Below are 43,571 nucleotides of genomic sequence, written 5' to 3'. Positions count from 1 at the left end.
ATCAGCGTGATCTTCAGGCCGTACTTCGCCTCCAGCGCGGCCTTGCGGTCGTAGACGGCCTCCTTGCGGTAGCCGACGATGACACCGACCTCGGTGAGACCCACCTCGGCGAAGTTGCCGAGGGTGAGGTCGAGGACGGTGAGCGACTCCTCGTCGCCCTCCGGGCCCACCGGCACCAGTGCCTTGGGCAGGGTGTCGGTGTAGGGGCGCAGACGCCGTCCGGCGCCGGCCGCCAGCACGAGGCCGATCATGCGGTTTCTCCTTCGTCGTGGACGGCGGGCGCCCCAGCGGACACCCAGAAGCGGATGCTCTCCACGAGCACCAGCAGAGCGACGCACACGGCGACGGCCGTGAGCGCGACGGTGAACTGGGAGGCGGTCAGCAGCGCCGCGAGCACGGTGACGAGCAGCGTGCGCCCCTCCTGCCCCCCGATGGCGCGCACCAGCCAGGCCGGCGGCGCTCCGGCGTCGCCGCGGATGCGGTACACCGTGTCGTAGTGATGGTAGGCGACCGCCGCGACCAGCCCGAACGCCGCCGGGAGGGCGCCGTGGACGTCGGCTCGGGCGGCCAGCGCGAGCACGGTGCCGTACTCGGCGGCGCGGAAGAACGGCGGGACGAGCCAGTCCAGCGAGCCCTTCAGGGGGCGGGCCGTGGCGAGCGCCGAGGTGAGGACGTAGACCGCCGCGCCCGCGACGGGCAGCCACCCGCCGAAGCCGGTCAGCGCCGAGCAGGCGACGACGGCGGCGCCGCCGAGGAAGGCGACGGCCGGGACGGCGAGGCCGGGCAGACCGCGCCTCGGCACGCGGGCCAGGATCCCGGCGAGCGGGCCGGTGTCCGCGAGGTCGGCGAGCGCACGGGCGGCCCGGTCGGTGCGGCGGGCCTTGCGGGTCAGGGAGCGCAGTACGCGGCCGGCCGTGGTGTAGGCCGCGGCGAGTGCGCAGCCGATCAGCAGCACAAGGAAGGTGATGCGGGGGGTGGTGACCGCGGTGAGGACGGCGATCATGGCCCAGCGTTCACCGATCGGGAGGACGATCATCCGGCGGACCCAGACCGTCCAGCCGACGCTGTCCAGCTTGTCGGAGAGGGCGGCGGTGGGGCTGGTGTTGGCGGTGGCGTCGTGGTTGGCCTCGTTGAAGGAGAAGTCCACGACGTGCCGGCAGGTCTGGAGGATCATCGCGCCGAGCGCGAGCGCCCACACGTCGTCATGGCCGCCGCCGCGGGCCGCGCCCAGCGCGAGTCCGGCGTAGTAGGCGTACTCCTTGGCCCGGTCGAAGGTGGCGTCCAGCCAGGCGCCGAGGGTGGAGTACTGAAGGGAGTAGCGGGCGAGCTGGCCGTCGGTGCAGTCCAGCACGAAGGAGGCGATCAGCAGCACGCCGGCCGCGACGAAGCCGGGGCGGGTGCCGGTGGCCGCGCAGCCCGCCGCCACCAGCGCGGTGAGCAGGGACGCGGTGGTCACCTGGTTCGGGGTGAGGCCCCGGCGGGCGCACCAGCGCGCGAGGTGGCGCGAGTAGGGGCTGATGCAGAAGGTGGTGAAGAAGCCGTCGCGGGACTTCACCGCCGACTTCAGGCGTATGTCCTCCTCGTCGACGGCGAGGACGGCCTGCCGGGCCTCGTTGCGGGCCTGCGGGTCGGCGGGGACGGCGGCGACCAGGCTGCCCAGTTCGGGGCGGTGCACCGGGGTGCCGTCCGCGTCAAGGGCGGTGACCAGGCGGTCGGGCAGGCTGTCCACGGCGACCGCGGTGGCGCCGCCGGTCTCGTCCTGGGTCTGGTCCTGCCCGTCCAGGGCCCGGCTCAGCTTCTGCCGGGCGGCGCCCTGGGCGGTGACGGCGCCGGGGACGGCGGCGAGCGGGAAGCGGGGGTCGGTCAGGCCCAGGCGCAGGGCGTGGGGGTGGCCGACGAAGCGGGCGTCGACCAGGGCCACGCGCCCGTCGGCGGGGACGGCCGCGACCAGGGTCCGGGCCTCGGCGGTGTCGGCGGCCGTGCGCACGTCGAAGCCGAGGGACCGCAGATCTCCTTCGAGGGACGATCCGGGGACCGGCTGACCGGTGACGATGGCGGTCGGCAACCGAATTCACTCCCTGGGTCCGGCGTGTCGGCGCCGGTCTGCTGCGTGATTGGGGGCGCCCCTCGCCTGCGGCTCGCCGGGGCGGCATGTCGGCAGAGGCTATCGGATGGGCGGGTGCACCCGTTCACCGGGCGTTCAGGCCCGGTCCACCGGGACCGCGCCCGCCTGTGCCGCGGTCATCATCGGGGATCGGAGGGCCGGCCCACAAACCGCGCCCCGCCAAACGGCACGCATCGGGGCATCGGGGACGCACGGTCACGCGCGACATAGGGTCTGCGGACATGACGTGGTTGATCACCGGCGGAGCCGGATACATCGGGGCCCACGTGGCGCGGGCCATGCACGGGGCCGGGGAGGACGTCGTCGTCCTGGACGATCTGTCGGCGGCGGTGCCCGAGCGGCTGCCCGAGGCCGTCCCGCTGGTCGAGGGCTCGACGCTGGACGGGGATCTGCTGAAGCGGGTGTTCGCCGAGCACGGGGTGACCGGTGTGGTGCATCTCGCGGCGCGCAAGCAGGTCGGGGAGTCGGTGGCGGAGCCCGTCCGCTACTACCGGGAGAACATCGGCGGCCTGACGACCCTGCTGGACGCGGTGGCGGACGCGGGCGTACGGCGGCTGGTCTTCTCCTCCTCGGCGGCCGTGTACGGCAACCCGGACGTGGACCTCATCACCGAGGACACCCCGTGCGTCCCGGTGAACCCCTACGGCGAGACCAAGCTGGCCGGTGAGTGGCTGGTCCGCGCGGCCGGACGGGCGCACGGCGTCTCCACGGTGTGCCTGCGCTACTTCAACGTGGCGGGCGCGGCCGCGCCGGAGCTGGCCGACACCGGGGTGTTCAACGTCGTCCCGATGGTCTTCGACCGGCTGACCCGCGACGAGGCGCCCCGGATCTTCGGCGCCGACTACCCGACGCCGGACGGCACCGGTGTCCGCGACTACATCCATGTGGCCGACCTCGCCGGGGCCCACCTCGCGGCGGCCCGCCGGCTCTCCGAGGACGCCCCGGCCGGCGATCTGACGCTGAACGTGGGCCGGGGCGAGGGGGTGTCGGTGCGCGAGCTGATCACGCTGATCGGCGAGGTCACCGGGGACCGGCGGGAGCCGGTGATCGAGGACCGGCGCCCGGGGGACGCCCCGCGCGCGGTCGCCTCCGCCGAGCGGGCGGCGGCCGAACTGGGCTGGCGGGCCCGGCTGGGGCTGCCGGAGATGGTGTCCTCCGCGTGGGCGGGCTGGCAGCACCACCGCAGCCGTTAGGAACCACCGCAGGGCTCTGACCTGCGGATCGTTTCCGCAGGTCAGAGCATATGACAACGGTGTTCAGTGCCGCGTTGCCCGGTGACGGCCGACCGTAGTTCACTGTGAGCCGGTGCGTTCGATCGCGAGGCGGCGCGCGGCGCTGAAGGGCGGTTCTCTCATGGGGGCAGGGCACGACCACGGGCATGCGCACAGCCATGTGCCGCCCACGGGTACGGCCGCGGCCGCGTACCGGGGCAGGCTCCGCGCGGCGCTGGGTATCACGCTCACCATCATGGTGGTCGAGATCGTCGGCGGTCTGGTCGCGGACTCCCTGGCGCTGATCGCGGACGCCGCCCACATGGCGACCGACGCGGTGGGCCTGATCATGGCGCTGCTGGCCATCCACTTCGCGGCCCGGCCGCCGAGCACCCACCGCACCTTCGGTTTCGCCCGCGCCGAGATACTGGCCGCGCTCGCCAACTGCGTGCTGCTGCTCGGGGTGGGCGGCTACGTGCTGGTCGAGGCGGTGCAGCGGTTCCTGCGGCCCGCCGAGACGCACGGCGGGCTGATGGTGGTGTTCGGCGCGATCGGCCTGGTGGCGAACTCCGTCTCGCTCCTGCTGCTGATGCGCGGTCAGAAGGAGAGCCTCAATGTGCGCGGCGCCTTCCTGGAGGTCGCCGCGGACGCGCTGGGCTCGGTGGCGGTGATCGTCTCGGCCGCCGTGATCCTGGCCACCGGCTGGCAGGCCGCGGACCCGATCGCCTCGCTGCTCATCGGGCTGATGATCGTGCCGAGGACGCTGCGGCTGCTGCGGGAGACGCTGGACGTGCTGCTGGAGGCGGCACCCAAGGACGTCGACATGACCGAGGTACGGGCCCACATCCTGGCGCTGGACGGTGTGGAGGACGTACATGACCTCCATGCCTGGACGATCACCTCGGGCATGCCTGTGCTCTCCGCACATGTGGTGGTGAGTACAGACGCGCTGAACGCCATCGGCCACGAGAAGATGCTGCACGAGCTGCAGGGCTGTCTGGGCGACCACTTCGACGTGGAGCACTGCACCTTCCAGCTGGAGCCGGGCGGGCACGCGGAGCACGAGGCGCGCCTCTGCCACTGAGGCACTTGTACCGGTTCGGGACATGCGGGCGTGCCGGGAAGTGCCGGGAGTGCCGGTTTCGTACGGCAGACTTGGGGAGCGAAGACCGACGCGAAGGATGAGTATGCCGATCACACCAGCCACCGAGACGCACAGCTCGCCGAACGGCACCGCGGAGCCGATCCTGCTGGAACTCGTGGACGAGAACGGCGTGACGACAGGCACCGCGGAGAAGCTGGCCGCCCATCAGCCGCCGGGGCTGCTCCACCGGGCGTTCTCGGTGTTCCTCTTCGACGAGCGGGGCAGGCTGCTGCTCCAGCAGCGGGCGCTCGGCAAGTACCACTCCCCCGGTGTCTGGTCCAACACCTGCTGCGGTCACCCCTACCCCGACGAGGCGCCGTTCGCGGCTGCGGCCCGGCGCACCCACGAGGAGCTGGGCGTCTCGCCCTCGCTGCTGGCCCAGGCGGGCACCGTGCGCTACAACCACCCGGACCCGGCTTCCGGCCTGGTGGAGCAGGAGTACAACCACCTCTTCGTCGGGCTGGTGCAGCAGGCGCCGGCGCCGGACCCGGAGGAGGTCGGCGAAACCGCCTTCGTGACGGCGGCCGAGCTGGCGGAACGGCACGCGCGGGAGCCGTTCTCCGCGTGGTTCATGACGGTACTGGACGCGGCGCGTCCGGCGATCAAGGAACTGACCGGGTCGGCCGCGGGCTGGTAGACGCCGTGCGGGGCTCCGGCGGGGCCTCGCTCCCGGGGGCCTGGTCGGCCCTCACCCGGACAGCGCGGGCTTGAGCGGCAGGGCGGCCCAGATCACCTTGCCGCCACTCGCCGTGTGCTCCACGTCGACCGCGCCGCCCGACTCGCGCGCCACCTCGCGCACCAGCAGCAGCCCCCGGCCTCCGGTCTGGCCGTGATCGGCCTCCAGTGCGGTGGGACGGTAGGGATGGTTGTCCTCCACCGAGACCCGGACCCACTCGGCGCCGACGGCCACCTCGACCCCGAGCATCGGAGAGAGCAGCGCGGCGTGCCTGACCGCGTTGGTGACGAGCTCGGAGACGATGAGCAGCAGCCCGTCCACCACTTCGTCCGCGACCGGTACGCCCTGGCGCAGCAGCAGATCCCTTACGGCGTGCCGCGCCTGCGGGACGGAGGCGTCCACGGCGGGCGCGGTGAACCGCCACACTCCTTCGTACGGCAGAGGTCCGGGCGGGCGCTCGGCGCCCTCCGCGGGGCGCGGCACACCTCCGCGCCCGTGGTCGTCCATCGTCCAGTCGCCACCCTCGCGCTCGATTGTCACCACACGTCGAGTGTTGGTAACGCCGGGGTCCGCTCCGGAGGACTGAACACAAGTCGGCGGGTATCGAACGGTTACGACCGCATCCGTACGGCACAGTCGCGCGGATGACCGCATCTGTCGTCCCGGCGTCCGGTTCGAGATCTGTTCAGGTTGTACGGGTCGGTCAGGTCCGTACGGGCGCCGGACTCTTCAGGCGGTGGTCCCCTCACCCACCATGCCGACCACACGGCGGCCTGCGTACCCGGCGGCGATCAGGCCGAGGCCGTCGAAGAGCAGGGCGAGCGAGAAGAAGCAGCCGATGACGTACTGGCTGCTGGCCGGCCAGCTCACCAGCACCAGGATGCCGAGCAGCAGGTCGAAGGCGCCGAGCAGCAGGGTCCAGCCGAACTGGGGGCCACGCACGATCAGACTGCCGGCCAGCCGGAAGAGACCGGCCGCGAGGAACAGCAGCGCGGCGAACATGGTCAGGGCGTCGGCGGCCGCGTGCGGCATCCGGATGACGACGACACCGGCGGCGATGTTCAGCGCGGCCACGATGACGCCGAGCCAGAAGAAACTGGTGCCGCGTGCCTGCACCGCGTGCAGCAGCCCCACGACTCCGCCGGTCAGCAGCAGCCAGCCGAAGAGGATCATCGAGGTCAGGGTGGCCACCGCCGTGTAGACCAGGCCCACGATCCCGGCGACCACCAGGACCACACCGAGCACCGCGAGCCAGCTGAAACTCCGGCTCAGACCCTTCACGCCCCTCGTCTCGGTTCTGCCGGATCCGGCCATCGCCGCCTCCTTGATCGCCCCTGTTTCGCTGCCCTTCTCTCCTTTTGTCCCTCGGGTGGTGCGAGCTAACTCACCCGGCCGTGGCCGGCGCCCGCGGATAGCATCCGCCGCATGGAGCCCGAGCTGTCGCACACCGTCACCGACCGCGTCGCCACCGTCGTCATCCGCAACCCCGCCAAGCGCAACGCCATGACGGCCGCGATGTGGCGGGCGCTGCCCCCGCTGCTGGCGGAGCTGGCCGCCGATCCCGAGGTGCGCGCGCTGGTGCTCGGCGGGGAGGGCGGGACCTTCTGCGCGGGCGCGGACATCTCCACGCTGCGGGGCTCGCCCGCCGAGGCGCAGGGTCTCGCGGTGGCCGCCGAGGAGGCGCTGGCCGCGTTCCCCAAGCCGGCCATCGCCGCGGTCCGGGGTCACTGCGTGGGCGGCGGCGCCCAGCTCGCGGCCGCCTGCGATCTCCGGCTGGCGGAGGAGGGCGCGCTGTTCGGAGTGACCCCGGCGCGGCTCGGCATCGTCTACCCCGCCTCCTCCACCCGTCGTCTGGTGTCCCTGGTCGGCCCGGCCACCGCCAAGCACCTCCTCTTCACGGCCGAGCTCATCGGCACCGACCGCGCCCTGCGCACCGGCCTGGTGGACGAGGTGCTCCCGCGGGGCAAGCTGGACGAGCGCGTCGCCGCCCTCACCGCCACCCTGACCGTCCGCTCCCTGCTCACCCAGGCCGCCGCCAAGGAGTACGCCGACGGCCGCACCGACCGCGACGCCCACTGGACCGCCCAGGCCCTCGCCTCCACCGACGCCGAGGAGGGCGTGACCGCCTTCCTGGAACGCCGGGAGCCCCGCTTCGCCTGGGGCGTGCCCACGACCGGGTGAACGGGCCGGGCGTGACGGTCCGTACGCGGGGTATCCGGTCCGGACCGGGCGACCCGCCGGGTGGATTGGAGTTCTCTCATGTTCCGTGCCATCGCCGATGTCCTGCGTCAGATCGGCGGAGCCATCGCCACTGTCGTCACCCTGCCGTTCCGGGCGCTCGCCCGGTTGTTCGGCGGGGCCTCCAGCAGCCGCGCCTGACCCGGGGCGCCCGGTGCGCCCTGTCGTCGCCGGGCCCGTACCACCTGCCACAATTGCCGCGCAACGGTAAGCATCAGAAGGCGGTACGGGATCGTGACGACACCCCTCACAGGGTCCATCGAAAGCAGGATCGCCGGGGAACTCGGCGTACGGGAGCGGCAGGTGAAGGCCGCGGTCGAGCTGCTGGACGGCGGCTCGACAGTGCCCTTCATCGCCCGCTACCGCAAGGAGGCGACCGAACTCCTGGACGACGCGCAGCTCCGCACCGTCGAGGAGCGGCTGCGGTACCTGCGCGAACTGGAGGAGCGCCGAAGCGCGATCCTGGAATCGGTGCGCGAGCAGGGCAAGCTCACCGGTGAACTGGAGGAGCGCATCCGGGGCGCCGAGACCAAGGCGCGCCTGGAGGACATCTACCTCCCCTACAAGCCGAAGCGGCGCACCAAGGCGCAGATCGCCCGGGAGGCCGGTCTCGAGCCGCTGGCCGAGGGGCTGCTGAACGACCCGTCGGTGGAACCGGCGTCTGCCGCGGCCGCGTTCGTGGACGCCGACAAGGGTGTCGCGGACGCGCAGGCCGCGCTGGAGGGCGCGCGGGCGATCCTGACGGAGCGGTTCTCCGAGGACGCCGACCTGATCGGCGAGCTGCGCGAGCGGATGTGGACGCGCGGCCGGCTGGCCGCAAGGGTCCGGGACGGCAAGGAGGAGGCGGGCGCCAAGTTCGCCGACTACTTCGACTTCACCGAGCCGTTCACCGCGCTCCCCTCGCACCGGATCCTGGCGATGCTGCGCGGCGAGAAGGAGGAGGTCCTCGACCTCGTCCTGGAACCGGAGGAGCCGACGGAGGGCCGGTCTTCGTACGAGGGGATCATCGCGGGCCGGTTCGGCATCGCGGACCGGGGCCGTCCCGGTGACAAGTGGCTGACCGACACGGTCCGCTGGGCCTGGCGCACCCGGGTGCTGGTGCATCTCGGCATCGACCTCAGGCTGCGGCTGCGTACGGCCGCCGAGGACGAGGCGGTCGACGTGTTCGCCGCCAACCTGCGGGACCTGCTGCTGGCCGCCCCGGCCGGCACCCGCGCCACGCTGGGCCTGGACCCCGGTTTCCGTACCGGGGTGAAGGTGGCCGTGGTGGACGCGACCGGCAAGGCCGTCGCCACCGATGTGATCTACCCGCACGTGCCCGCCAACAAGTGGGACGAGGCGATCGCCAGGCTGGCCCGGCTGGCCGAGGAGCACACGGTCGACCTGGTCGCCATCGGCAACGGCACCGCCTCCCGTGAGACGGACAAGCTGGCCACCGAGCTCATCGCCCGGCACCCGGAGTTGGACCTCACGAAGGTGATGGTCTCGGAGGCGGGTGCGTCGGTGTACTCGGCGTCGGAGTACGCCTCCCGTGAACTGCCCGGTATGGACGTGTCGTTGCGTGGCGCTGTCTCCATCGCCCGGCGTCTGCAGGACCCGCTGGCGGAGCTGGTGAAGATCGACCCGAAGTCGATCGGTGTCGGCCAGTACCAGCACGACCTGTCCGAGGTGAAGCTGTCCCGCTCGCTGGACGCGGTGGTCGAGGACTGTGTGAACGGCGTCGGCGTGGACGTCAACACCGCGTCCGTACCGCTGCTTTCACGGGTGTCCGGCATCTCCGCCACGCTGGCCGAGAACATCGTGGCGCACCGCGACGAGAACGGGCCGTTCGCCTCGCGCGCGGAGCTGAAGAAGGTGTCCCGGCTGGGCCCGAAGGCGTACGAGCAGTGCGCGGGATTCCTGCGCATCCGGGGCGGCACCGACCCCCTGGACTCCTCCAGCGTGCACCCGGAGGCGTACCCGGTGGTGCGGCGGATGGTGAAGGCCACGGGGCAGGAGGTGGCCTCGCTGGTCGGCAACACCGGGGTGCTGCGCTCGCTGCGGGCCGACGACTTCGTGGACGACACCTTCGGTCTGCCGACCGTGTCCGACATCCTGAGGGAACTGGAGAAGCCGGGGCGCGATCCGCGTCCGGCGTTCAGGACGGCCACCTTCAAGGAGGGCGTGGAGAAGATCTCCGACCTGTCCGCCGGGATGGTGCTGGAGGGCGTGGTGACGAACGTGGCCGCCTTCGGCGCGTTCGTGGACATCGGCGTCCACCAGGACGGTCTGGTCCACGTGTCCGCGATGTCGAAGACGTTCGTCAAGGACCCGCGGGACGTCGCCAAGCCGGGTGACATCGTCAAGGTGAAGGTCCTGGACGTGGACATCCCGCGCAAGCGGATCGCGCTGACGCTGCGGCTGGACGACGAGGCGGCCCCGCAGGAGCGCGGCGGCCCCCGGCAGCAGCGGGGCGGCGGTGCCCGCCCGCCCCAGCAGCGGCAGGGCCAGGGCGGTCAGGGCCGGCGTCAGGGCGGTGGCCAGGGCGGACAGGGCGGACAGGGCCGTGGGGGCGGTGGCGGCAAGGACCGGGGCGGCCGTCCCGCCCCGGCGCCGTCCAACAGCGCCATGGCGGACGCCCTGCGCCGCGCGGGTCTGGTCGACCCCGGCAAGGGCAGCCGCTGACCCCTGCCCGCCTCTCCGGCCCGGCTTCGCGAAGCCGGGCCGGAGAGGCGGGTTCAGCGTTCGGTCACCCTGCCGTCCGCGATCTCCAGACGGCGGTTCACCTTGATCGCGTCCAGCATGCGCCGGTCGTGGGTGACCAGCAGGAGCGTGCCCTCGTAGGCGTCGAGCGCCGACTCCAGCTGCTCGATGGCGGGCAGGTCGAGGTGGTTGGTCGGCTCGTCCAGCACCAGGAGGTTGACGCCCCGGCCCTGGAGCAGGGCGAGGGCGGCGCGCGTGCGCTCGCCGGGCGAGAGGGACGCGGCCGGACGCAGGACGTGGTCGGACTTGAGACCGAACTTGGCGAGCAGCGTGCGTACTTCGACCGGCTCGGTGTCCGGGACGGCCGCCTGGAAGGCGTCGAGCAGCGACTCCGAGCCGTGGAACAGCTTGCGGGCCTGGTCGACCTCGCCGACCAGCACGCCGGAACCCAGCGTGGCGTCGCCGCGGTCCAGCGCAACCCGGCCGAGCAGCGCGCCGAGCAGGGTGGACTTGCCCGCGCCGTTGGCCCCGGTGACCGCGATCCGGTCGGCCCAGTCGATCTGGAGCGAGACCGGGCCGAAGGTGAAGTCACCGCGCCGGACCTCGGCGTCCCGGAGGGTGGCCACCACGGCGCCGGAGCGGGGGGCCGCGGCGATCTCCATGCGCAGCTCCCACTCCTTGCGCGGCTCCTCCACCACGTCCAGGCGCTCGATCATCCGCTGGGTCTGCCGGGCCTTGGCCGCCTGCTTCTCGCTGGCCTCGCTGCGGAACTTGCGGCCGATCTTGTCGTTGTCGCCGCCCGCCTTGCGCCGGGCGTTCTTGACGCCCTTGTCCATCCAGGAGCGCTGCGTCTGCGCCCGGTCCTGGAGGGCGGCACGCTTGTCGGCGTACTCCTCGTAGTCGTCCCGGGCGTGCCTCCGGGCCACGTCCCGCTCCTCCAGGTAGGCCGCGTAGCCGCCGCCGTAGAGGTTGATCTGCCGCTGGGCCAGGTCGAGTTCGAGGACCTTGGTGACGGTTCGGGTGAGGAACTCTCGGTCGTGGCTGACGACGACGGTGCCCGCGCGCAGGCCGGTGACGAAGCGTTCCAGCCGCTCCAGGCCGTCGAGGTCGAGGTCGTTGGTGGGCTCGTCCAGCAGGAAGACGTCGTAGCGGGAGAGCAGCAGGGAGGCGAGTCCGGCGCGGGCGGCCTGGCCCCCGGAGAGGGAGGTCATGGGCCGGTCGAGGCCCACGGCGAGGCCGAGGGTGCCGGTCACGTCCTCGGCGCGTTCGTCGAGGTCCGCTCCGCCCAGGTTCAGCCAGCGGTCCAGCGCGGTGGCGTACGCGTCGTCGGCGCCGGGGAGGCCGTCGACCAGGGCCTGGGTGGCCTCGTCCATGGTCCGCTGCGCCTCGGCGACGCCGGTGCGGCGGGCCAGGAAGTCGCGCACGCTCTCGCCCTCCCTGCGCTCCGGCTCCTGCGGGAGGTGGCCGACGGTCGCGGTCGGCGGGGAGAGCCGCAGCTCGCCCTCCTCGGGCGTGGTGAGCCCGGCGAGGATCCTGAGCAGCGTGGACTTGCCCGCGCCGTTGGCGCCGACCAGCCCGATCACGTCACCGGGTGCGACGACGAGGTCGAGCCCGGTGAAGAGGGAGCGGTCGCCGTGGCCGGCGGCGAGGTTCTTGGCGACGAGGGTGGCAGTCATCAGGACGCCGATCTTAGTCACGGACCAAAGCCCCCCGGACCGCTGCCACCGGCGCCCCGCCCGGGGTACGACCTCGACCGCGGCGGACGCCACGGCACCGGTCCCTTCCGTTTCCACGGCCGGGTCCACCGGGCCGCCCTCACCGCGCTGTCGCTGCCCCGCCTCGCCGGGTGCTGCTCGTCGGGCCCCCGCGTCGGCCTCCTCGCCAACTCGCGGCCGCCCTGAGCGGGATCGGCATCGGCGCGGACGTCACGGCGGACGCCACCGACACCGCCCGAGGACGGTCAGGGGCGAGGCGTACGTCCTGGCGCGGGGGGCCCGCTGTCCAGCCGCTGCCTGTGGACCGGCCCGTCCGGCGGCGGGCGTACGCGCGGTCGAGGGCGTGCGGGCCGTACGGCGGCCTACCTCTCCGACTCCCCCCACTCGGCGACCACCACCTCGTCCCCCACCGACACCTTGCCGGGGCGCAGCACGGCGTACTTCACCCCGAGGACGACCCCGCCCCCGGCGGCGCGGCGGTAGCCGGCGAGGGTACGCAGGGGTTCGGGGCCCGAGCGGGCGGCGGTCTCCTGGTCGACCGTGGTGACGGCGCAGCGGACGGCGAGCTTGGTGTAGCCGAGTTCGGCCGAGCCGAGGGTGAGGTGGTGGGCGCGGTCCTCGGTGTGCGGCTCGGGCCAGCCGTCGACGACGATGTTGGGGCGGAAGCGGTTCATCGGCAGCGGTTCCGCACCGCGTTCCCCGAGCTTCTCGTTCAGCAGGCCGAGCGTGGCGCGGGAGACGAGGTGCACGGCGGAACTGTCGGCGTACCCGGAGGTGCCCGGTGTCCTGCCGTCGGTCACCCGGTCGTGGTCGGGCGGTACGCGGACCAGCCGGCTGGGCGCGCCGAGCACCGAGGACAGCCAGTCGGCCACCGTGCCGCCCTGGTCGATCCCCCGGTAGGCGACGCCGAACAGTTCGACGGGGCGTGCGGGGCCGGAGGCGTCGACGTCGATGGCCAGCGGCTCGAAGCCGTCCGTCCGGAGGGTGAGGCGGGTGCCGTCGTGGGTGATGCCGGGCCGGATCAGGGTCAGCCGGGGGTCGCGCCGCTGGGTGCGGAACACGCCCTCCTCGCTGACCACCATGAAGCTCCGGTCGTGCGTCAGTCCGGCGGGTGTCAGCCGCGCCTGGCCGACGGGCACGCCGGCGCAGCCTTTGACGGGGTAGTACGTCAGCTCGGTGACGACAGGCATGTGCACTCCGACCGGTGGACTGGGCGAGGGTGTGATCGTCCCACCCCCGCCCGGTCCGGTGTCTACCGCTCCGCGTCCTCGGCGCAGCCGTCGCCGTGGCCCGCCGGGCAGCGCGGGGTACCGACGACGGTGAGCGTGCGCCGCGCGGGCGCCGCGGTGGTGGCGCGGTCCAGCGCGGCCGGGCCGCCGGCGAGCGGGATGCGGGCGGTGGTGCGGGCGAGGTCGAGCGTGAGGGTGGGGCGGGTGGCGGGAGGTTCGACGAGGTCCTTGTCGGTGCCCGCGACGATCAGGGCCAGCCGGTGGCCCCTGGGCACGACGTGGTCGGTGGCGGCGAGGTCGAGGGTCATCGTGTAGGCGCGGCCGGGGGTGAGGGGGACGCCCTTGGCGAGGGAGGCGTGGTGGCCGAGGTCGGCCCAGCCCCGGCTGACGACGGTGGCGTCCACGTCGGCCGTCCTGGCGGCGGTGGCCCTGAAGCAGGCGCTGTCGCCGGCCGTGCTCGCGCCGAAGCAGGTGCGTCCGGTGAGGGTGGTGATGCCCTCGCCGGCGTCGGCGTAGTCGCGGATGGTGTCGGGGCCGAGGTCGACCAGGACCGCGGAGAGGTGGGCGCCGGTGGTGCTCGGGGTGGCGGTGACGGTCACCCTGGAGGAGCCGGAGATCCGCAGCGGGCCGGCCAGCGAGGGGGTGACGAAGGCGGCCTTGTCGGGCGTGGGCCTGGTGAGCTCGGCCGCCCAGTCGGTCTCGCTCCGGCTCGGGTCGTCGGTGAACGTCTCGGTGCCGGTGGCCCGGTGCCGGCCCAGGGTGCCGACGCCGGGCGTGCTGCCGCGGGCCGGGTACAGCGCGGTGGTCCGGGTGTCGCGTGGGGGCCAGACCGCGGAGGTGGTCCACTGGTCGGGGTGGCGCTCGATGTCGGCCATGGGCTCGCGGTCGATGCCGTTGTCGTAGCCGAGGAGTTCGTGGTCGAACCAGCGGTGCAGGGTGTCGACCCAGGCGCCGCGCCGGTAGTCGAAGGGGTCGACGTGGCCGGTCTGGGAGAGCCAGATCTTGCGCTCCACACCGTGCCGCGCGAGTGCGTCCCACCACTGGCCGACGTGCTTGGTGCGGACGTTGAGGTCCTGCATGCCGTGCACCAGGAACACGCTGGCGCGGACCTTGCCCGCGTCCTTCACGTAGTCCCGCTCGGTCCACAGCCGGGTCCAGTCGCCCGAGTCGGGGCTGCCGTCGGCGAGTCGCCTCTGTACGGCGGCGCAGTGGGCCTGGTCGCTCTCCACGTACCCGGCGAGTTCGTCGGGCCCGCCGTCGTAGAGCTGGGCGCCCTGGGCGAAGTAGTAGTCGTACCAGGAGGAGATGCCGCTGATCGGGACGATGGTCCTGAGGTTCGGTACGCCGGTTGCCGCGACGCCGTTGGCGATGGTGGCGTCCCAGCTCTTGCCGATCATGCCGGTGGCGCCGTCGGTCCAGCTCGCCTTCACCGAAGTACCGCCGGTCCGGGCGGTGTAGGCGCGGGCCCGGCCGCCGAGCCAGTCCACGACCGCCTTGGCGGAACCGATGTCGGAGCGTCCGCCGACGTCCACGCAGCCGTCACTGCGGTTGGTGCCGGCGAGGTCGACGCCGACGAAGGCGTAGCCGCGCGGCACGAAGTAGTTGTCGTAGAAGAGCGGCATCTGCACGACGTGCCCCTGCGCGTCGTACGTCTTGCGCTGGCTCTCGTTGCCGCGGCCGCAGCAGGAGTAGTAGGGGCTGGCGTCCATGATGACGGGCACCTTGCGGCCCTGCCGGGCGGGCTCGGCCGGGCGGACGATGTCGGCTGCCACGCGGTCGGTGCGGCCGTCGCCGTCCCCGTCCAGTCCGGTGTCCACCCAGACGGACTCCCGGACCGCGTCGGCGTACGAGTAGACGGGCCTGCTCTCGCGCGGTGCCGCCTGGGCGGCGGCCGGGGCGAGGAGGACGGCCGTCAGCGCACCGACGGCCAGGACCGCGAGGGTTCTCCAGAGCGAGCGAATCGGCATGGACGGACGCTACCCCCGGCAACTCCCGTGCAGAAGAGGGCCTTTCGGCGCTCACCGGGACGCGTGACGGCTGAATGGCGATCGTGTGACCGCAAGGGTCGTGGACACGCCAGGAGCGGCCGGGACTGAATGGGCTCCGAACAGACTTCCTGTCCAGAAGACTTGGAGCTGACGTGCACCGCAGAATCCTCGCGCCGAGCGCCCTCGCGGCCGCCTCCCTCCTGCTGGCGATCCCGGCATCGGCCGCGGCCTTCGCCCCTGGCGCGCCGGGCATCGGCGACCCCTACTACCCGAAGTACGGCAACGGCGGATACGACGTCTCGCACTACGACCTGCGGCTGAAGTACCAGCCGAGGACGGACGAGCTGCAGGGCACCGCGACCATCCTGGCGACGGCCACGCAGGACCTGTCCAGCTTCGACCTGGACTTCCTGCTGGACGTCAGCGAGGTGCGGGTCGGCGGCGTCAAGGCCGCGTTCACCACGTCGGGCGAGCACGAACTGGTGGTCACGCCGAGGACCCCGCTGACCAGGGGCACGCAGGTCACCGTGGTCGTCCGCTACAGCGGGGTGCCGTCCACCAAGAGCGCCTACGGGTTCTCCACCTGGCACCGCACCCCGGACGGCGCCATCGCGGCGGACGAGCCGGAAGCGGCCTGGTGGTGGTTCCCGAGCAATGACCACCCCGGCGACAAGGCCACCTACGACGTGTCGGTGGCGGTACCGGACGGCACCCAGGCGATCTCCAACGGCACGCTGGCGTCGACCAGTTCGAAGCTGGGCTGGACCCGCTACAACTGGCGCCAGGACAAGCCCCAGGCGACCTACCTGGCCACCCTCGCGCTCGGCCGCTTCGACATCACCACCTCCACCTCCGAGGGCGGGGTCCCGGTCGTCAACGCGTACAGCAAGAACCTCGGCGCGAACGACGGGGCGGCGCGGGCGAGCGTGGAGCGTACCGGTGAGCTGGTGGACTGGCTGAGCGGCTGTTTCGGGCCGTATCCGTTCTCCTCGGCGGGCGGCTACGTCCCCGACACCACCACCGGGTACGCGCTGGAGACACAGACCCGCGTCTACTACAGCCCCAGGCAGTTCGCGGCCGGCTCCAACACCTCGGTGGTCGTGCACGAACTGGCCCACCAGTGGTACGGCGACGACGTGTCGCTCAAGGGCTGGAAGGACATCTGGATCAACGAGGGTTTCGCCCGGTACGCGCAGTGGCTCTGGTCCGAGCACGAGGGCGAGGGCACCACCCGCGAGCTGGCGGACTACGTGTACGCCTCGCACCCGGCCGGCGACCCGTTCTGGACCGTCAAGCCCGGTGACCCCGGCCCCGACGCCCAGTTCGACCTCGCCGTCTACGACCGGGGCGCGCTGGCCGTGCAGGCGCTGCGCGAGGAGATCGGGGACGACGCCTTCTTCGCCCTGCTGAAGGGATGGCCGAGGCAGCACGCCTACGGCAACGCCTCGGTCGCCGACTTCCAGAAGTACGCGGAGCAGGTGTCCGGCAAGCCGCTGGCGGCGCTCTTCGACACCTGGCTGTTCCAGCCGTCGAAGCCGGACACGCGGGGCTCCGCCTCGTCGCCCCGGCCGCTCGCGGCGAGGATCGCGCAGCCGGAGTCGTGGAAGAGGATCGAGGCGACGAACGACGTGCACGCGCACTGAGCCCCGGATGCCTCGGGATGCCCAAGGGCTGTCCCGTGATCCCCGGCGGGCGCGCGTCGACAGCTACGGCGCCTCGCCGCGTTGTCGGATCGCCCGCATACGTCCGGTATGAGGGCGGCCCTCCGCCTTGCGATGCACCGCGTCTGCCGCCGTGCGCTGATCCACCGGGGATTGCGGGACAGCCCTCAGGCCGTGACGGTCTCCTCCCCCAGGAGGCCGTCACGGCCCATCGCGTCGGTGCGGGTGGCGGGGACGGTGCAGGCGTACGCGCCCGCGAGGGCGCCGTAGCGGGCGCAGCGCTCGGGCGGCTCCCCGGCGAGGCGGCCGTAGAGGAAGGCGGCTGCGAAGGCGTCGCCGGCTCCGTTGGAGTCGACCACGGGGGCGGGCGGGGCCGCGGGCGGGACGTGGGTCAGTACGCCGTCGGCCAGCAGATGGGCGCCTTCGGCTCCCGCCGTCGCGACGACCACCCGGGCCCGGCCGCGTTCGGCCGTCCGGCGCATCGTGCGCTCGGGGTCGCAGAGCGCGGCGGCGGAGAGGAAGACCACGTCGGCGGCGAGGGCGTACGGCTCGTGGTACGGGTTCTCGCCGTCCCAGTCGTGCAGGTCCGTGGAGAGCGGCACGCCTGTTTCCCGGAGCAGGGGCAGGGCCTCGGCGCAGGGCTGGGTGATGGTCACGTGGACGTGCCGGGCGGCCGCCGCGAGGGGACGCAGCACCTCGTCGGGGAAGCGGTCGCCGGGGCGGGCGCGGCTGGTGTCGTACAGCGAGAGGCGGCGGCCGTCGGGGCCGACCAGGTTCACGGCGCGCCTGGTTCCGGCGGGCTGGGGCAGCGCGGTCAGGGCGATGCCGCGGTCCCGGTGCAGCGCCCGGACGAGGTCGCCCTCGGGGTCGTCGCCGATCAGGTCGAGATGGTGGACGTCGAGGCCGAGCGCGGCCAGGCCCAGCGCGACGAAGTCGCCGGTCTGCCCGGCGCGGGTGTGCACTCCGGTGTCGACGGGATAGCTGTCGGCGAAGGGCAGCGGCAGCTCGGGCACGCGGACGACGGTGTCCACCCCGGCTCCGCCCAGCACAAGCACGTCGGTCATGCGCCCTCCCCGTGGTCGTACACGGTCACGGGGATGCCCCGCCCCGCCAGCCGCCCGGCGACGAGCGGCTCCACGAGCGACCACTCGCCGCCCGCCAGGCCACAGCCTATGCGGGGCATGTGCACGGAGGCACCGAGTGGGACCACCTGGCCGGCGAGGCGGCCGAGCGCGGTGTCGATCGCCTCGTACCGCACCGGGACGCCCTTGCCGCGCCCCCTGATGCCGTGCTGGCCGATCATGTTGGCCACCCACAGGCGCGGGCCGACCTCGACGAGCCGGACGGCGCCCAGTGCGAAGTCGTTCGCCGCCCGCCCCCTGTACCAGGCGCGGTAGGCCGCTTCGGGCTCCGGCCAGCGCTCGGACAGCGCGGAGACGAAGCCCCTCCCCCAGCCGCCGATGTCGTTGCACACATGGGCGATCACCCTGGCGCCCCGCGCACATGGCGCGGTGGCGTCACCCCGGACATAAATGATCTCCGACACGACGCCACCGTAAGGGCTGCCACTGACAGTGGCCGTGAACTGCTAGTCCGTGAGGTCGGCCAGCTCCCGCTCCGCGTTCGCGCTGACGCGGCGGCGGACGCCGAACCAGCCGGCGACCAGCAGGACCGCGATCAGCGGGATCAGGTACAGGGTGCGGCGGCCCACCTCGGGGTCGTTCCACATCATGCCGAGACAGACCAGCAGGAAGGCGATGGTGACGATCTCGGTGACCGGGCTGAACCTGAGCCGGAACCGCGGCCGGGTGACCAGGCCCGCGCGGGCGCGGCGGACGAAGATCACATGGCAGACCATGATGATCACCCAGGTGCTGATGATGCCGAGGGAGGCCACGTTCAGCACGATCTCGAACGCCTGGCTGGGAACGAGGTAGTTCAGGCCGACGCCGAGCACGCAGACCGCGCAGGTCAGCAGGATGCCGCCGTAGGGGACCTGGCTGCGGTTCATCCGGGCGGTGAACTTCGGCGCGGAACCGGCCGTGGCCATGGAGCGCAGGATGCGGCCGGTGGAGTACAGGCCGGAGTTCAGCGAGGACATGGCGGCGGTGAGCACCACGAGGTTCATCACGTCGCCGGCCGCCGGGATGCCGACCTTGGACAGGACGGTCACGAACGGGCTCTGGTCGGCGGAGTACACCGAGCCGGGCAGCAGCAGGGCGAGCAGCACCACGGAGCCGACGTAGAACACGCCGACACGCCACATGATGGAGTTCACCGCGCGCGGGACGACCTTCTCGGGTTCGGCGGTCTCACCGGCGGCGACGCCGACCAGTTCGAGCGCGGCGTACGCGAAGATCACGCCCTGCATCACGAGGACGACGGGCATCATGCCGTGCGGGAAGACCCCGCCGTGGTCGGTGATGAGGCTGACGCCGGGCTGGTGTCCGCCCACGTCGTGCTGGGTTGCCAGCAGGAAGATGCCGATGAGCATGAAGCCCACCAGGGTGGCGACCTTGATGATCGCGAACCAGAACTCCATCTCGCCGAAGATCTTCACCGAGATCAGGTTCACGGCGAGCACCACGGCCAGCGCGACGAGTGCCAGCACCCACTGCGGTATGGAGGTGAACATGCTCCAGTAGTGCGTGTAGAGCGCGATCGCGGTGATGTCGGCGATGCCGGTGGTCGACCAGTTCAGGAAGTACATCCAGCCGGCGACGTAGGCGCCCTTCTCACCGAGGAACTCGCGCGCGTACGACACGAAGGACCCGGAGGACGGGCGGTACAGGACCAGCTCGCCAAGCGCCCGGACCACGAAGAAGGCGAAGACGCCGCAGACCAGGTAGGCCAGGGCGAGCGCGGGGCCCGCGTTGTGCAGGCGTCCGCCCGCTCCGAGGAACAGGCCGGTGCCGATGGCGCCGCCGATGGCGATCATGTTGACGTGGCGGGCCTTGAGGTCCTTGCTGTAACCGGCGTCGCCCGCGTCCGCGGGCGTCTGGGCCGCTTGCGTGGGGGCAGCGGCCGGGGCCGAGTCGACGGCGTCCTTGCTCACGGGTCGGTTCCACTCTCTGGTACTCCCGGACCACGAGGGACCGGTTCCTTACAGGGCGGCCCGCCGCACGATCGTGTCGCGGTACAGACCAAGGCAGCAGCTTCCCAGAGAGATCAACCGGTATGCGGTTGTCCACGTCACAGAGCGGCACTTCTCACATGACCTTCGCGGCTTTCACACTCCTGCTGCGACAGCGATACTGCTGCGATGACGACCGAGGCCGAGGACCCCACCCTCACCATCGACGAGCTGGCCGCGCGGTCCGGCGTCACCGTGCGCACGGTGCGTTTCTACGGCACCCGCGGTCTGCTCCCGCCCCCCGAGATAGGCCCCCGCAGGGTCGGCCGGTACGGCCGTGAGCACCTGGCCCGGCTGGCACTGATCGAGGAGCTGCGGCAGCAGGGGATGACGCTGGCGGCGATCGAGCGGTACATCAGCCGGCTCCCGGCCGATCTCACCGCCCAGGACCTCGCGGTGCACCGGGCCGTCGTCTCCTCCTGGGCCCCGGAGGCGGTGGAGACGGTCGGCCGCGCCGAGCTGGACCGCCGCGCGGGGCGCCGGCTGACCGAGGACGACGTACGGCGGCTCACGGCCATGGACGTCCTGGCACCCGGCGGGGCGGACGACGTCCACCGTGTCGACTCCGGTCTGCTGCGCCTCGCCGTGCAGCTCCTGGACCTCCCCTTCTCCCAGGAGGTCATCCTGGCCGCCCGCACCACTCTCCTCGAGCACTCCCGCGCCGCCGCCCGCGAGCTCTCCTCCCTGCTACGCGACGCGGTCCCGGAACACACCCCGAAGGACGTCCGCACCCTCTCCGCCCACATGCAGCCCCTGGTCGTCCAGGCCCTCCTGACCACGTTCCAGCGCTCGCTGCGCCAGGAGGTCAGGGAGTGGCTGGGGGACGAGCAGGAGCGCGGCCACGAGGACCGGTAGGGGCCCGGATCGCGCCCCGGCGGTGGAGCCCGGGCGGAGGACCACCGAGACGGTGACCGCGGCACCCCGCGGCGGAAGCCGCACCGCGCCCACGCCCGCCGGGGGCGGCACCCGCAGGAGACGACGGCGCACGTCCGCCCGGGCCGCGAGAGGGGCGCCCTCCGGGAGCCCGGCCCCGGAAAGCGCCCCTCGCGAGGATCTCAGCGCGCGTCGGTGAAGGTCTCGCCCTTCTCCGCCTTCTCGACGAGCAGCGCCGGAGGCGTGAAGCGGTCGCCGTAGCGGTCCGCCAGTTCGCGCGAGCGGGCCACGAAGCCGGGCAGGCCGCCTTCGTAGCCGTTGATGTACTGGAGTACGCCGCCGGTCCAGCCGGGGAAGCCGATGCCGAGGATGGAGCCGATGTTGGCGTCGGCGACGGAGGTGAGGACGCCCTCCTCCAGGAGGCGGACGGTGTCGAGTGCCTCGGCGAAGAGCATCCGCTCCCGCATGTCCTCGAACGGGATCTCGTACCCCGGCTTGGTGAAGTGCTCGCGCAGACCGGGCCAGAGGGCGGCGCGCCTGCCGTCCTCGTAGTCGTAGAAGCCGCCGCCGCCGCTGCGGCCGGGCCGGCCGAACTCGTCGACCAGGCGGTCCACGACCTCGTCGGCGGGGTGCGGGGTCCAGGTGCCGCCCGCCTCCTCCACGGCCCGCCGGGTCTCCGCGCGGATCTTGCGCGGGAGGGTGAGGGTCAGCTCGTCCATCAGGGACAGGACCTTGGCGGGGTAGCCCGCCTGGGCCGCCGCCTGCTCCACCGAGGCCGGCTCGATGCCCTCGCCGACCATCGCCACGCCCTCGTTGATGAAGTGGCCGATCACCCGCGAGGTGAAGAAGCCGCGCGAGTCGTTGACCACGATCGGCGTCTTGTTGATCTGCCGGACCAGGTCGAAGGCACGGGCCAGCGCCTCGTCCCCGGTGCGCTCGCCCCTGATGATCTCGACCAGCGGCATCTTGTCGACCGGCGAGAAGAAGTGCAGTCCGATGAAGTCGCCCTGGCGCTCGACGCCCTCGGCCAGCGCGGTGATGGGCAGCGTGGACGTGTTGGAGCAGAGCAGCGCGTCCGGCTCGACGACGGACTGGATCTCCTGGAACACCTTGTGCTTGAGCGCGGTGTCCTCGAAGACCGCCTCGATCACCACGTCGCAGCCCGCGAGGTCGGCCGCTTCGGCGGCCGGGGTGATCCGGGCCAGCAGGGCGTCGGCCTTCTCCTGGGAGGTGCGGCCCTTGGCGACGGCCTTCGCGCACAGCTTCTCGGAGTAGCCCTTGCCCTTGGCGGCCGCCTCCAGCGAGACGTCCTTGAGGACGACCTCGATCCCCGCGCGGGCGCACGAGTAGGCGATGCCGGCGCCCATCATGCCCGCGCCGAGCACGGCCACCCTGCGGACCTCGCGCGGCTCGATGCCCCGGGGGCGGTTGGCGCCGGAGTTGACGGCCTGGAGGTCGAAGAAGAACGCCTGGATCATGTTCTTCGCGGTCTGTCCGGCGGCCAGCTCCACGAAGTACCGGGCCTCGATGACCTGCGCGGTCTCGAAGTCGACCTGGGCGCCCTCGATGGCGGCGGCGAGGATGCCGCGCGGCGCCGGGTAGGGCGCGCCGTTGGTCTGCTTGCGCAGCGAGGCCGGGAAGGCGGGCAGGTTGGCGGCGAACTTCGGGTTGGCCGGGGTGCCGCCGGGGATCTTGTAGCCCGGCTCGTCCCAGGGCTGCCGCGACTCGGGGTGGGCGTCGATGAAGGCGCGGGCCCGGGCGGTGAGCTCCTCCGGCGTCCGGACCACCTCGTGCACGAGCCCGTTGTCCAGCGCGCGGCGCGGGTTGTACTGGGTGCCCTGGAGCAGCACCTTCAGCAGCGCGTCGGTGATCCCGAGCAGCCGGACGGTACGGGTGACGCCGCCACCGCCGGGGAGCAGGCCGAGGGTGACCTCGGGGCAGCCGATGCGGGAGCCGGGGGCGTCCAGAGCGATCCGGTGGTGGCAGGCGAGGGCGATCTCGAAGCCGCCGCCGAGGGCCGCGCCGTTGATCGCGGCGACCACGGGCACGCCGAGGGTCTCGATGCGGCGCAGGTTCCGCTTGATCGCGAGGCCGCCGTCGAAGAGGTCCTGGGCGGTGTCGGGGGTGACCCGGATCAGGTCGCGCAGGTCGCCGCCCGCGAAGAAGGTCTTCTTCGCCGAGGTGAGGATGACGCCCCGGACCGACTCCTTCTCGGCCTCCAGCCGGTCGGTGATCACGGCGAGGGACTCGCGGAACGCCTGGTTCATGGTGTTCGCGGACTGGCCGGGGTCGTCGAGGACGAGGGTGACGACACCGGTGTCGTCCTGCTCCCAGCGGATGGTGGTGCTCTCGGTCATGACAGTCGTCTCCGTAGAAGTCGCTTGGTTCCGCCGGGAGTTCAGACGCGCTCGATGATCGTGGCGATGCCCATGCCGCCACCGACGCACAGGGTGGCCAGGCCGTGACGCTTGTCCTGGCGCTCCAGTTCGTCCACGAGGGTGCCGAGGATCATCGCGCCGGTGGCGCCGAGGGGGTGGCCGAGGGCGATGGCGCCGCCGTTGACGTTGACCTTGTCCAGGGACAGGCCCATGTCCTTGACGAAGCGCAGGACGACGGCGGCGAACGCCTCGTTGATCTCGACCAGGTCGATGTCGTCGATGGTCAGCCCGGCCTTGGCGAGCGCCTTGCGGGTGGCGGGGGCCGGGCCGGTGAGCATGATGGTGGGCTCGGAGCCGGAGACGGCGGCGGAGACGATCCGGGCGCGGGGGGTGAGCCCGTACCGCTCCCCCACCTCGCGGGAGCCGATGGCGACCAGGGAGGCTCCGTCCACGATGCCGGAGGAGTTGCCCGCGTGGTGGACGTGGTCGATCTTCTCCACCCAGTGGTACTTCTGCAGCGCGACCGCGTCGAACCCGCCCAGCTCGCCGATGTCGGCGAAGGACGGCTTGAGACCGGCGAGGGAGTCGGCGGTGGTGCCGGGGCGGGGGTGCTCGTCGTGGTCGAGGACGGTCAGGCCCGCACGGTCCTTGACCGGGACCACCGAGCGCTCGAAGCGGCCCTCCTTCAACGCGTGGGCGGCGCGCTCCTGGGACAGGGCCGCGTACTCGTCGACGTCGCGGCGGCTGAAGCCCTCGATGGTGGCGATGAGGTCGGCGCCGATGCCCTGCGGGACGAAGTTGGTGGCGAGGTTGGTCATCGGGTCGTTGAACCAGGCGCCGCCGTCCGAGGCCATCGGCACCCGGGACATCGACTCGACACCGCCCGCCAGCACCAGGTCCTCCCAGCCGGAGCGGACCTTGGCGGCGGCGGTGTTGACAGCCTCCAGACCCGAGGCGCAGAAGCGGTTCTCCTGTACGCCCGCCACGGTGTCCGGCAGTCCGGCGGCGACGGCGGCGATGCGGGCGATGTCGGAACCCTGGTCGCCGACGGGGCCGACGACCCCGAGCACGATGTCGTCGATGGCGGCCGGGTCCAGACCGGGGAAGCGGGCGCGGATCTCGTGGATCAGGCCGACGACCAGGTCGATCGGCTTGGTGCCGTGCAGCGCGCCGTTGGCCTTGCCTCGGCCGCGCGGGGTGCGGATCGCGTCGTACACAAACGCTTCGGTGGTCACTGGTGTGCCTTTCGGGAGGGTGTCAGGCGGTGGCTTCTGGGAGGTCCCAGTCGCGGGCCACGTCCTCGGCGCCGGTGCCGGGCAGGGCGGGGCCGGTGCGGACGCGCGTGGGGGTGGCGGAGAAGCGCGGGGCGGGGGCGGGCTGGACCAGTCCGTCGTGCTCGGTGAAGGTGCCGCGGGCGGCCAGGTGGGGATGGCCCGGCGCTTCGCGCAGGCTCAGCACGGGGGCCACACAGGCGTCGGTGCCCTCGAAGCGGGCCGTCCACTCGGCACGCGTACCGGACTTGAAGCGGGCGGCCACCCGCTCGCGCAGCTCGGGCCAGCGGGCCGGGTCGTGGTGGGCGCCGGTCAGGCCGTCGAGGTCGAGGAGGCGGAGGAACTCGGCGTAGAACCGGGGTTCCAGGGCGCCGACCGCCATGTACTTCCCGTCCGCGGTCTCGTAGGTGCCGTAGTAGGGGCAGCCGCCGTCCAGGAGGTTTGCGGCCCGGCGGTCCTGCCAGGCGCCCGCGGCGAGCATGCCGTGGATCATGGTGGAGAGGTGGGCGGTCCCGTCCACGATGGCGGCGTCCACCACCTGGCCGGTGCCGGTGGCGCGGGCGTGGTGCAGGGCGGCGAGGACACCGACGACGAGGTAGAGGGAGCCGCCCGCGTAGTCCCCGAGGAGGTTGGCGGGCAGGGCCGGGGGTTCTCCGGGGCGGCCGATCATGCCGAGGGTGCCGGTGACGGCGATGTAGGAGGCGTCGTGCCCGGCGCGGTCGGCGAGCGGGCCGTCCTGGCCCCAGCCGGTCATCCGGCCGTAGACCAGGCGGGGGTTGCGGGCGTGGCAGTCAGCGGGGCCGACGCCGAGGCGCTCGGCGACGCCGGGGCGGTAGCCCTCGATGAGGACGTCGGCGCGCCCGGCGAGGCCGAGCACGCGCGCGGGGCCGTCCGGGGCCTTGAGGTCGACCACGACGGAGCGCTTGTTGCGGTTGGTGACGTCGCACGCCGGGTCGATGCCGAGGCCGGGGCCGTCGGGGCGGTCCACCCGGACCACGTCGGCGCCCAGGTCGGCCAGGAGCATCGCGGCGAAGGGGCCGGGGCCGATGCCGGCCAGCTCGACCACCCGCACCCAGCTGAGCGGGCCGTGCCCGGGCGTCGTTGCCGTCGTCATGCCGTCATGCCCCCAAGCGCGTATGACACAAACGATGTAACACCGGTGATGCTAGGAATACCGTGCACCTGGCACAAGACCCGAACGAGCGGGCGCTTAGCGAAGTGCCCCGGTGCGCCCCGGTTCCCCGGGCGCACCGCACGGGGCGCCTGCCGGGCCCCGCACCGTTCACGCTAGCCTCGGCCCCCGACAGTCGCGCGGGCTGCACGGCAAGGAGTGTCATGAGCAGGATGAAATCAACCGACCGTCCCTACGACGTCGTGCTGTTCGGCGCCACCGGCTTCGTCGGCACGCTGACGGCGGAGTATCTCGCGGCGCACGCACCCGAGGGCCTGCGCTGGGCCGTCGCCGGCCGGAACACCGGCAGGCTGGAGGCGCTGCGCGAGCGGCTGCCCGGCGGCTCGGCCATCGGAGTGGTCCGCGCCGACGTGGGCGAGCCCGCCACCCTGCGGGCCCTCGCGGAACAGGCCCGCGTGGTGGCCTCCACCGTCGGTCCGTACATCACCTACGGCGAGGAACTGGTGGCCGCCTGCGCCGACAGCGGCACGGACTACCTCGACCTCACCGGCGAGCCCGAATTCGTGGACCTGATGTTCATCCGCCACGACGCCCGCGCCCGCGAGACCGGCGCCCGGCTGGTGCACGCCTGCGGTTTCGACTCCGTACCGCACGACCTGGGCGCCTATTTCACGGTGCGGCAGCTTCCCGAGGGCGTGCCGCTGCGGGTGGACGGCTTCGTCACGGCGGACGCCACCTTCTCCGGGGGCACGCTCGCCTCGGCGCTGAACCAGTTCGCGCGGGCCGGGAGCATGTGGGCTGCGGCCCGTGACCGGGCCCGGCACGAGCCGCGGCTGATGGGCCGCCGGGTGTCCGCCCCTACGGGCGCGCCCCGGTTCGCCGGGGAGGTCGGCGCCTGGGCGCTGCCGCTGCCCACCATCGACCCGCAGATCGTGCGCCGCTCCGCCACGTCCCTGGACCGCTACGGCCCCGACTTCCGCTACCGGCACTACGCGGCGGTCGAGCACCTCCCGGTCGCGGCGGCCGGGCTCGCGGGCGTGGGCGTCCTCGCGGTGGCGGCCCAGCTCGCCCCCGTCCGCTCCTGGCTCTCCGGCCGGCTCCAGCCCGGTGAGGGCCCGGACGCCGAGAAGCGCGCCCGGAGCTGGTTCCGCGTCCGTTTCGTCGGCGAGGGCGGCGGACGGCGCGTGTTCACCGAGGTCGCGGGCGGCGACCCCGGCTACGGGGAGACCGCGAAGATGTTCGCGGAGGCGGCCCTGTCCCTGGCGGCGGACGACCTCCCGGACCGCGCGGGCCAGCTCACCCCGGCCACCGCGATGGGTGACGCGCTGCTGGAACGGCTGCGGGCGGCGGGGATCGGGTTCCGGGTGGTGGCGGAGCGGAGCGTCTGAGGGAGAACCGGTTCCAGGACGGGATCACGGCCCCCTCCGCGATCATGTGGCTCGGCCCCGTGAACGCGACCGTCGAGTTCGAACCGGTGGGCGCCCACCCCGCCTGCCGCCGCCTCGGGCCGGCCCGCGCGGTGATGCTCCACGGCACGCACCCGGCCCGGGCGGCGGGAGCCACCCACGCGACGGCCGTCTGCCTGGGCGCGCCGGGCCGTCCCGGGGCGCGTGGGCTGTACTACGGACTCGGCTTCCGCGAGCTCTGCCGCGACGCGCCGCTGATCAAGCCGGGGCCCTGGGAGTCCCGGGTCTCCCGCAGCGCCCGCCTGCACAGCGCGTCCGCCCTGCGTGTCGTCTCCGGGAGGCGGTACCGCGGGGTCAGGGCCAGGGTGTGGGCGACGGCGGTCTCCAGGGACACCCGGTGGCCCACCGAGACGTACACCGGCTTGATCCCCGCCTGCGTGCGCAGGGCAGCGCCCACCTCCTCGCCGGCCTCCGCGAGCAGCGGGGCGGCGCTCCCGCGCGGCGCGGCGAGGGCGGGATGGGTGAAGAGGAAGGGGTTCTTGGCGACGCCCATCGTGGGCAGACCGGTCAGGACGCCGAGGTGGGCGGCCAGGCCGAAGCGGCGGGGGTGGGCGAGACCGTAGCCGTCGCACACGACCAGACCGGGCGGGCAGGGCAGCGCTTCCAGGGCCGCGCGTACGGCCGGCAGTTCACGGAAGGCGAGCAGTCCGGGGACGTAGGGGAAGGCGATCCGGCCGACGGCGGTCGCCTCGGCGACGACGGTGAGGGTGGCCGCGTCCAGGACCACGGCCGCCGCCGCGACCAGATCGTTCGCGTCGTCGTAGGCCACGTCCACGCCGGTGACATGTCCGGTGCCGGGCGGCGGACCGGACTCGTCGCGGACGACCAGGACGCGGAGCGCGTCCTGGACGGCGCGGGCCTCCTCCTCGGCGGCGGGCCAGTCGGCGGGAACCTGTGCGGCGATCATGGTGGCCCAGAGGATACCGGGCGCGGGGGTAGGCTCGTGATCATGTTCGTACTGGAGCTGACGTACACCGCCCCGCTCGACGCCGTCGACGCCGCCCTGACCGCTCATGTGACCTGGCTGGACGAGCAGTACGAGAAGGGGCTGTTCCTCGCCTCAGGCCGGAAGAACCCCCGTGACGGCGGGGTGATCCTGGCCGTCGCGGACAGCCGGGCACAGATCGAGGCGGTCGTCGCGACGGACCCGTTCGTCACGGCCGGGGTGTGCGAGTACCGCGTCACCGAGTTCACCGCGACGAAGACGGCGCCCGGACTGTCGCGGTACCGGCAGAACGCGGGCTGACCCCGCACCGGCTCACTTCTTCTCGTCCAGCGCGCGCCGGAGCTGCTCCTTGTTCATGCCGGAGCGGCCCTGGACGCCGCGCTGCCTGGCCTCGTCGTGGAGCTGGCCGTACGTGGGGCCCTGGGAGCCCCTGCCCGAGCGCCGGCCGCCGCGCTCCGAGGAGGACGTGTCCTGCGGCCAGGTGCGGCCGGCCGTCCTGGACTCGCCGGCGCGGGCACGCTCCTTGTCGACCGTGCGCGCGGCGATCTCCTCCGCGCGGTCCTCGCTCGCCCCCCGGTCCAGTTCGCTCTGCTTGATGTGCTCGTACTGCCGCTCACGCTTGGGGCTGGACCCGGCCGGCATGGTCGCTCCCTTCGTCACCCTGCGGGCCTTCGCAGGCTGTCCGGTACGCAGGCGAGTACCCGGATTCGGACCCGTTTCGCACCCCGCGATCGTGACCGAGGTCACTTGGTCAGGCTGTGCACGGAACGGGGACTTCCGTCGTCTCCTCCGGTGTCGGGCCGCCACCCGCCGAGAAGCAGTGTCCAGCCTTCCGAGGGAGCACAGGCTTTTGTCCACCGTGATCGAGGCAATCGTGGAGGCGCGACTGGTCGCCGCCGCGCCCCGCATGGCGAGCATTCCCGCAGCCCTGCACTACGACCGGCGCGACCCCTGGGCCGTCCGGATGACCTTCCCCGCCCCGGCCACCCTGGCCGGTGTGGAGGTGTGCTGGACCTTCTCCCGCGAACTGCTGTCCGCCGGCCTGCACGAACCGCAGGGGGAGGGAGACGTACGCGTGCGCCCCTACGGCTACGACCGGACGGTCCTGGAGTTCCACGCGCCGGAGGGCACAGCCGTGGTGCATGTGCGCTCGGGGGAGATCCGGCGTTTCCTGCGGGCGGCCGGGGAACTGGTCCCGGTGGGCCTGGAGCATCTGCAGCTCGACCTGGACCAGGGGCTGGCCGCGCTGATGCGGGACTCCGGCTGACCGGATCCCGCGGTTAATCGCGTTGACAGGCCTCACAGCCGTTCGTAGCGTGTACGGCGGTTCTGCTGCCGTCGATAGGAGAAGGACGTTGCTCGTCTGAGGTCATGAGACATCGCGTTCACACCGGTGAGGTGTGCGTGGCGTTCGACCTCGGCGTACGAGCCGTCTCTCAGGCACAGGCCCTTCTCCACCCGGCCCCCGGGCCCAGCTCTCCCGGCCCACTGCCTCCGGGCTTCCGGTTTCCGCCCCGCGGTGTCTCGTCAGCTCCCCGACCAGACCGCACCCGGCACCCGTGAGGCCCTCATGTCATCACCCGCGTCTTCCCTCTCCGCCACCTCCCTGACCTTCGCCTGGCCGGACGGCACCCCCGTCCTGGACGGCCTCGACATCTCCTTCGGCCCCGGCCGCACCGGGCTGGTCGGAGCCAACGGCTCGGGCAAGTCCACCCTGCTGAAACTGCTCTCCGGCGTACTCGTCCCGGCCGGCGGCACGGTCAGGGTGTCCGGCGAGATCGGCCTGCTCCCGCAGAACATCACCCTGGACACCGCCCTCCGCGTCGACGACGTCCTCGGCATCGCCGCCAAGCGGACGGCGCTGCACGCCATCGAGGCGGGCGACGCCTCGGAGGAGCACTTCGCGACCCTGGACGAGGACTGGGACGTGGAGGAACGCGCCCTGGTCACCCTGGGCGAACTCGGCCTCGGCCACATCGGCCTGGACCGCACGGTCGGCGAGGTCTCCGGCGGCGAGTCGGTACTGCTCCGACTGGCCGCGCTGCTGCTGCGCCGCCCGGACGTCCTGCTGCTGGACGAGCCCACCAACAACCTCGACCTGTACGCCCGCCGCCGGCTGTACGCGGCCGTGGCCTCCTGGCCCGGCGTCCTCGTCGTGGTCAGCCACGACCGCGAACTCCTGGACATGGTCGACCAGATCGCCGACCTCCGGGCCGGCGAGGTCGCCTGGTACGGCGGCAACTACTCCGCCTACGAGGAGGCCCTCGCCGTCGAACAGGATGCGGCCGAAAGGACGGTGCGCGCGGCGGAGGCCGATGTCCGCAGGCAGCGCCGCGAACTCACCGACGCCCATATGAAACTGGCCCGCCGCAAGCGGTACGGGCAGAAGATGTACGACTCCAAGCGCGAGCCGAAGATCGTGATGGGCGCCCGCAGACGCGCCGCCCAGGAGTCCGCGGGCAAGCACCGCATCATGCACGAGGAACGGCTCGCGGAGGCCCGGGAACGGCTGGACGAGGCGGTGGAGGCGGTCCGGGACGACGACGAGATCCGTGTCGACCTGCCGTACACCGCCGTGCCGGCGGGCAGGCAGGTGCTCACGCTGGAGAAGCTCCGGACGGTCCACGGGCCTTGCGTACCGGGCCTGCTGGACCTGCGGGGCCCGGAGCGGATCGCGCTCGTCGGGCGCAACGGGGCCGGGAAGACGACCCTGTTGCGGACGATCGCCGGGGAGCTGTCCCCGGTCGCCGGACTGGCCGAGGCCCACGTGCCGCTCCGCTTCCTGCCCCAGCGGCTCGACGTACTGGACGACGGGGCGACGGTCGCGGAGAACGTGGCCCGGTTCGCGCCGGGCGCCACGCCCAACCGGGTCCGCGCCCGGCTCGCCCGCTTCCTGTTCCGGGGCAAGCGGGCCGACCAGCCGGCCGGCACCCTCTCCGGCGGCGAACGCTTCCGGGCCGCGCTGGCCGCGCTGCTGCTGGCCGAACCCGCGCCGCAACTGCTGCTGCTGGACGAGCCGACCAACAACCTGGACATGGCGAGCGTGCGTCAGTTGACCTCGGCGCTGGAGTCGTACGAGGGTGCGCTGATCGTCGCCGGGCACGACCTGCCGTTCCTGGACTCCATCGGCATCACCCGCTGGCTGCTGGTGGCCGACGGGGAGTTGCGGGACGCCGCGCGGGAGGAGATCGGCTAGCCGGGCGAAGGACGACGGCCCGGCCGGGGTACTTACGCCCGCCTTAACCTACGGCTTCGTAACCTACGGACACGTAGGCTACGAAGCCGTAGGTTCGTGGCGTCGCCCTCTTGGGGGTGCCGTCACCGGATCTCCCTTTCTCTGCTCGGCCGTTTCTTGGAGTACCCCCGTGACGATCACCTCCCCTCACCTCGGCAGCCCGTCCGCCTGGACCGACGCGCGGCTGCTGTTCGCGCTGGAAGAAGTGGTCGAGAACGAGCTGAACCGGCATCTGAAGGTCGCCAAGGACTGGATGCCGCACGAGTACGTGCCGTGGAGCGACGGGCGCAACTTCCCCGGCCTCTTCGAGGACGGCGAGGCGTGGGGCAAGGACCAGTCCAAGGTGACCGAGATCGGCCGGATCGCGCTGGTCGTCAACCTGCTCACCGAGGACAACCTGCCGAGTTACCACCACGAGATCGCCTCCCTGTTCGGCCGGGACGGCGCCTGGGGCACCTGGGTGCACCGCTGGACCGCGGAGGAGGGCCGGCACGGCATCGTGATGCGGGACTACCTGCTCGCCTCGCGCGCGGTCGACCCGGACGCGCTGGAGCGGTTCCGGATGTCGCACATGAGCGAGGGCTTCGAGTCGGACAACCGGCACTCGATGCTGCACTCGGTCGCGTACGTCGCCTTCCAGGAGCTCGCCACCCGGATCTCGCACCGCAACACCGGCCACCAGTCGGGCGATCCGGCCTGCGACCGCATGCTGGCCCGCATCGCCACGGACGAGAACCTGCACATGGTCTTCTACCGGAACCTGCTGAAGGCCGCGTTCGAGATGGCGCCCGACCTGACCATGCAGGCGGTCCGTGACGTCGTGGTCGGCTTCCGCATGCCGGGTCACGGCATCCCCGGCTTCGAACGCGCGGCCGCGCAGATGGCCATCGGCGAGGTCTACAACCTCCGCATCCACCACGACGACGTGCTCCAGCCGGTGCTGCGCTTCCTGAAGGTCATGGAGATCGACGGCCTCGGCCCGGAGGGCCTGCGGGCGCAGGAGGAGCTGGGCGTGTTCATGGGCGGCCTGGACTCGGAGGCGGCCAAGTTCGACGAGCGCCTCGCGGCCCGCAAGGCGCGCATGGCGGCGCGGGCGGCAGGCTGAGACCGGGCCGCAGACCCGCACGGCCCGCTCCTCAGCGGGCCGTGCGCCGCAGGGCGAGCCGCTCGCGTTCGGAGAGGCCGCCCCAGACGCCGAAGCGCTCGTCGTGCGCGAGGGCGTGGTCGAGGCAGGCGGGGCGGATCTCGCACAGGGCGCAGATCCGTTTGGCCTCGCGCACCGAACTGCCGGGCTCGGGGAAGAAGAAGTCCGCCCCGGTCTGCGCACACAGGGCCTGGCCCTGCCAGGCGGAATCGGCCGGTGTGATCGTCGTGATCGTCTCGATGTGCATGGCCAGGATCGTGCCGGGTGCCGAAAAACGTTTGATCAACGCGGCGTCGGTCAAGCGTCGCGTGGGCCGTCCCGATGATCCTCCGGCCGGACACGCCCGCACACGGCGGCGCGCGGGGAGATCCTCCCCGCCCGGTGGAAGACTCGTCGGTGCCAAGGACGACACGGCCGACGGTCCCCGAGGAGGGCGCGCATGCTCACCACCCGTTTCCCCGACGGCGCTTCCAACTGGATCGACCTCGCTTCCCCCGATCTGGCGGCGAGCCTCGCCTTCTACGGTGGCCTCTTCGGCTGGCAGCCCGCCCCCGCCGGCCCGGAGACGGGCGGCTACACCCTCCTCCGGCTCGACGGCAGGACGGTCGCCGGGGCGATGGCGCTCGATCCGGAGCGTGGCCGGGCGGGCTGGACGGTGTACTTCCGCTGCGCGGACGCGCTCGGCACCGCCGAGGCCGCAGGGGAGGCGCACGGCACGGTGGTGTCGTGGCCGACGGAGTTGCCGGGGCTCGGGCGGGTGGCGGGTCTGAGGGACCGGGCCGGTGCCGCGTTCGGCGTCTGGCAGCCGGACCCGGTGGAGGGCCTGGGCGCGGCGACCGAGCCGGGCGCACTGTGCTGGGTCGAGCTGCACACCCCGGACGTGGCGGCGGCCGCCGCCTTCTACCACCGGGTGCTCGGCGTGGAGACCTCCGGCGTCGAGTTCCCCGGCGGCGTCTACACCTCGCTCTACCCCGGCGGCGCCGACGAGGACGCCATGTTCGGCGGCATCGTCCCCACCTTCGAGGACCCCGCCGGTACCGCCCCCTCCTGGCTGCCGTACTTCGGCGCTGAGGACACCGACGCCGTGGTGGCCCGCGCGGAGGAACTCGGCGGCTCGGTCCGCCTCCCGGCGACCAGCGTCCCCGAAGTGGGCCGCCTGGCCCGCCTCGCCGACCCGCACGGGTACGAGTTCGCCGTCATCAAGGGCGATCCGGCACAGGACGCTCACTGAGGGCTGTCCCGTAGTCCCCCGCTGGATCAGCGCGCGGCGGCGGATGCGGCACCTCGCCGCGTGGCCGGCCGTCCCGGGTACAGGGGACAGTTCTCAGGCGGACGCCCGGCGGACGAGGGTGGTCGGGAGGACGACGCCGCGGGTCTGGCCGCCGCTCAGGAGGAGGCGGGCCATGATGCGGCCCATCTCCTCTATGTCCTGGCGGACCGTGGTGAGCGGGGGGTCGGTCTGCTCGGCCACCGGGGCCATGTCGTCGAAGCCGATCACCGCGACGTCCTCGGGGACGCGGCGCCCCTCGGCGCGCAGGACGCGGAGCGCGCCGAGAGCGGTGAGGTCGTTGGCGGCGAAGACGGCGTCGACGTCGGGCCGGCGGGCGAGGAGTTCGCGCATCGCCTGTTCGCCGCCGGCCGGGGTGAAGTCGCTCTCCACGACCAGCTCGGGGTGGGCGTTCCCCATCACGTCGCGGTAGCCGTCCAGCCGGTCGACGGCGGAGGTCTGGTCCAGGGCGCCCGTGATGTGCGCGATCCGGGTCCGGCCGAGGCCGACGAGGTGCCGTACCGCGTCGCGGGCGCCGCCCCGGTTGTCGCTGTCGACGTACACCGCGCCGCCGCTGTCTCCTGCGTCCCAGTCGGGGCGGCCGCCGAAGACCGTGCGGACGCCCGCGTCACGGATCAGTCCGGGCAGCGGGTCGTCGAGGTGGAGGGAGAAGACCAGGGCGCCGTCGACGTGGCCGCCGGAGAGGTAGCGGGCGACGCGGGCGTGGTCGTCACGGCCCTCGGTGAGCAGCAGGACCAACTGGTTGTCGTGCGCCGTGAGTTCCTTGCTGATGCCGCGCAACTGGGCGGCGAAGAAGGGGTCAGCGAAGACGCGGGTGCCGGGTTCCGCGATGACGACCGCGACGGCGTCGTGCCGCTTGGTGACCAGGCTGCGGGCGGCCTGGTTGGGTACGTAGCCGAGTTCCTCGACCGCCTGGCGCACGCGGGTGGCGAGGGAGTCCCGCACGCCGTCGCCGCCGTTGACGACCCGCGAGACGGTGGCGCGGGACACCCCGGCCCGCGCGGCCACTGCCTCCAGCGTGGGACGCGACACTGCCTCGGTCACTTGGTGCTCCTCATCGGCGGCTGTGATCAGGATAGCCGCGGGGCCCGGCACCCCCGGGGGGCTCAGGAGGATGCCTGGTCCTTTCGGGCCCGGCTGGGCTGCACCCGTTTGGGCTCGCCGGGCATCTTCGGGTACTCCGGCGGATACGGCAGGTCGCCCAGCCCGTGCTCGGCCTCGTCCCGGCGGGCCAGGTCCAGCAGGGCGTCGAGGGAGTGGCGGTGGTCGTCCATGCCGGCGTGCACGTCACCCAGTTCGGCGAACCGGCGCGGCATGGTGACGATGTCGAAGTCACGCGGCCGGGCGTCGGCGACCTCGTCCCAGCGGAGCGGCGCGGAGACGGTGGCGCCGGGCAGCGGCCGGAGGGAGTAGGCGGAGGCGATGGTGCGGTCGCGCGCGGTCTGGTTGTAGTCCAGGAAGATGCGCTCGCCGCGTTCCTCCTTCCACCACCTCACCGTCACATGGTCCGGCATCCGGCGGGCCAGCTCCCGGCCGGCGGCGATGGCCGCGCGCCGCACCTGGGTGAAGGTCCAGCGCGGCTCGATGGGCACGAAGACGTGCAGACCGCGCCCGCCGGAGGTCTTCGGCCAGCCGCGCAGACCACCGAACTCCTCCAGGATGGAACGGAGTTCGAAGGCGGCGCGGACCGCGTCCTCGTAGCCGGTGCCGGGCTGCGGGTCGAGGTCGAGGCGCAGTTCGTCGGGATGGTCGACGTCGTCGCGGCGGACCGGCCAGGGGTGGAAGGTGAGCGTGCCGTACTGGGCGGCCCACACCGCGGCCGCCTCCTCGGTGGGGCACATCTCGTCGGCGCTGCGCCCGCTGGGGAAGGTGATGTGAGCGGTGGGGATCCAGGACGGCATGTTCTTCGGCGCGCGTTTCTGGTAGAACCACTCTCCGTCAAGGCCCTCCGGGTAGCGCTGGAGGGTGGTGGGGCGGTCGCGCAGGGCGCGCAGCAGGCCGGGGCCGACCGCCGCGTAGTACTGGGCGATGTCGAGCTTGGTGTAGCCGTGCGCGGGGAAGAACACCCGCTCCGGGTGGGTCAGCCGTACGGTCCGGCCGCCCACCTGAAGTTCCACCGCATCGCCCATGCGGCCACCGTAGGCGTACCCCGCGCGGCCCGCACACCGGGCGGTGGCGGGTGGGGGCGCGCAGAATCGGCGTATGGACCTGCCGGTGATGCCGCCCGTGAAGCCGATGCTCGCCAAGGCGGTCGCGAAGATCCCGCCCGGCATGCACTACGAGGCGAAGTGGGACGGCTTTCGGGCGATCGTGTTCCGCGACGGTGACGAGGTGGAGCTGGGCAGCCGCACGGGCAAGCCGCTGACCAGGTACTTCCCCGAGCTGGTGGCCGCCCTGAAGGAGCGGCTGCCGCCGCGGTGCGTGGTGGACGGGGAGATCGTGATCGCGCGGGACGGCCATCTGGACTTCGACGCGCTGACCGAGCGCATCCATCCGGCGGACTCACGGGTGCGGACGCTGGCCGAGCGGACCCCGGCGTCCTTCGTCGCCTTCGACCTGCTGGCGCTGGACGACCACGCCCTGCTGGACGTTCCGCTCACCGGCCGGCGGGCGCTGCTGGACCGGGCGCTGGCCGGGGTGACGGCGCCGGTGCATCTGGCGCCCGCGACGACGGACGCGGACGAGGCGCGCCGCTGGTTCGAACAGTACGAGGGCGCCGGTCTGGACGGGGTGGTCGCCAAGCCGCTGACGGTGCCGTACCTCCAGGACGAGCGGGCCGTGTTCAAGGTCAAGCACGAGCGGACGGCGGACGTGGTGGTCGCCGGGTACCGCCTGCACAAGAGCGGCCCGGTGGTGGGATCTCTGCTGCTAGGGCTGTACGACGACGAGGGCGCGCTCCAGCACGTCGGCGTGGCCGCCGCCTTCACGATGAAGCGGCGCGCGGAGCTGGTGGAGGAACTCGAGCCGCTGCGGATGGCGGACGTGGGCGCGCATCCTTGGGCGCGCTGGGCGGAGGAGGCGGCGCACGAGACGGCGCGGCTGCCGGGGGCGCCGAGCCGCTGGTCGGGCAGGAAGGACCTGTCCTGGGTGCCGCTGCGGCCGGAGAAGGTCGCGGAGGTGGCGTACGACCACATGGAGAACGGCCGCCGCTTCCGGCACACCGCCCGCTTCCGGCGCTGGCGTCCGGACCGCACCCCCGAGAGCTGTGTGTTCGCCCAGTTGGAGGAGCCGGTGCGCTACGACCTGGCGGAGATCCTGGGCGGTACGCCGGGGGCGTGAGCCGGTTTCAGCCGCGGAGGTGCTCCAGCGCTCCGCTCGCGCGGGCCGCGAGCCCGTCGGCGCCGCACGCCCGCGCCAGGTCGAGGCCGCGGGTGAGTTCGGCGCGGGAGCCGGCGAGGATGCCGTGCTCGACGCGGGCGGCGGCGTGCTCGTACTGGCAGGGTGACGCCTCCAGGTAGGCGACGGCCTTGGCGGCGAGGCGTTCGGCGCGCGGGCCGGTCTCCAGGGCGGCGGCGCAGCGCAGGGCCTCTCCTATGGCGGTGTCGGTGCCGAACCGCTCGGCCTGGCGGCGGGCGTCGGTGAGGAGCGCGCGGGCCCGTTCCGGGTCGTGCGGGGCGAGGGCGCGGATCAGGTCGACGGCCCAGGGCGCGAGCACCGGGTTGTGACCGCCTCGGGAGGCCGCGGCCTTCTCGGCGGCCTCGAGTTCGTTGATGCCCTCCTCGGTACGGCCGACGGCGAGCAGCAGCCGCCCGCGTACGGAGCGGATGTCGGGCAGCACGATGGTGGACGGGTAGGGCGGGGCGAAGCCGTACTGCTCGGCGACGTTCCACGCCTGGGCGACATGGCCGCGGGCGAGCAGGGTGTCGACCAGGCCGCAGGTCGCCGACCAGTACAGCGGCAGGCCCCGGCCGACCCGCTCGGCCAGCCGGAGCGCCTCGCGCAGCGCGCCCTCGGCGTCCTGGAGCTTGCCCTGCCTGCGGTAGGCGAGGCCGAGGTAGGCGTTGGCCAGGGAGAGGTGGCCGCCGTGCCAGCCGGCACGGGTGTAGGCCCGCAGGGCCTCGGAGAACAGGCTCTCGGCGCGGTCGAGCCGGTCCGTGTGGGCATAGGCGCTGCCGAGCATCATCAGCAGCTCGACTCCCCACTCGTCGTCGGTCCAGCCGAGGCCTGGTGCCAGACGGCCGTTGACCAGGGCGCGGTCGCACAGCTCGACCACCTCCTCGGCGTTCTCGCCGTGGGTCATGGCGTCGAAGCCGCGCAGGATCAGCAGGGCGCGCTCGGAGTTGTCGCGTCCGGCGCAGGTGGCGGCGAGTTCGGCAAGGCGCCGGGAGCGTTCCGGGGAGACGGTCTCACCGTGCACGGCCTCCCAGGTGAACTGCACGGCCTGGAGCCGCATCCGCACCGGGCCGGGCTCGTGCCGGTCGGCCTCGGCCTCCACGGTACGGACGGCCTCCTCCAGCTGGTCGTTGTGCAGCAGGGCCTGGGAGAGCCGGATGGAGGCGTCCACGCGCTGGGCGCCGTCGAGCCCGGGAGCGGCGAGGGCGTCACGCAGGTGCTCGATGGTGAGCGCGGGCGCCGACAGGAGTCTGGCGCGGCCGAGTTCGTACAGCACTTGGGCCCGCACATCGGGCAACGGGGGTTCTGTCAGGGCGCGTTCGAGACAGGCGCAGGCGGCGTCCGGAGCACCGACGGCGAGGTGTTCGCGGGCGGCCTCGCGCAGTTGCTCGACCAGGAGCTCGTCACCCTCGGGGTGCACCTTGAGGAGGTGGCGGGCGGCCTCGGCGGCGCTGCGGCCGGTCTCGGTGACGATGTTCGCCGCGATGCCGTGCATGGCGGTGCGCATGGCGTCCGTGATGGAGTCGTAGACGGCGGAGGCGATCAGGGGATGCACGAACTCCACCGCGATGTGCTGCGGTTGGGGCGTGCCCGGATCGGGGACGACCTCGGCGAGGATGCGGGCGCCGCAGAGCAGCTCGGCGCAGTGCGCGGCGGTGCCGGCGTCCATGTTGGCGAGCCGGGCGACGAGGCCGACCGGGCTGCCGGTGCCGAGGATGGCGGCCGCCCAGGCGAACTTGGTGGGCTCGACGCCGAGTTCCTGGAGCCGGCTGACGAGTCCGCCGCCGCGCGCGGAGCGGTTGAGGTCGCGCAGTTCGGCGGCGCGCTCCTCGCTGGGCTGGAGTTCGCGGTCGCGGACCTTGGCGAGGAGTTCGACGGTGTCGTAGGCGTTGCCGCCGGTGACGGCCCACACCTCGCGGCAGAACGGGTCGTCGGCCTGCGGGCCGACGGTGGCGCGGGTGAGCCCGGCGGTGGCCTCCGGGGTGAGCGCGCTGAGGTTGCTGACCGGCCGGCCCGCGGCGGCGATGTCGTCCAGCAGGCGGGCGCTCTCGCCGTGGGCCTCGCCGGGGCGGCGGGCGACCACCACGAGCACGGGCAGGTCGGCCAGGCGCTGGGCGAAGGCGGAGAGCCAGCGCAGCGTCTCCAGGTCGGCCCAGTGGGCGTCGTCGATCAGGAGGACCAGCGGATAGGTGCGGTTGGCGAGGCGGCTGACCGCGTACACGAGTCCGTCGCACACGTAGCTCGGATCGGGACTGCCCTCGCCGGGCTCCACGATGCCGAGGGCCGGGCCGGAGATGTCGTACCAGGAGGCGAGGTAGTCGCGGGCCTCGTCGGGCGTGAGGGTGGCGAGCGCGGGCTGGAGGAGCTGGCGCAGGACGTGGAACGGGACGGACTCGAGGGTCTCGCCCGCGCGGGCCGACCAGACCACGCAGCCGCGGCGTTCGGCGATGCGGCGTATCTCGGCGAGCAGGGCGGTCTTGCCGAGGCCGGCCTCGCCGCGGAAGAGGAGGAGGCTGCCTGCGGACGTTTGGTCGGCGCACAGCAGCTCGATCGCCTCGGTGACGGTGGCGATCTCCGCTTCCCGCTCCCACAGGTAGCCCGAGGCGACCGCCTGTGGCCGCTCCTCCGTCATCCCGTTACCTCCGCAGGTAGTCCGAACGGCGTACGAAGAACGAGCGTAGCCGCCCGAACGGGCCATTGGCGCCCGCTCCGAGCAGGTGTTGCCCGGCCGGGTGAGCCGGGTTCCGGCCCGGCTGACGAAACCCCCGCCCGACCGGCCGGTTTGTCCCCTTGTGCACGTCAACTCTGTTCACCGGCGCACTTATTGACCGGGATTCGGATAAACCTGTGAACCGGTACGGGACTTCGGGGCATCTCGTGGACGGGTGCTCTCATCCGGCTTTCACCGACTCCTCATACGGTATGCCCATGACGCAGGTGACTCCTCCCGGCTGGTATCCCGACCCCGGACAGACGCACGACGCTCCGCCCACCGAGCGCTGGTGGGACGGCGACACATGGACGGCTCAGGTCCGTCCGGCCGGGGCGGCCCAGGCCGGCCCCCCTCCCGCCCACCCCCCGTACGCCTACGGCGGGTACCCCGCGCAGCCCCCGGCCGGGAACCGGCGCGGACTGCGCACCGGCATAGCCGTCGCGGCGGCGGCCGCGGTGCTGGCGTGCGTCGGGGTCGGCGTGTACGCGCTGGCGAAGGACCCCGGCGGCGACCGCGCCGACTCGCGTCCCCGGCAGGGACAGGACCGCCGCCAGGAGGGGCCGGGCGATCCGAGCGGATCGCCCTCCCCGGGCCGGTCCGCCGCACCCGAGGTGCGCGGCGGGGGCACGCTGCCGGACCCGGTCAACGGAATCAGCATGCCGGTGCCCGAGGGCTGGACCGGCCAGGCGTTCGCCATCGGCGCGCAGGTGACCTCGGACAAGGCCTACAAGTGCCCCGGCGACACCTCCAAGAACTGCACGGCGGGCGGCGCCTACTCGGCCCCGGCCCGCGCGCTGGGCACCCGCGGCGAGACGGCCGAGGCGGTCGCCAGGGCCGACGTCGCGGCCAACGCCGAGGAGTCGTACGGCGGGAAGTCCTACGGCGGCATCACCTCGCACCAGGTGCTGGCGTCGCGGGCGGTGACGGTGGCCGGGCAGAAGGGCTACCTGGTGCGCTGGAAGGCGGTGACCAGAAAGGGCGCCGACGGGTACGTGGAGTCGGCCGCCTTCCCCTCGCCCGCCGATCCCGGCCGCATGCTGGTGGTGCGCTTCGGTCTGGACGTGGGCCAGTCCACGGGGGTGATGGACGAGATCCTCGAGGGGATCGAGGTGTCGTCCGGCGGGGGGAACGGCCAGGACGTCTGAGGTCCGGCCCGGGAAGAAGTCCGGGCCGGGCGGACTCCCCCTCCGCTCAAGGGGAACCCCGCCCGGCCTGGGCGTGCGCCGCCCCCGTCCCCACGGTGCGGCGCGTCCAGGTCACCGTTCAGTCATCCCGTGAACGGCGGCCTGGGGTCTCGTAGCGGCCTACGCGGCCGGTTTCCTCGGCAGACCGAGCGCGGGAAGCACGACGGCCTCCACGAACCCGGCCAGATAGTCGGCGTCGGCATACTGCCCGCACAGCACGGGGCGTACGCGCAGGACGCCGAACATCATCGCCGGCACGTACTCCAGCGCGGGGTGGCCCGCCGGGACCTCGCCCCGCGCCACGCCCCGCTCCAGCATCTCCTGGAGCGCGGCGATCTCCGGGTGGACCAGCGCCTCGCGCAGCGCCTCGGCCAGCTCCCGGTCGTCGGTGACGGCGTGCCCCAGGGACTGCAGCAGCCGGGTGTCCTTGCCCGACCAGTCCCCCACGGCCCGCGCGGCCTGCCGCAGGTCCTCGGTGAGCGAGCCGGTGTCGATGCCCGCGAAGCGCACCTTGCGGCTGGCGCGCAGCGCGGCGGCGACGAACTGCGGCTTGGTCTTCCACTGCCGGTAGAGCGTGGACTTGCTGCACCTGGTGCTGGCGGCGACGCCCTCCATGGTGACGGACTCGTAGCCGCAGTGGCGGATCTGGTCGAGCACGGCGTCGAAGAACTCCTGCTCGCGCTCGGGCGTGAGCTTGGAGCGGCGCGAGGCGACGACCGTCTCCGGTTCGTCCGCGGCTTGCGACGTCATACCTGGCTTCCCCTCACTCGTCCCCGGCGTACGTTGCCCGATCCCAGTGTGTCGCACTGTACCGATACGCCAGTGTACCGGTACTCGACCGTATCGGTACACTGGCGTATCGGTACGCAAACGTATCGCTGAGTTCGGAAGCCGTCCGGACCCAGCACGCACCACCGTCAGTGAAGGGGGCCGGGGGATGAACGCCCGATCCGAGCCCGCCGGAACGGAACCGGACTCAACAGTCCGGCCACCGCTTCTGCGGGAGTTCCTGCTCGTCGCGGGACTCTTCTTGGTCTACAAGTTCGGTCGGCGGCTCGCCGACGGCCACACCTCGGACGCCTTCCGCGACGCCCACCGGGTCTGGCACCTGGAGCGCGCCGTCCATCTGCCCGCCGAGACGGACGTCCAGTCGGCGCTGCTGCACGGCGACGCCCTGGTCCACGCGGCGAACGCCTACTACGCCACCGTGCACTTCCCGGCCACCGTCGCCTTCCTGGTCTGGCTGTATCTGCGCCGCCCCGCCCACTACCTCTGGGCCCGCCGGGTCCTGGCGCTCGTGACCAGCGCGGCGCTGGTGCTGACGTTCACCTTCCCGCTGGCCCCGCCCAGGATGCTCAGCGGCACCGGCCTGCTGGACACGGCCCGGATATACGGCCCCTCGGTGTACGGGCCGCCCGCCCGCGACCACCTCTCCAACCAGTTCGCCGCGATGCCCTCACTGCACTTCGGCTGGGCGCTGATGGTGGCCGTCGGACTGATCGCCGCGACCCGGTCCCGCCTGCGCTGGCTGTGGCTGCTGCATCCGCTGGTGACCCTGGCGGTGATCGTGGGCACGGCGAACCACTACTGGCTGGACTCGATCGTGGCGACGACCCTGCTGGTCACGGCACTGGCCCTGATCCCCTTCCCGCACCGCGCGGCGGGACCCGGGAACGCGGGCACCGCCCGGCCACGGCTCCTCCCGCAGGACACCGCGCTCGCGGGACCGGCCCGATGAGCGGCGCGCTGCTGGTGGCCGTCGGCCTGTCCCTGGTATCCGCGGTCGCCTACGCCTCGGCGGCCGTGGCGCAGGAGAGGCTCGCCTCCCGGAACCTGAACGCGGGCCTGCTGCGGATGCTCAGCACCGGCGCCTGGTGGTCGGCGGTCGGCCTGAACGCGGGTGCCGCCCTGCTGCACGTCGTCGCCCTGCGGTACGGCCCGCTCACCGTGGTCCAGCCGCTCGGCGCCCTCACCCTGGTCGCGGCGGTGCCGCTCGGCGCACGGGCGGCCGGACGCCGGGTCACCGCCCTGGAGTGGCGGGGTACGGCGCTGACGCTGCTCGGGCTGGGCGCGCTGCTGACGGCGGCCTCCGGCCCGGCACCCGAGCGGGTGCTGAGCCTGCCCTCGGCGCTGGCGGTGGCCGCCACGACCGTCGCCGTGATCGGTACGCTGAGCCGTCCCGGCACCCGGCCGGGCCTCCGGCACGCGGCCGCGTCCGGATTCGCCTCAGGCGTGGCCTCCGCCCTCACCCAGACCGCCACGGTGGCGGCCACCGAGGGCACCGGCCCGGCGCTGAGCCCGCTGGTGATCGTGGTCGCGGTGCTGGTGGCCGCGTTCGCGACCGGCGGCCTGCTGCTCTCGCAGACGGCCTACCGGGGCGGCCTCGGCGCTCCGCTCGCGGTGGTCACCCTGGCCAACCCGCTGGCCGCCTCGGTCATCGGCCTGACCCTGCTCGGCCAGGGCCTGAACGGCGGTGCCGTCGGCATCATGCTGGCCCTCGCCGGGGCGGGCCTGGCGGCCTGGGGCGTGGTCCTGCTGACCCGGGCGAACCCGGCCATCGCGCCCGTACCCGCGCCTGCTCCAGGACCGGACGACGACGAGCACCCGGTGGCGGCGGTACTGGCCCTGGAGCCGGGCACGGCGACACGGGAGCCGAGGCTGACCCGGCGGAGGTCGAGGCCACGACGGCCGGCACGGCTGTAGACGGCGGGAGGGGCGGGGGGGGGGGGGGGCGCGGCGCCCCGCCGCCCCCCCCGACCCTCCCCGCCGCCGGGCGCGCCCGCCCCCGCGGGTCGGCCCCGCCCGC

Annotated in this window: 37 protein-coding genes and 1 pseudogene; 18 read left to right on the top strand and 20 right to left on the bottom strand. The window is 73.0% G+C overall.

The window, feature by feature from the left end; all coding sequences use genetic code 11:
- Together ACWCV3_RS27145 and ACWCV3_RS27140 are read right to left on the bottom strand one after the other, a co-directional pair.
- Positions 1–251: sugar phosphate nucleotidyltransferase (locus tag ACWCV3_RS27145; RefSeq protein ID WP_392219818.1), on the bottom strand; the 251-nt coding region annotated here is incomplete at its 3' end.
- Positions 248–2,065, bottom strand: coding sequence for a DUF5941 domain-containing protein (locus ACWCV3_RS27140; RefSeq protein ID WP_451229397.1), 1,818 nt, complete (start codon positions 2,063–2,065; stop codon positions 248–250). The genes ACWCV3_RS27140 and ACWCV3_RS27145, both read right to left, overlap by 4 nt.
- A gap of 281 nt (positions 2,066–2,346) precedes the next feature.
- Between ACWCV3_RS27140 and galE the strand changes: the two genes are divergently transcribed.
- The 3 genes from galE to idi all read left to right on the top strand — a co-directional run bounded on the left by galE (position 2,347) and on the right by idi (position 5,117).
- Entirely contained in the window at positions 2,347–3,318 is a 972-nt protein-coding gene (gene galE / locus ACWCV3_RS27135; protein ID WP_451229394.1) for a UDP-glucose 4-epimerase GalE, read from the top strand.
- Between the two features lie 160 nt (positions 3,319–3,478).
- The gene (locus ACWCV3_RS27130; protein WP_451229391.1) at positions 3,479–4,420 is read left to right on the top strand and encodes a cation diffusion facilitator family transporter; all 942 of its coding nucleotides are present in this window, start codon (positions 3,479–3,481) and stop codon (positions 4,418–4,420) included.
- Positions 4,421–4,523: 103 nt separating this feature from the next.
- Complete coding sequence (gene idi, locus ACWCV3_RS27125) at positions 4,524–5,117, top strand: isopentenyl-diphosphate Delta-isomerase (protein WP_451229388.1); 594 nt, start codon at positions 4,524–4,526, stop codon at positions 5,115–5,117.
- 51 nt (positions 5,118–5,168) lie between these two features.
- Here idi and ACWCV3_RS27120 read toward each other — a convergent pair whose 3' ends face one another.
- Both ACWCV3_RS27120 and ACWCV3_RS27115 read right to left on the bottom strand, forming a co-directional pair.
- A complete protein-coding gene (locus ACWCV3_RS27120) occupies positions 5,169–5,663 on the bottom strand; it encodes an ATP-binding protein (protein ID WP_451229400.1) in 495 nt (164 codons plus the stop codon).
- A gap of 222 nt (positions 5,664–5,885) precedes the next feature.
- Complete coding sequence (locus ACWCV3_RS27115; RefSeq protein WP_451229385.1) at positions 5,886–6,470, bottom strand: HdeD family acid-resistance protein; 585 nt, start codon at positions 6,468–6,470, stop codon at positions 5,886–5,888.
- A 111-nt stretch (positions 6,471–6,581) separates the two neighbouring features.
- Between ACWCV3_RS27115 and ACWCV3_RS27110 the strand changes: the two genes are divergently transcribed.
- From ACWCV3_RS27110 to ACWCV3_RS27100, 3 genes are all read left to right on the top strand, one after another.
- The gene (locus tag ACWCV3_RS27110) at positions 6,582–7,337 is read left to right on the top strand and encodes an enoyl-CoA hydratase/isomerase family protein (RefSeq protein WP_451229382.1); all 756 of its coding nucleotides are present in this window, start codon (positions 6,582–6,584) and stop codon (positions 7,335–7,337) included.
- Positions 7,338–7,415: 78 nt separating this feature from the next.
- On the top strand, positions 7,416–7,535 hold the full coding sequence (locus ACWCV3_RS27105; RefSeq protein ID WP_451229379.1) for an LPFR motif small protein: 120 nt from the start codon (positions 7,416–7,418) through the stop codon (positions 7,533–7,535).
- Positions 7,536–7,628: 93 nt separating this feature from the next.
- Positions 7,629–10,058 carry a Tex family protein gene (locus ACWCV3_RS27100; RefSeq protein ID WP_451229376.1) on the top strand — a complete coding sequence of 810 codons (2,430 nt, stop codon included), beginning with the start codon at positions 7,629–7,631 and terminating at the stop codon, positions 10,056–10,058.
- Between the two features lie 53 nt (positions 10,059–10,111).
- Here the strand turns inward: ACWCV3_RS27100 and ACWCV3_RS27095 are convergent, their stop codons facing one another.
- The 3 genes from ACWCV3_RS27095 to ACWCV3_RS27085 form a co-directional block, all read right to left on the bottom strand.
- Positions 10,112–11,752 carry an ABC-F family ATP-binding cassette domain-containing protein gene (locus tag ACWCV3_RS27095; protein WP_451229373.1) on the bottom strand — a complete coding sequence of 547 codons (1,641 nt, stop codon included), beginning with the start codon at positions 11,750–11,752 and terminating at the stop codon, positions 10,112–10,114.
- Positions 11,753–12,153: 401 nt separating this feature from the next.
- The gene (locus ACWCV3_RS27090; protein WP_451229370.1) at positions 12,154–12,981 is read right to left on the bottom strand and encodes an MOSC domain-containing protein; all 828 of its coding nucleotides are present in this window, start codon (positions 12,979–12,981) and stop codon (positions 12,154–12,156) included.
- A gap of 62 nt (positions 12,982–13,043) precedes the next feature.
- Entirely contained in the window at positions 13,044–14,987 is a 1,944-nt protein-coding gene (locus tag ACWCV3_RS27085; protein WP_451229367.1) for a Xaa-Pro dipeptidyl-peptidase, read from the bottom strand.
- A gap of 173 nt (positions 14,988–15,160) precedes the next feature.
- Here ACWCV3_RS27085 and ACWCV3_RS27080 point away from each other — a divergent pair, with 173 nt between their 5' ends.
- Complete coding sequence (locus tag ACWCV3_RS27080; RefSeq protein ID WP_451229364.1) at positions 15,161–16,651, top strand: M1 family metallopeptidase; 1,491 nt, start codon at positions 15,161–15,163, stop codon at positions 16,649–16,651.
- A 185-nt stretch (positions 16,652–16,836) separates the two neighbouring features.
- Here the strand turns inward: ACWCV3_RS27080 and ACWCV3_RS27075 are convergent, their stop codons facing one another.
- From ACWCV3_RS27075 to ACWCV3_RS27065, 3 genes are read right to left on the bottom strand one after another with little or no spacing between them, the layout of a single operon-like run.
- A complete protein-coding gene (locus ACWCV3_RS27075) occupies positions 16,837–17,733 on the bottom strand; it encodes a PfkB family carbohydrate kinase (protein WP_451229361.1) in 897 nt (298 codons plus the stop codon).
- Positions 17,730–18,215 (bottom strand): macro domain-containing protein, encoded by a 486-nt coding sequence (locus tag ACWCV3_RS27070; RefSeq protein ID WP_451229358.1) that lies wholly within the window; start codon positions 18,213–18,215, stop codon positions 17,730–17,732. Before ACWCV3_RS27070 ends, ACWCV3_RS27075 begins: the two co-directional genes overlap by 4 nt.
- Positions 18,216–18,257: 42 nt before the next feature.
- Positions 18,258–19,724, bottom strand: coding sequence for an amino acid permease (locus tag ACWCV3_RS27065; protein ID WP_451229355.1), 1,467 nt, complete (start codon positions 19,722–19,724; stop codon positions 18,258–18,260).
- A 196-nt stretch (positions 19,725–19,920) separates the two neighbouring features.
- On the opposite strand from ACWCV3_RS27065, the pseudogene ACWCV3_RS27060 reads away from it, so the two are divergent.
- Positions 19,921–20,657, top strand: a pseudogene (locus tag ACWCV3_RS27060) (MerR family transcriptional regulator).
- 200 nt (positions 20,658–20,857) lie between these two features.
- Here ACWCV3_RS27060 and ACWCV3_RS27055 read toward each other — a convergent pair.
- Genes ACWCV3_RS27055 through ACWCV3_RS27045 form a run of 3 tightly spaced genes read right to left on the bottom strand, consistent with a single transcriptional unit; the run spans position 20,858 to position 25,438 of the window.
- Entirely contained in the window at positions 20,858–23,032 is a 2,175-nt protein-coding gene (locus ACWCV3_RS27055) for a 3-hydroxyacyl-CoA dehydrogenase NAD-binding domain-containing protein (RefSeq protein ID WP_451229352.1), read from the bottom strand.
- A gap of 41 nt (positions 23,033–23,073) precedes the next feature.
- Positions 23,074–24,288: an acetyl-CoA C-acetyltransferase gene (locus ACWCV3_RS27050; protein ID WP_451229349.1), complete on the bottom strand. Its 1,215-nt coding sequence runs from the start codon at positions 24,286–24,288 to the stop codon at positions 23,074–23,076.
- Positions 24,289–24,310: 22 nt separating this feature from the next.
- Positions 24,311–25,438, bottom strand: a complete 1,128-nt coding sequence (locus tag ACWCV3_RS27045; RefSeq protein ID WP_451229346.1) for a CaiB/BaiF CoA transferase family protein — start codon at positions 25,436–25,438, stop codon at positions 24,311–24,313.
- Positions 25,439–25,659: 221 nt separating this feature from the next.
- Between ACWCV3_RS27045 and ACWCV3_RS27040 the strand changes: the two genes are divergently transcribed.
- Positions 25,660–26,844, top strand: coding sequence for a saccharopine dehydrogenase family protein (locus ACWCV3_RS27040; protein ID WP_451229343.1), 1,185 nt, complete (start codon positions 25,660–25,662; stop codon positions 26,842–26,844).
- Positions 26,845–27,076: 232 nt separating this feature from the next.
- Here ACWCV3_RS27040 and ACWCV3_RS27035 read toward each other — a convergent pair whose 3' ends face one another.
- Positions 27,077–27,829: an endonuclease V gene (locus ACWCV3_RS27035; RefSeq protein WP_451229340.1), complete on the bottom strand. Its 753-nt coding sequence runs from the start codon at positions 27,827–27,829 to the stop codon at positions 27,077–27,079.
- 42 nt (positions 27,830–27,871) lie between these two features.
- Between ACWCV3_RS27035 and ACWCV3_RS27030 the strand changes: the two genes are divergently transcribed.
- Positions 27,872–28,168, top strand: a complete 297-nt coding sequence (locus ACWCV3_RS27030; protein ID WP_451229337.1) for a YciI family protein — start codon at positions 27,872–27,874, stop codon at positions 28,166–28,168.
- A gap of 12 nt (positions 28,169–28,180) precedes the next feature.
- Here the strand turns inward: ACWCV3_RS27030 and ACWCV3_RS27025 are convergent, their stop codons facing one another.
- Positions 28,181–28,510, bottom strand: coding sequence for a plasmid stabilization protein (locus tag ACWCV3_RS27025; RefSeq protein WP_451229334.1), 330 nt, complete (start codon positions 28,508–28,510; stop codon positions 28,181–28,183).
- Positions 28,511–28,718: 208 nt separating this feature from the next.
- Between ACWCV3_RS27025 and ACWCV3_RS27020 the strand changes: the two genes are divergently transcribed.
- The 3 genes from ACWCV3_RS27020 (at position 28,719) to ACWCV3_RS27010 (ending at position 32,208) form a co-directional block, all read left to right on the top strand.
- On the top strand, positions 28,719–29,135 hold the full coding sequence (locus ACWCV3_RS27020; protein ID WP_451229332.1) for an SsgA family sporulation/cell division regulator: 417 nt from the start codon (positions 28,719–28,721) through the stop codon (positions 29,133–29,135).
- A gap of 303 nt (positions 29,136–29,438) precedes the next feature.
- Entirely contained in the window at positions 29,439–31,064 is a 1,626-nt protein-coding gene (locus ACWCV3_RS27015) for an ABC-F family ATP-binding cassette domain-containing protein (protein ID WP_451229329.1), read from the top strand.
- 169 nt (positions 31,065–31,233) lie between these two features.
- Complete coding sequence (locus ACWCV3_RS27010) at positions 31,234–32,208, top strand: acyl-ACP desaturase (protein ID WP_451229326.1); 975 nt, start codon at positions 31,234–31,236, stop codon at positions 32,206–32,208.
- A 31-nt stretch (positions 32,209–32,239) separates the two neighbouring features.
- Here the strand turns inward: ACWCV3_RS27010 and ACWCV3_RS27005 are convergent, their stop codons facing one another.
- Complete coding sequence (locus tag ACWCV3_RS27005) at positions 32,240–32,494, bottom strand: WhiB family transcriptional regulator (RefSeq protein ID WP_451229323.1); 255 nt, start codon at positions 32,492–32,494, stop codon at positions 32,240–32,242.
- A gap of 192 nt (positions 32,495–32,686) precedes the next feature.
- On the opposite strand from ACWCV3_RS27005, the gene ACWCV3_RS27000 reads away from it, so the two are divergent.
- Positions 32,687–33,478 (top strand): VOC family protein, encoded by a 792-nt coding sequence (locus ACWCV3_RS27000; RefSeq protein ID WP_451229320.1) that lies wholly within the window; start codon positions 32,687–32,689, stop codon positions 33,476–33,478.
- 93 nt (positions 33,479–33,571) lie between these two features.
- Here the strand turns inward: ACWCV3_RS27000 and ACWCV3_RS26995 are convergent, their stop codons facing one another.
- Positions 33,572–34,579: a LacI family DNA-binding transcriptional regulator gene (locus ACWCV3_RS26995; RefSeq protein WP_451229317.1), complete on the bottom strand. Its 1,008-nt coding sequence runs from the start codon at positions 34,577–34,579 to the stop codon at positions 33,572–33,574.
- A gap of 62 nt (positions 34,580–34,641) precedes the next feature.
- The gene (gene ligD, locus ACWCV3_RS26990) at positions 34,642–35,664 is read right to left on the bottom strand and encodes a non-homologous end-joining DNA ligase (protein WP_451229314.1); all 1,023 of its coding nucleotides are present in this window, start codon (positions 35,662–35,664) and stop codon (positions 34,642–34,644) included.
- A gap of 73 nt (positions 35,665–35,737) precedes the next feature.
- On the opposite strand from ligD, the gene ACWCV3_RS26985 reads away from it, so the two are divergent.
- Entirely contained in the window at positions 35,738–36,814 is a 1,077-nt protein-coding gene (locus ACWCV3_RS26985) for an ATP-dependent DNA ligase (protein WP_451229311.1), read from the top strand.
- A gap of 7 nt (positions 36,815–36,821) precedes the next feature.
- Here ACWCV3_RS26985 and ACWCV3_RS26980 read toward each other — a convergent pair whose 3' ends face one another.
- Positions 36,822–39,500 carry an ATP-binding protein gene (locus ACWCV3_RS26980; RefSeq protein ID WP_451229308.1) on the bottom strand — a complete coding sequence of 893 codons (2,679 nt, stop codon included), beginning with the start codon at positions 39,498–39,500 and terminating at the stop codon, positions 36,822–36,824.
- Positions 39,501–39,796: 296 nt separating this feature from the next.
- Here ACWCV3_RS26980 and ACWCV3_RS26975 point away from each other — a divergent pair, with 296 nt between their 5' ends.
- On the top strand, positions 39,797–40,726 hold the full coding sequence (locus ACWCV3_RS26975; protein ID WP_451229305.1) for a DUF2510 domain-containing protein: 930 nt from the start codon (positions 39,797–39,799) through the stop codon (positions 40,724–40,726).
- Positions 40,727–40,885: 159 nt separating this feature from the next.
- Here the strand turns inward: ACWCV3_RS26975 and ACWCV3_RS26970 are convergent, their stop codons facing one another.
- Complete coding sequence (locus ACWCV3_RS26970) at positions 40,886–41,515, bottom strand: TetR/AcrR family transcriptional regulator C-terminal ligand-binding domain-containing protein (protein ID WP_451229302.1); 630 nt, start codon at positions 41,513–41,515, stop codon at positions 40,886–40,888.
- A gap of 187 nt (positions 41,516–41,702) precedes the next feature.
- On the opposite strand from ACWCV3_RS26970, the gene ACWCV3_RS26965 reads away from it, so the two are divergent.
- Together ACWCV3_RS26965 and ACWCV3_RS26960 are read left to right on the top strand one after the other, a co-directional pair.
- On the top strand, positions 41,703–42,503 hold the full coding sequence (locus ACWCV3_RS26965) for a phosphatase PAP2 family protein (protein ID WP_451229299.1): 801 nt from the start codon (positions 41,703–41,705) through the stop codon (positions 42,501–42,503).
- Positions 42,500–43,468 carry a hypothetical protein gene (locus ACWCV3_RS26960; protein ID WP_451229296.1) on the top strand — a complete coding sequence of 323 codons (969 nt, stop codon included), beginning with the start codon at positions 42,500–42,502 and terminating at the stop codon, positions 43,466–43,468. The genes ACWCV3_RS26965 and ACWCV3_RS26960 overlap by 4 nt, the downstream gene beginning before the upstream one ends.
- Positions 43,469–43,571 lie beyond the last annotated feature (103 nt).

The sequence above is a fragment of the Streptomyces sp. NPDC001781 genome, assembly GCF_053596035.1.
The sequence above is the reverse complement of the archived record's forward strand: the minus strand, read 5'-3'. Positions and strand labels throughout refer to the sequence as shown.

Coding starts and splice junctions, on each gene's coding strand:
- ACWCV3_RS27115 (WP_451229385.1), bottom strand. CDS start 6,470: ATGGCCGGATCCGGCAGAACCGAGACGAGGGGCGTGAAGGGTCTGAGC.
- ACWCV3_RS26985 (WP_451229311.1), top strand. CDS start 35,738: ATGGACCTGCCGGTGATGCCGCCCGTGAAGCCGATGCTCGCCAAGGCG.
- idi (WP_451229388.1), top strand. CDS start 4,524: ATGCCGATCACACCAGCCACCGAGACGCACAGCTCGCCGAACGGCACC.
- ACWCV3_RS26970 (WP_451229302.1), bottom strand. CDS start 41,515: ATGACGTCGCAAGCCGCGGACGAACCGGAGACGGTCGTCGCCTCGCGC.
- ACWCV3_RS27105 (WP_451229379.1), top strand. CDS start 7,416: ATGTTCCGTGCCATCGCCGATGTCCTGCGTCAGATCGGCGGAGCCATC.
- ACWCV3_RS27090 (WP_451229370.1), bottom strand. CDS start 12,981: ATGCCTGTCGTCACCGAGCTGACGTACTACCCCGTCAAAGGCTGCGCC.
- ACWCV3_RS27025 (WP_451229334.1), bottom strand. CDS start 28,510: ATGCCGGCCGGGTCCAGCCCCAAGCGTGAGCGGCAGTACGAGCACATC.
- ACWCV3_RS27120 (WP_451229400.1), bottom strand. CDS start 5,663: ATGGACGACCACGGGCGCGGAGGTGTGCCGCGCCCCGCGGAGGGCGCC.
- ACWCV3_RS27095 (WP_451229373.1), bottom strand. CDS start 11,752: ATGACTGCCACCCTCGTCGCCAAGAACCTCGCCGCCGGCCACGGCGAC.
- galE (WP_451229394.1), top strand. CDS start 2,347: ATGACGTGGTTGATCACCGGCGGAGCCGGATACATCGGGGCCCACGTG.
- ACWCV3_RS27015 (WP_451229329.1), top strand. CDS start 29,439: ATGTCATCACCCGCGTCTTCCCTCTCCGCCACCTCCCTGACCTTCGCC.
- ACWCV3_RS27075 (WP_451229361.1), bottom strand. CDS start 17,733: ATGACCGACGTGCTTGTGCTGGGCGGAGCCGGGGTGGACACCGTCGTC.
- ACWCV3_RS27110 (WP_451229382.1), top strand. CDS start 6,582: ATGGAGCCCGAGCTGTCGCACACCGTCACCGACCGCGTCGCCACCGTC.
- ACWCV3_RS27085 (WP_451229367.1), bottom strand. CDS start 14,987: ATGCCGATTCGCTCGCTCTGGAGAACCCTCGCGGTCCTGGCCGTCGGT.
- ACWCV3_RS27005 (WP_451229323.1), bottom strand. CDS start 32,494: ATGCACATCGAGACGATCACGACGATCACACCGGCCGATTCCGCCTGG.
- ACWCV3_RS27000 (WP_451229320.1), top strand. CDS start 32,687: ATGCTCACCACCCGTTTCCCCGACGGCGCTTCCAACTGGATCGACCTC.
- ACWCV3_RS27030 (WP_451229337.1), top strand. CDS start 27,872: ATGTTCGTACTGGAGCTGACGTACACCGCCCCGCTCGACGCCGTCGAC.
- ACWCV3_RS26960 (WP_451229296.1), top strand. CDS start 42,500: ATGAGCGGCGCGCTGCTGGTGGCCGTCGGCCTGTCCCTGGTATCCGCG.
- ACWCV3_RS27130 (WP_451229391.1), top strand. CDS start 3,479: ATGGGGGCAGGGCACGACCACGGGCATGCGCACAGCCATGTGCCGCCC.
- ACWCV3_RS26965 (WP_451229299.1), top strand. CDS start 41,703: ATGAACGCCCGATCCGAGCCCGCCGGAACGGAACCGGACTCAACAGTC.
- ACWCV3_RS27040 (WP_451229343.1), top strand. CDS start 25,660: ATGAGCAGGATGAAATCAACCGACCGTCCCTACGACGTCGTGCTGTTC.
- ACWCV3_RS27035 (WP_451229340.1), bottom strand. CDS start 27,829: ATGATCGCCGCACAGGTTCCCGCCGACTGGCCCGCCGCCGAGGAGGAG.
- ACWCV3_RS26975 (WP_451229305.1), top strand. CDS start 39,797: ATGACGCAGGTGACTCCTCCCGGCTGGTATCCCGACCCCGGACAGACG.
- ligD (WP_451229314.1), bottom strand. CDS start 35,664: ATGGGCGATGCGGTGGAACTTCAGGTGGGCGGCCGGACCGTACGGCTG.
- ACWCV3_RS27055 (WP_451229352.1), bottom strand. CDS start 23,032: ATGACCGAGAGCACCACCATCCGCTGGGAGCAGGACGACACCGGTGTC.
- ACWCV3_RS26980 (WP_451229308.1), bottom strand. CDS start 39,500: ATGACGGAGGAGCGGCCACAGGCGGTCGCCTCGGGCTACCTGTGGGAG.
- ACWCV3_RS27045 (WP_451229346.1), bottom strand. CDS start 25,438: ATGACGACGGCAACGACGCCCGGGCACGGCCCGCTCAGCTGGGTGCGG.